Here is a 43,453-nt window from a genome sequence, read left to right on the forward strand (position 1 = left end):
CCACTTATGTGGAGTTAGATCTCTACAACATTACTTTTGGTGATGATGCGGATCTTTACTTATATCAGGATGACGGCGATTTCTTGTTCGAGTCGAATCAAGACTTTTTTATAGAATCATCTCGTCTTGCAGGCAATGCTAATGACTCAATTAGTGAGTTCTTAGGTTCGGGAAACTATTTTGCACAAGTTGAGCGTTATGCTCCTGGAAGCTCCGGTAGTTTGGACTACACGATAGACATTTATTCCACATCTGGTCTTTCCGACGGTGTTGTCAGGGTTCAAAGCATTGCGCCTATAGCTGGCGTTGCTGATGATACATTCCCATTTTTCCTTTGATGAATTTTCTTATGCGTCTAGCATGAACCGAAAACCTTTTTAATCTTAATAAGTAAAAGCTTCTAGATTCGTCACAAATCAATACTTTTAAATCTTCGACGAAATAATAAGCTTATTAAAGCTTAATCTGCACTAGACGCTCTGTACATGATCACATGACTTGGTGTAATTCAAAAATCAAATGGATTTCAATCTTCAATAATTATGAACAGATTAACAGGAAACATTGTTTTATTTTGTCAATTCGTTTTCTTTTTGGGTTACTTTTCCAACAGGCTTATTCTTCCAAGTTCTGCCCAGATTTCTCCAGATGGCTCAACATCAACAATAGTTGAGGCTGATGGCAATAGTTTTACTATTAATAATGGTGAACAAGCTGCAAATAATCTTTTTCATAGTTTTCAAGCCTTTTCTGTCCCTACTAGAGGAGAAGCCTTTTTTAATAATGATATCAATATAACCAATATATTTTCTAGAGTTACGGGAGGCAATATTTCCAATATTGATGGTTTGATTCGCACTAATGGTGCGGCTAACTTATTTTTAGTTAACCCTGCGGGAATTATTTTTGGAGAAAATGCCAGCTTAAATATTGGTGGCTCCTTTTATAGCAGTACAGCAGATAGTATTGTGTTTGATGATGGAGAATTCAGTGCCTTCGATTCTGCTGAACCTGCTCTATTAATAATTAATGCGCCCATCGGTTTAAACTTCCGAGATAATCCTACAGATATTCAAGTACAAGGGGCAAATTTAGCAGTTCCCTCAGGTCGAACTTTAGCTTTGATTGGAGGCAATATCAATATTAATGGAGGTTCTTTAACTGCTCCTGGCGGTCAAATTGAACTCGGCTCATTAACGGGTACGGGAACGGTCAATTTCGTTGAGAATTTGAATTTAAATCTTCAAAATATAGCGCGAGGAGACATATTTATCAGTAATAGTGCTTTTCTTAACACTGGTTCCGATAATGGGGGCACGATTTCTTTTCAGGCTAAAGATTTAACTATTGCAAACGCAGCTCTTTTTTCTGGAATACCACCAGGTTCAGGAGTGTCAGAATCCCAGGGGGGCAATATTGAGATTGAGACTACAGAATCTGTTGCTGTGCTTGATGGTGGTCGGCTGAATTCTAGTAGCTTTGGCACAGGAAATGCTGGAAATATTACCATTGATGCAGCAAATAATGTGACCATCGATAACAGTCAACTAGATGCTAATAGCTTTCAATTGGGAAATGCTGGGAATATCATTATTAATTCTTCAAGTAGTGTGACCGTCGATAACCAAACTTTTCTCAGAAGTACTTCTAATAATCCAGGACAAGGGGGCAATATTGATATTTTCTCGGAAAATTTTGTTCTGAACAACGAAAGTTTGATTAGTACAGTAACTACTGGAGATGGACCTGCTGGTGATGTTAGTATTCAAGCTGATTCTCTTTTGCTAGACAATGGAAGTGTTGTTTTAACTGCTGCAACAGGGACAGCAGATTCTGGCGATATTAATGTCGAGGCTGACTCTATTTCTCTAATTAATGGGGGAGAATTATCTAGTGCAACTATAGGAGCAGGAAATGCGGGAAATATTAACGTCAATGCTTCTGATTCAGTAATTTTAGTTGGTACGGCCCCAGTAAAAGTCATAAATGGTTCCCAAGGTGGCTTTTCCAGTGGCTTTTTTTCTAATAGTGATGCCCCAGCAACTGGACAAGGAGGTACAGTTACTGTCACTACAGGTAGATTGGAAGTCTCTGATGGTGCGACTTTGGGCGCGCGAGCTAGAAGTGAAGGTGTAGGTGGCAATATTATTGTTAATGCAAACACTATAGAAATAAATGGTGGTGGTCAAATTGTAACTGCCGCTTTTGCCGATGGTGATGCTGGGAACATTATTTTGAATGTTGCTGAAGAGATTAGTATTTCTGGTAGTGATCCTAATTTTTTTACGAGAAGAGAACAAGTCATAGAATTAGTCAATCAGATTAATACAGGACAAATAGTTGATCCAGAACAAACTATCGATCCGATAAGTCCGGAAAGTGGCGTTTTTGCTAGTACAGGCTCTAACTCTACTGGAAATGCTGGCAGCATTGCTATTAATGGCTTAAGACAAGAAGAAAATAGCGGACAATTATCTTTGCCCCAACTTACTCTTTCCGATAATGGACAAATATCAGTAAATAGTCAGGGGGAGGGCAATGCTGGTAATTTAACTATTACTGCTAACTCTATAGAGGTGACTAACGGTAGTATCACCGCAGCAACTAATATTGGCAACGAGGGCAATATCACTTTAGATATTCTTGATAATGTAATACTTAGGGATAATAGCTTAATATCTGCAAGAGCGCTTAGCGATGCTGACGGTGGCAATATTAATATTAATTCTCAATTTATAATTGCCTTTCCTAATCAATCGTCAGGAAATGGAAGTGATATTGTCGCTGATGCATTAGAAGGGATGGGGGGAGAAATCAAGATTACTGCTGAGTCTCTATTAGGTATTCAAGAACGGACTGCTATTGAGGGAAATGGAACTAATGATATTGATGCTAGTTCCGACTTTGGTTTGGATGGTAACGTCTCTATTACAACTCCTGATACTCATGCTCTGCAAACCGATATTAATTTGCCGAATAATCCGATTAAATCAGAAAAAACTGTTACTCAAGCTTGCCGGAACACTGATCTTAACGAAGACAAGACTAATAATTTAACCATCAAAGGGAAGGGCGGTATTCCTACCCAACCTACCCAACCTTTAGATTCTCATCACATTTTAGTCAATGAACCAACTACTCACCCTATTTCACAAGCCCAAGATTTGGAAATTAGACCAATTAAAACTAGTGTTGGAGATATTTTTCCAGCAAGAGGTATTATCAAAACTGACGATGGCAAGATTATCTTAACTGCCTACCCAATTGATAATATGACGCAAAGAACTCCTAATATTCGTGCTAATTGTGCTAGTTTATAAACAGTAGGTAGAGCTAAACAAGTAATGATTCATTGTAATGGTGAATGAAATACCAGATAGCACCTATATGATTTTCTAAAGATTTAGAAAAAGACAAAGTCTTCCTAACTAAACGAGATACTCTTTGTCTAAGAGTGTTGTCAAACCTTTCAATATAGCTAGTCTTGCCTGTTTCCTTTCCTACAGCTCTATGACGTTTACAAGGGAAAACTGCACCATATGCTGCCCAAAAGTCAGTGTAGGCAACTGCACACTGACGATATACTGGAGGCAATGAATTCCATAACTTTCTAGCAGCTTTCTCATCGCGATCGCCAATATGCACTCCCACAATTTCTCTGGTGTCAGCATCTAATGCTAGCCAAACCCATTGCTTATTGCCTTTTTTATCAACAAATGACCATAATTCATCGCACTGAATAGTTAACTTCCCTTTTTTTTTACGGTTACTAATATTTCTCGCGGAACTAGGGCATATTTTTGGTTAACGTAGGATTGCAACCATCTCTCAGAAGCCTTTGCTACACGAGCAATCCCTGCCAGTGAAATTCGCTCCAAGAGCAATCTATCAATTAATTCCCTTTTTTCTTGGTCAATCACTATCTTGGTCGGATTTTTGACAAACTGCCGCCCACAATCATGGCACTTAAATCTCTGTTTTCCATTGTGAATATGACCATTTTTGACAGTTTTTTCTGAAGAACAATTAGGACAAGTCGGCATTGGCAGAAGTTTCTAAATCTCAGCGATTATTTTATATCATTACTTCTACATGACTACCCAATTAAAATACTCATTTCATATTCAAAGTTTTCCAGCAATATAGGGAAAGCAAATTAAATTGCTCTTAGTATAATACCTCAAAGATTTTAGGCATAAAATCTCAGGATTTGGCGATTTGTATCATCCTTTTTTGACTTCCTGAGCTATTTGCTGATAATTTTTGAATTCAAACTACAGTGATTATCACTCCAACTATTTGTGTCTCTTCGTCGATTAATCGATATGATATTTAGCGGCTCGCAATTATAGAAAATCATTATGGCTAAATATGTATTTGTAACGGGTGGTGTGGTTTCTAGTATTGGGAAAGGTATAGTTGGCGCGAGTTTGGGTAGATTATTGAAATCTCGCAATTATTCCGTCTCAATTCTCAAACTTGATCCTTATATTAATGTTGACCCGGGGACGATGAGTCCTTTCCAACATGGTGAGGTGTTTGTAACTGATGATGGTGCTGAGACGGATCTAGATCTGGGACATTATGAGAGATTTACCGATACTTCAATGTCTCGTCTCAATAGCGTGACTACAGGTTCAATTTATCAATCAGTAATCAATAAGGAACGACGAGGAGACTATCAGGGCGGAACAGTCCAGGTTATTCCTCATATTACGAATGAGATTAAAGAGCGAATTCATCTGGTGGCCGATCAGACAGGCTCAGACATTGTAATCACTGAGATTGGGGGGACAGTCGGGGATATTGAATCTTTGCCTTTTATGGAGGCCATTCGTCAATTCCGTAAAGATGTGGGAAAGAATAATGTGATCTATATGCATGTCACTTTGATTCCTTGGATTCCTGCTGCGGGAGAGATGAAAACTAAGCCCACTCAACATTCAGTTAAGGAATTACGCTCGATTGGGATTCAACCTGATATTTTGGTTTGTCGTAGCGATCGCCCTTTGCAGCCAGGAATTAAGGAGAAAATCTCAGAGTTTTGCGATGTCCCCGTAGAATCAGTAATTACTTCCCGTGATGCTGGCAGCATTTATGAGGTTCCTCTGATTTTGGAACAAGAAGGTTTGGCACAACAAGCTCTAGAGCTTTTACAACTAGAGAAACGCCAACCTAATCTTGCTGAATGGGAGAAACTGGTAGAACAAATGAAAACTCCTCAAACCAAAATTGAGGTAGCGATCGTGGGCAAATATATTCAGTTATCCGATGCTTATCTTTCTGTAGTAGAAGCTTTGGGTCATGCTGCGATCGCCTGTAATAGTGAATTGGTTTTGCATTGGGTTGATGCTGAGGATATTGCGAAGAATGGTGCGGGCAAATATCTCGAAGGAGTTGCCGGCATTCTAGTGCCAGGGGGATTTGGCGTCCGAGGAGTAGATGGCAAAGTTTTGACAATTCAATATGCGAGGGAACAAAAGATTCCTTTTTTGGGTTTGTGTTTGGGAATGCAATGTTCTGTAATCGAATGGGCGAGGAATATGGCTCATCTCGAACGAGCTAATAGTTCAGAATTTGACTCTGAGGCAATTCACCCTGTAATTAATCTTTTACCTGAGCAAAGAGACGTTGTTGATTTGGGAGGTACGATGCGTTTGGGGTTATATCCCTGTCGTCTCAAACCAAATACTTTAGCGTTTTCTCTTTACCAAGAAGAAGTTGTTTATGAGCGCCATCGTCATCGTTATGAGTTTAATAATACCTACCGTAATCAATTCTTAGAAACAGGGTATGAGGTTAGTGGGACTTCCCCCGATGAGCGTTTGGTAGAAATTATTGAATTGAAGGATCATCCTTTCTTTATTGCTACTCAGTTTCACCCCGAATTTCGTTCCCGCCCCAACTCTCCTCACCCTTTGTTTTTAGGTTTAATGAAGGCGATTATTGGATTGGACTCAGAGGAGTAAATTGAGATTCTATGATGTAGACGTTGTGGATGTTTTTTGATTTAAATACCGATAATTACCCTTATCGGTATTTCATTTTCCCCTTGTTATATCTAATGCCTCAGCTTTTTATCCTATATTAAATTCTACTACCACATTTTTTTACATAGCATTTAATATAGAAAAATCACGGAGGTTAAGATACTTAGATGCCATTAAACTAAAATCGAAATCAGTCCGACTTGGTCTATTGTAGTAACTTAATTTAATGTTTAATTCCCAGAAAATATCTCTTTCTATTTTGGGTTTAATTACTGCCATTTATAGCAATATTTTTTGTCTTCCAGCCCAAGCATTTGTGGTTAATTTTAGTAATTTAGATGATCTTGATGATTCTAGCGCTGGAGAGACTTTTCCTCCCAATTCGATAGACGAAGGGAACTTTCAAGACGAAGATATAATGTTCTTCTTTACGGAGCAGACTGGTCTTAATTTAATTTCTGACCTCAGTGTGGATGCTAATGTCTCGGGAACTTTCAATAGGGAAAATGCCAACCCAGGCTTAATTAATGCTGGAACATTGATTGATAGCTATTATTTTTCTTTCGATATACCTAACGACATTACTAATAGTGCTAGCGATGTAATCGAGATAGAATTTTCTCAACCAATTCTAGGCATTATTTTCCTAACTAGTTCTCTCAATAATACTGACTCAGTTTTAGGGAGAACGGGTATTGATTATCCTACAAATTCGAATGTGCTCAGAGGGGTTGAGAGCGATCCTGGGATTACTTGGGATAACGATAACTTGAATTTAAGTGCTCAGCTAAGGGTTAATAACAATAATTCTTTTAAAGTCGATCATTTTCGTGTAGTTACGGCAGCGGATATTCCTTTTGAGTTCTCTCCTACATCAGGATTAATTTTGGTTTTCGGCATTGTTTTTTTATCGAGAATACTCCCAAGAGTCAAACAATGATAAGGCGTCGAATTTTTATTTTTAAATATTTTGTTTCATAATTAGACTTTTGACACAAATGAAATGTGTACAATTTGTTCACAAAACTGGGGTGCAGAGCAGAGTTCTATAGGTTGTGACGGCTATTGAGAAAATCAAAGTTAGTAATTATATTGCAATAAGTCTTACAAGATAAATTACACAAACAAGCTTCATTAGGATGTATCAAAATTAAAATAATGACACATGTTTTGCGATCACATATATTCCCAATCATTGGCCAATCGCGAAGAATTAGTTAATCAATCATTTAAACCTTAATTCACTCTCTTTACGAAAACTTTCAGGAGTTTTTCCTGTCCAAGTATGGAAAGCACGAAAAAAAGAATTCGGATCATCAAACCCCAACAGAAACGAAATTTCCCCACCAGATGAGGTTGAGTTGGTCAAATAATACCTCGCTAGTTTTTCACGAGTCTGATTTAACTCAATTTTAAAATTAGTTGATTCCTCCTGTAACCTTCGTTGTAACGTCCTCTTACTCACTCCCAATTTACGAGATACATTCTCAATTGAAGATTGACCAGTAGGTAATAATTCCAGCAACGCACTCTTAACTCGCTCTCGAAAACTAGCATCTATTTCTAAATCCTTCAGCCGCTTTCTAAGTTCAGGTTCAAAAAACTGCCACATAGATTCATTCTTAGTTAAAAAAGGACATTGAGCATCTGAGATCGCGAAAGTAATTTGGTTCTCTTCTTCCAACTCAGGTTTAATCCCGAAAAAATCAGTATATGCTTCTGCAGCATCTAATTTTTCTTGAGTCTGAATTTTCAGAGGAATAATCTGTTCTCTAGTAGCGAGGCGAATTAAATAAACTAAAAACACTGATTCTGTAGCAGCCAAAAAACCAGGTATCTTTTCATCAGGATTGATAGCATCAAGAGTAAGAACAATACTCGTACTGTCCTCATGAACATCAAGCCGCATCGGCCCTAGAAGCTTTTTAAACTGACTCAATCTTTTCATCGCCACCAAAAGATTAGGACTACAAAGCGCTGCAAACAATGGGGGATTAAATGATTCTACTGGGATTGCTTGACCCAACTTTAAAGGAAAAGCAGGATCTCTCACTGTTTCCTGTAATCCAATCCAAAACCGAAAATATTCTGTTGAGTTAACAGTTGTAGTTTGACGAGAAAAAAGATCTATTGGTAGTTGAGCACGAGTTAAAACTTCAGATACATTAATCCCAAGATCTTTAAAGATAATTTGCCAACCAGGCTCAATAATAAATTTTTTAGCTAAATTCATTGAATGTTTTAATCTACCTAACCAAGCATTTTGCCAACAATCCAATCAAAAGCGCGATCGCTTGCCCATTTACGAATAAATAACGAAGGTTTTGCCAACTTCCCTCCTACATAACGAGTTTTTGGCTTCTTAGCTTCAATTGCCTTAAGAATTAAATCAGCAATAACTTCTGGTTCAGAACCATTATCAGCCTCGTATGCATTCTTTGTCGCATCTGCTAATTGATGAGCCAATTTACTATAAGCAGTATCACCAGAGCGCTCTAGCATGGGCTTAATCATCACATTCCCAAACTCAGTTTTAATAGCTCCTGGTTCAATAATGACTACATCGATATTAAATTCCTTCAATTCCAAACGCAGACAATCAGACCAACCTTCTAGAGCATGTTTCGTAGCATGGTACCAACTACCTAAAGGAGTATAGATCTTACCTCCCATCGAAGAGATATTAATAATCTTGCCCGCTCTTTTTCTTCGCATTTTTGGCAGGATAAGTTGAGTTAAACGTGCCAAGCCAAACAAATTTACCTCAAACTGATAACAAGCATCCTCAATAGTAGTATCTTCCATTGCTCCATACATCCCAAATCCCGCATTATTAATTAGAATATCTACGCCACCATTTTCTGTTTCAATCTGATTGACTACTGCTTGAATATCTTCTTCTTTGGTGATATCCATCTTCACAGGAATCGCTCCCAACTCTTTGAGCTCATCCATTTTAGACAATCTACGGGCAGCAACATAAACTTCGTAACCTTTGCTGATTAAGCTTTTGGCTGTCGCTTTTCCGATTCCAGAAGATGCACCTGTTACTAATACAATCTTGCTCATGTTGTTTTCCTTGCTTTACCAATTTGCTTCAGCCTTATCTTAGAAAATCAATCATGGGAAGTCACTAGCAAACTACGCCAAGCCATATGTAAAACACGCCAACTGTAAATGTTTCATAATTAAAGTTTTGACACATTTATTGTGCTGATACAATGTGTACAATTTGTTCACATAATTTTCTAAATAAGGTTTTTAATGATATTGGCTTTAGTATCGCGATCGCTATGAAACTAAGATTTAAAACAAAGATCTTAATTATTTTAGTAGCAAAATTAAAAGATGAACACAAACAAAACCATGCCTGTTCTTCCCGTCGAAGCTTATACTTCTCAAGAATGGTTTGACAAAGAACAAAAGTATATTTTTAGTGATTCATGGCAGTTTGCAGGTTTTGTCGAAGACTTAAACGAACCTGGAGACTATCTTATTATGTATGGAAACAACAACAGAAGTCATTGCGATCGCCATACTTTTCCATTGGAGCAATTGCCAAAGATTTAGAGCAATCTGTTTATCAATATCAGAGAAATATCCGAAACTATATTGAAAGTCATTCGTAAACTACGCCAATCATAGTAATCAAATTAGAAATGTTTCAAAATTCAAACTCTGAAACATATTTGGCGATCTCTGAATTTTATAAGATAAATTGCACAAACAAACTCGATCAGAATGTATCAAAATTAAAATAATGACACGTATTCTGCGATCAACCGAAGGCTGGCTCTGCGCGCCACGCGCTTGCGAAGCTCTCAGCGGATTTCTTCTAGATTACTAAAATATTTCTTCTGTGGCTTAATTGCCTAGCTGGGAGTAGCGATTATTTCTCAGCAAGCCCTATTTTTAGATTTTCTAAACATTTAAGAACAGCTTGATGATTAGGGCTTAATATAAGAGCTTTTTGATAGGCAGTGATCGCTTTTTCTAGATCTCCTTCTTTACTCAGAGCATCTCCTAAGTTTTTATAGACGCCAAAAGGTTGCTGGGAATTTAATTGAATTGCTTGTTCATAAGATACAACTGCATTTTGGAACTTACCAGATTTTAATTGCGCATTACCCAAAAAAGTATAGACTGCGGGATGGCTTGGATTTAAAGTGATCGCTTTTTGATAGCAGCATATTGCTTCAGTAACCACTCCTTGCTTATGATAGGCATGACCTAATTGGCAGTAAATTTTTGCTGGATTTATGGGCAGTAATTTTAAAGCTTGATCCAAATTTGAGATCGCGCCCTTAAAATCTCCTTTACTAATTTGAGCAGAAGCCAATTGAGAATAAGCATTACAATTATTAGGTTCTAATTTAATTCTCTCAGTCAATATAGTGATCGCTTTTTCGATTCGTCCCAGTCGCTGCAAAACTTGACCTAGTTTCTGATAAAACCAACTGTGTTGTGGTTCCAGCTCCACAGCTTGTTGATAACTAGCTGCGGCAGCGGTTAAATTTTCTTGCTTTGTTTGAGCTTCTGCCAAGAAAAAATAGAGTTCTGCATTTTCAGGTGCTAACGTCAAAGCTTTTTGATAAGCAGCAATTGCATTTGCCCATTCTGTTTTTTGACTGAGAGCATTGCCCAGATTTTGATAAACTTCAACCGGCTGCTGAGGATTTAATGTAATAGCCTTTTGATAACTAATAATCGCTGATTCGAAATCCCCTTTCTCATAGAAAATATGACCCTCTTGAAGAGCTAAATCAGATTTTTTTGCTTTTAGAGTAATATTTTGCCTTGAAATCTCTGTCAAGTTGTTGACAATCTGAACCTCAACAATAGTAGTTGCCGAACCTTGATCTTTAAACCAAGTCACTCCTTCTTCGACTAAATCTAATTCCAATTGATAACAACCTGGCTCTTCTGGAATTGTTACCAACAAGTTCACATCTATGGCCGCCCCTGGTAACAATTCCTGGTCGAGATTAGTGCGTCCATCTTTGTTTACTATTACTTCACCATTGTGAGTCAACCAATGATTTCCTAGCCTGATTCCACTGTTAATGGTTGATTTCCAGGGCATTGGACTGATATTCTCTATCCTGACGGGGATAATCAAGGATTCTCCAGCAGTTGCTTCTAGTGATCTTTTTGCTGTAAGTTTTGCCTGATATGCTTGGGGGTTTAATAATTGATATTGTTCTTGATCTGCTTGCTCTGAAACATTTTCCAACTGTGCTTTCTCAATTTCACAACGCAATTTTTCGACTAGCGTCTGGATATTCGGTTCATTAAAAAATTGACCATGTTTTCCAGAAAAAATATTAACAGAGAATTTTCCTCCATAGTACTTGCGGTAACCGAATTCAGGCTCATGAAACTTTTGGTAAGGATTGAAGCGGCTTTGCCGACCAAAGAAAAGAGCTACCCTACCTGTATATGCTTGGGGAATAAATTGTTCCATTAAGCATAGTAAAGTTATAGTCTTGTCTTTAGCTTTTAGTTGCTGGGCAATTTCCATCATAATCCAGGCACTTTGACAATTTCCGCCCAGTAAATAGGGACTTTCTGGCTGAATACTCAAGATCTCAGCAACATAATGAGCCGCTAGAGCTTTAATATTCTCCTGAGTATATTCCATGATTAGATGACCAGAACGCATTCCATAAACTGGTTGCTCTTCTCCTAAATATTTCGCTAATTGTGATAGTTCTCTAAATCCTTGTAAACACCAAAATAAACCCTGTTTAGTACCTTTGGTATTTAGACCTACTATTAGAGAGTTTGGTTGAATTCTGGTTCCTAGCCAACCAGCAGTATAGGCTAATTGTTGATGATATATCTCCTCTGAAAGTTGCGAATGCTTTAAGCTTTCTGAAGATTTTGAGGTGATTGCGGTTTCTTGCTCAAGGAGCTCAGCTAGTTCGGCAATGGTTCCCAATTGAAACAAGGCAGCTATAGGAACTTTCCTGTTGAATGCTTGTTCAATTTCTGCTATCAGGCTTACAGATAATAGAGAATGCCCTCCGAGATCAAAGAAGTTGTCGTGAATACCCACCTCATGTTCTAACCATAATACTTTTGACCAAATTTCAGCTAGTTTTTGCTCTATGGAATTGCGAGGAGCTACATAGGTTTGTTCTGAAATTTGTCTATCTAGGTTAATCTTTGCTAAGGCAAAACGATCTATTTTTCCACTTGGAGTTAAGGGTATGGCCTCTATCGGAACTAGCGCAGAGGGGATCATATAGCTGGGTAGCTTTTGTTTTAAGAAAGAGCGCAATTCTTCTAAAGAAGGAACTTGTTCTTGAGTAGGAACAATATATGCCACTAGGCGTTTAGCACTTGGTATATCTTCGCGAACCAGGATAATATTTTCTTTGATCTGGGGATGTTTTGCCAGAACTGTTTCGATTTCTCCTGGCTCTATGCGATAACCGCGAATTTTTACTTGATTATCAACACGTCCGAGAAATTCTATATTGCCATCGCGAAGATAGCGAGCTAAGTCTCCTGTTTTATATAGTCTCCCTGATGGAGAATCAGAAAAAGGGTTGGGGATAAATTTCTTTTTAGTTAGTTCTGGACGATTGAGATATTCGCTAGCTAAACCTACCCCACCTATGTAGATTTCTCCCGTTACGCCAATGGGTACTGGTTGGAGATAGGAGTCTAAAATATAAATTTTGGTGTTAGCAATAGGTTTCCCAATCGGAGGCAAAGAACCTATATTCTCTCGTTGACTATCTAAGATAAATTCTGTTACCACATGGGTTTCTGTCGGACCATATTGATTAGAGATAATTTTTACTTGTTTTCTGATTTTTTCTATGGCAGGTGTTAGCTTTAATTGTTCTCCTGCTGTAATAATTTCCTGTAAACTATCAATTGATTCTGATTGATGCTCAATTACTGCTGAGAGCTGTTCCAGGGCGACAAAGGGAAGAAATAATCTTTCTATAGCTTGTTTTTTTATGAATTTTGGTAATTGATTAAAGTCTTTTCGTTCTTCTTCGGCAATAAGAACTAGTGTGCCCCCAGAACAAAAAGTGGAGAATATTTCTTGGCAAGCAACATCAAAGCTAATAGATGCAAATTGTAACGTTCTTAGTTGAGGAGTAAAATATTTTCTATTTACTTGCCAATGAATCAAATTACTCATAGTGCCATGATTCATTATAACCCCTTTAGGCTGTCCAGTTGAACCTGAAGTGTAAAGCAAATAAATTGGGCTATTGGGATGAGTTACGTTTACTAAATTATCTTGATTTTCCTTATCTATTGACTTCCAATCTTGATCTAAGTTTATAACTATGTTGGAATCTAATTCTAAGTTATCAACTAACCTTTCTTTAGTTAACAATAAAAATATTTGACTATCCTCTAACATAAAATTGATCCTTTCTTGAGGATAATTAGGATCGAAAGGTACATAGGCCCCTCCTGCCTTTAAGATTCCTAATATACTAATTATCATCTCCAAGGAGCGTTCTAGGTAAATTCCTACTTTCTTTCCCGTATTTATTCCTAGCTTCTGTAGATAATTAGCAAGTTGATTAGCTCTTTCATTTAATTGCTGATAAGTTAGTTGTTGCTCCTCAAAGATAATGGCAATAGCATCGGGGTTCTTTGTTACTTGTTCTTCAAATAATTGATGGATACATTTATCTTGAGGATAAATTATTTGAGTATCGTTCCACTCTACTAATAACTGATGAAGTTCTTCTTTGGTTAATAATGATAATTGAGTTACAGTTTGCTGAGGATTTTCGATAATTCCTAATAAAATAGTTTGCAAATGAGCTAGCATCCGAGTCATCGTATCTTCTTCAAAACGAAGAGTATCATAACTAATCTTAATAAATAGCTCTTCTTCAAATAATCCTGATAGTACTGTTAAAGGATAATTAGTATGTTCGTGAACTGCTATTTTCTTGAACTGTAGTGAATTAGTTTCATTAAACAAAGAAAAATCTAGCGGATAATTCTCAAAAACAACAATGCTTTCAAACAAAGAGACTCCTCCACTGAGTTCACTTAAGGTTTGAATATCAACTAGAGGCGTGTAAGAATAATCTTGCATTCTCCACATTAGCTGTTGTATTTGTTTCAACCAAGTTATAAGTGTCTCGGAGGATGATATTTGTAGACGTAATGGTAAAGTATTGATCAATAACCCCACCATATTTTCTACCCCCGACCAATTGGTATTACGACCAGAAACAGTCACACCAAAGAGGATATCTTTTTCTCCGCTATAACGGTTTAATAATAATGCCCAAGCAGCTTGTATTATTGTGGCTAAAGTAAGACGATGCTTTTGTCCTATATTTTGTAATTTACGACTGTCTTGAGCAGAGAAACGACATTCAACTACTTTATAATCAGATAAATCTTGCTGTTGTTGCTCATTGAGCTTATCTATTACTAAAGAAGTTGGGTTATTAAAGCCTCGCAAGGTTCTTTGCCAAAATTCAAAAGCAGTTTCCTTGTCTTGAGAATTCAGCCACTTGATATACTTACGATAGGGACGTGGTGTTGGTAGATAAAAGCTCTCCCCCAGAAGTTCAGCTTCATATAAACAGAAGACTTCTTTCAAGATAATTGGTAAACACCAACCATCTATAAGAATATGGTGGAAACTCCAAATTAACTTGTATTGATCTTTACTGAGTTTAACTAAAGTACATTCATTTAATGGTGCCTTACTAAATTTAAATTCTTGCTCCTTTTGTCTTTGTAAAAATTTTGTCAGTTGTTGTTTTTGTTCAATTACAGATAATCCTTGCCAATCAAGATTTCTCCAAGGTAAATCAAACTTTTTGAGGACTATTTGCAAAGGGGTAGGTCGATTTTCCCAAACAAATAATGTCCGTAAAACTGAATGTCTATCAACAACTTTTTGCCAAGCAGATTCAAAAGCAATGACATTAATATCACCTTGCAAGTCCAATTCTACTTGCTCTAAGTATACTCCGGTTTTAGGAGAATGGAGACTGTGAAACAACATCCCTTGTTGCAGAGGAGAAAGGGGATAAATTGATTCAATATTTTTTTTAGCTAAGGATTGTGTTTGGTTGTTCATTTTAGATTATTTTCAAGTAAATCATTATTATTTTCGTTATTAGGAAAGGTGAAAATGGCGTTTTCATCTATAATCAACCAATAAAATCTAATAAACTATCGAGCTCGGATTGATCAATCTGAATATCTGGAAAATCACTAGGGGTATATCCAAATGCATCGTCCGATTGACAGTGTCGGATGATTAATTTTATTTTTTCTCGATAACTTTGTGCCAATTTTTCAACTGTAGAATGTCTATGAATTTGATTGCTGTAACTCCAATGCATCTGAAATTCTCCTCCTATCACTAAACAGTTAATACTTAATAAATACTCACGATAAAGCTTTAAGCTCTGATTAGTTCCAGTAGATTCAGGAGCAAATTTCCAACTTGTGGTAGTTTGTATTTGATCGAATTGTCCTAAATAGTTGAAATTAATTTCGGAAGTAGGTATTTTCTGTATTTGCTCTTGAAATTTCTGATTTTGGCATAGGTAACGTAAAATACCATAGCCAACGCCATGATGAGGAATAGATCTTAATTGTTCTTTAATTGATTTGATAATTGAGCCAATTTTCTGCTCTCTTGGCAGTGCTAATAATACGGGAAATAGACTAGTAAACCAACCTATTGTTCTTGATATATCTATATCTTCAAATAATTCTTCTCTGCCATGCCCTTCTAAGTCAATTGAGAGAGTCGAGCTTCCTGTCCATTCTGCCAGAGAGATAGCTAAAGCACTCAACAAAATATCATTAATTTGGGTATTGTAAGCTTCCTTGACTGAACCTATTAGTTTACTAGTCTCTTCTCTATCTAATTTCAGTATATAAGTGGCAGTATTGGCGACTGTATTTTCTTGGCTGAGAATTGGATAGTCTCGGGGTATTGGTGTTACTTTATACCAAGATTGATGGAGCCAATAGTCTAACTCTGCCTGAATTATTTGGGAATTTGCAAATTGATTTAGTTTATTCGCCCAGTCGATAAATGATATTGACTTAGGGGCTAATTGTATTGATTGTTGAGCAATTAATTGTTGATAAATAGTTGACAAATCTGATAATAAAATTCGCCAACTCACCCCATCTACGACCAGATGATGAATAATAATTAGTAATCGGGCATTATCTTCATATCCCAAGTTAAACATTACTACTTGCATTATTGGTCCAGAAGATATGTTTAAGCGAGTTTGATATTTGCCAGCAATTTCTTCTAGGGTTTTTGTTTGTTCACTTTTGGGAATTGTCGATAAATCTACAACAGAAAATGGGATGTTATCATCACAGCCTAAATTTATTTGTTGGTATAACGATTCTTGGGTTATAAACCTTAAACGTAAAGCATCATGATGTTCTAGTAATTTGGCAACAGCTTTTTGAAGCAACTGAGGATTAGTATCCTGGGGAATTTGCAATAAAAACGATTGATTGAAATGATTTACATCCTCTTTATGGTAGGTAAAAAACCAATGTTGAATTGGTGTTAGAGGTGCAGCACCAGTTACTAAACCTTGGTTAGGACTGATTTTAATTGAGGTATTCGCAACTTGAGCTAGTTCAGCAATGGTTTGATTTTGAAAAATTTGTTTGGTTGTAATTTGTATTCCTGCATTTTTGGCATGAGAAACTACTTGAATACTCAGGATGGAGTCGCCACCAATTTCAAAGAAATTATCGTGGATGCTAACTTTTTTTAACAGAAGTAATTCTTGCCAAACATCAATTAGGGTTTGTTCGATATCTGTGCTTGGTGCTACATATTTATGCTCTCTGATAATCTCTCCATCAGGTGAAGGTAAAGCTTGGCGATCAACTTTACCACTAGGAGTTGTGGGTAGACTCTCTAGCAAAACAAAGTCAGGAGGGATCATGTATTCTGGCAGTCTTGGTTCGAGAAATTTCGGTAATTGTAAAACCAGATGACGATTGAATTGTTGTTTTAAGGGATTATTAGCATAAGCATTCCAAGCTTTAACTTCATAATTTGCTTCCCAGTTAGGCAAGATCTTATGGGAGGTAGAGGTAGAGGTAGAGGTAGAGCTAGAGCTAGATTCCCTCTTGAGCAAAACAGCGTCATAGTGACCATCTGCTGCATTTCCTGACCAATTAATATATATTTCATAGGGCAGTTTTTCCTGTAAACGCCATAAATCATCTGGCTCTATACCTACTTGTTGTTGATTTTCCCAAGTATTGCGCAATTGAGCTATGGTTACTTCGCCTAAAGAATTAGAAATCAGTTTGACTAAAGCAACTTCTTTTTGTAGACGAGCATTAGGTATTTTTTTTATTCCTATAACTTCTGGTGAGTTATCTCCTAAAATTTGTTTAATACCTGATAAATTTAAACCGTCCTCACCATAATCGAGCCATTCGGGCGCAACTGTAGAAGATTTATAATTGTCAACATAAAGAGTGACATCATAACGAAACTTAGTTAGTTCATTTTGATAATCACCAGGTTTAAGCTGAATTTGGACATCTTTTATTTGAGGTAGATGGTTTTGTAAAGCAAGAAAAAAGTCTGGCGCGATCGCTAATTCTTCTTCTTGATTAATACTATTTTCGATCTGTTTTCTGAATTGATCTATGGTCAGTGAATCTGAAGCCTGAGTAAACTTGGTTGCTATATGAAAAGTTTCCAGTAATGGGAAACTGCGAACATCACCAATAAAAATCAAGCCTCCTTGAGACAATGTATTAACAGCATTTTGTAAAACCTCTACTAGATAATCAATACTAGGAAAATATTGAACAACTGAGTTCAAAATAACCGTATCGAATTTACCTTTTTCAATATCGGAAAAATCGTGAGCCGGTTTTTGAATTAAGCTGACATGGGAATAAGTATCTCCCAACTGTTGGATTTGTTGCTCAATATAATCCAAAGCTCCTCTACTAAAATCCGTACCACAATAACTCAAGCAATGAGAAGCAATTTGCAAGAGCAACATCCCTGTGCCACAACCAATCTCCAAGACATGTTTAGGTTGACCTTTAAGAATTTGCTTAACTGTAGAATCTACCCATTTGCGCATTTGCTCTTGAGGGATTTGTTCACCGCTATAGCTACTTTTCCAACCGATAGTATTGTAGTTAGGTTTTTCAATCTCTTCTGATTCGCTATAGAGTTCATCATATAATTGTTGCCATTGCTCAATCTGCGATCGCTGTATTGAATTTTCTGCTTTCGAGAGATTTTTTGACTCCGAAACTAGATAAGCAATTAATCGTTGGTTACTGAAAATATCTTTTCTGGCAATAACTACAGCCTTTTGAATTTGGGGATGACTATTAAGTGTTGATTCAATTTCTCCAAGTTCAATGCGAAAACCACGAATCTTAACTTGGTTATCAATGCGATCGATAAATTCAATATTACCGTCAGGCAAATATCTAGCTAAATCCCCTGTTTTGTAAAGTCTTTTGCCATTTTCAAAGGGATTGGTTATAAATTTTTCTGAAGTTAGCTTGGGACGATTGAGATAACCTCTCGCCAAACCATCACCCCCAATATAGATTTCTCCTGAAACCCCTACAGGGACTAGTTGCCGATGTGAGTCCAAGATATGTATCTGGGTATTGGCAATGGGATGACCAATAGTAATTTTTTCCCTAACATCGTTAATTTCGGCTATGGTGGCGCAAACAGTCGATTCAGTAGGACCATAGGCATTAAAGAAATGACGACCAATAGACCATCGATCAACTAATTCCTTCGAGCAAGATTCTCCCGCAACAATCAGATAATTCAAAGCTGGGAATTCATTATTCGGCAAGACTGCTAAGCTAGAAGGCGGTAATGTTAAATGAGTTATAGAATATTGAGCTAAAATTCTTTGCAAATCATCTCCCGGAATTAATTCACAAGCTCTTGCCAATATAAGACTTGCTCCAGAAGTTAGCGCCATAAATATTTCCCAGACAGAAGCATCAAAACTTAGAGAAGCAAATTGTAAAACCCGACTAGTATGATTTAAATCAAATAATTTTTTTTGTGTCTGAGCAAGATTACATAAAGAACGATGTTCGATCGCAACTCCTTTAGGTTGTCCAGTGGAGCCAGAAGTATAAATCACATAAGCTAAGTAATGTGATTCCACATTACTCCTACTATCAAGATTTTTTTCACTTTGTTGTTCAATTTTCCACCAATCAGTATCTAAATAAATTACTTGTGCTTGATTTGCTGGCAAAGCTGATTCTAAAGACTCTTGAGTCAATAAAAACTCGACACCAGAATCCAATAAAATATGACTTAATCTTGCTGGAGGATAATTAGGATCAAGAGGGACATAAGCAGCACCAGCTTTAAGTATCCCTAAGATTCCTACGATCATTTCCAGAGACCTTTCTGCGCAAAGACCTACTAATATTTCTGGTTCGACTCCGAAACTTTGTAGGTAATGGGCCATTTGGTTGGCTTTGTTATTTAATTCTTGATAAGTTAATTCTTGCTCTTCAAATACTACTGCTATTTGATTAGGTGTTTTGCTGACTTGTTCTTCAAATAATTGGTGGATATATTTATCTTGAGGATAATTTGCTTTAGTATCGTTCCACCCCAGCAATAATTGATTTCGTTCTAATTCGCTCAATAAGGGTATTTTAGCTACGGGAAGTTGAGGATTTTCGACAATTGCAAAGAATAAATTCTGGAAATGTGCCGCCATACGCTCAATTGTTTCGCGATCAAATAAGTCAGTGCTGTATTCCCAGGAACCTACTAACCCTGAAACTGTTTGAGACATTGATACTGTCAAATCAAACTTGGTAGTTACCCGTTCAGGTATAAAAGGTGTCACCGTTACATTAGGTAATTGCCACTCACCTTCAGGTGTATTTTGCAAAACAAATGCCACTTGAAATAGGGGAGAATGGCTCAAAGCACGTTCTGGTTGTAGTGCTTCTACAACTTGTTCAAAAGGTACATCCTGATTTTCATAAGCTTTGAGCGCAGTTTCTCTTACTTGTGCCAATAATTGTTCAAAACTCAAATTCTCAGCAAATTTAGTTCTTAATGCCAAAGCATTCACAAAGAAACCAATTAATGGTTCAATTTCTCTTTGATTACGATTAGCAATCCCAGAACCAATTACTATATCTGACTGACCACTATAGCGATATAGCAAACTGGCGAAAGCTGCGTAAAGAGTCATAAATAAAGTTGTATCTGACTCGCGAGACAGAGTTTGCAACTTTTGGGTTAAATCATTATTTAAAGTAAAACTTTGAGTATGACCCTTATAAGTCTGTAAAGTTGGACGAGCGCGATCAGTGGGTAATTGCAATAATTCTGGTGCACCTTGTAATTGCTGTTTCCAGTAATTTAGTTGAGTTGCTAGAACATCTTCACTTAGCCACTTCCTTTGCCATAAAGTAAAATCGGCATACTGAATCGTTAGGTCTGGTAAGGGTGATACTTCTCCCTCTGTAAAGGCTTGATATAAAGTTGATAGCTCTTTGATCAATACTCCCATTGACCAACCATCAGCAATAATATGATGCAAATTTAACAGTAATACATACTCTTCGCTATCTAACTGTAAGACAGTGCATCTGATTAAAGATGCTATATTAAGCTTAAAGAGAATTGCTACTTCTTCTTGAAGTAACTTTTGTAGTCTAGTTTCTTTTTCTTTGCCCTGTAAATCCTGCAAATCAATCAAATTGATATTAAGAGTACCTTGAGAATCTATTACTTGTCTTGGTCTGCCATTGACATTGGGGAAACTAGTACGCAAGATTTCGTGACGACAAAGGATTTCTGATAAAGCTTGTTGCAGTGACCTAAGATCTAAGTCTCCACTGAGTCGAAATGCCCAGGGCATATTATAAATTGCGCTTGCTCCTTCAAGTTGATCGAGGAACCAGAGTCGCTCTTGTGCCCAGGATAGGGGTAATTGTTTTTGGTCGGTTCTTGGTTGAATTGGAGGAAGAGTTAATCCTCTTGAAACAGTACGTAAATTGGTTATCGTCTGTTCTAGTTGAGCTACACTAGGAGAAGAAAATATTTCTCTTAGAGGGATTTCTACCTCAAAAGCAAGTCGGAGTCGGGAAACTAATTGAGTTGCTAGTAGAGAATGTCCTCCCAAATCAAAGAAATTGTCTTCAATTCCTACATTTTCTACTCCCAAAAGAAAAGCAAAGATATTGGCAATGATTTCTTCACTGGGTGTTCGGGGTGCGATATATTCTTGTTCTCTGTTAATTTCACCATCTGGTGTTGGTAGTGCTTTTCGATCTATTTTTCCGTTAGGCGTGACTGGTAAATTTTCTAAGATTACGAAGGCAGAAGGGATCATATATTCTGGTAGCTTCTGTCTGAGAAAATCACGTAGTTCCTTGATGGTAATTGATTCACGTTCAGTTTCAGTAACTACATAGGCAGTTAAACATTGATTTTCCGGGATATCTTCTCTGGCAATAACTACAGCTTGTTGAATATGCGAGTGGGTATTAAGAACTGATTCAATTTCTCCTAACTCGATACGAAAACCTCTAATTTTTACTTGGTTATCGATACGTCCTAAATATTCTATGTTGCTATCGGGTAAATATCGGACTAAATCTCCAGTTTTATATAATTTTCCACTTCCAAAAGGGTTTTTTATAAATTTCTCTGTTGTTAGTGCCGGTCTATTAAGATAACCTCTAGCTAAACCATCACCACCAATATACAATTCTCCTGCGACACCAATCGGAGTTGGGTTTTGAAATTTATCTAATATAAATGCCTGAGTATTCGCCAGGGGTTTACCGATTAAAACTTTTTCAGAAGTTGTCAGAGGATAGATTAAACTCCAGATTGTACATTCCGTTGGTCCATATATATTCCAAACTAATTTGTTTTGAGCTAATAAATATTTAGCTAATTCAGAAGATAATTTTTCCCCAGTAGAAATAATTTTTAATTGTTGAGCTGCCTGCCAATTTACAGTTTCCAATAATTTCCAAGTTGCTGGAGTTGCATCAATAATTGTCGCTTTACTTTGGTTAATTATATTTTTTAATTTATCTACATCTTTAATTGTGTCTTCCGGCGTAATGATTAATTGTGCCCCAGTAATTAGAGGAATAAATATCTCGGCAACGGAAATGTCAAAGGAAAAAGTCGCTAAAGATAGGAGAATATCTTGAGCAGAAACTTGTAGATAATTGATGATCGTTTGCAGAACATTAGTTACATTAGAGTGAGGTATTTTTACTCCTTTTGGCTTACCTGTTGAACCAGAAGTATACATTATATAAGCAAGATTGTCGGGATCTATTTGCCCCAAAATGTCGGCTTCTCTTTCCTTTTCAAAAATATTTGTTTCATCTAAACAGACAATAGTAGATACTGATAATGGTAATTGGGCTGATAATAAATTTTGAGTTAGTAAAATATTTATTCTCGCATCTTCCATCATTGATTTTAATCTTACAGCAGGATATTTTGGATCAAGAGGGACGTAAGCTCCTCCGGCTTTTAAGATTCCTAAAAGTCCCACTACCATATCTACTGAACGTTCTACACAAATACCTACTAGTACTTCTGGTTTTACACCTAATTTTCGTAAATGATGGGCTAATTGATTAGCTTTTTGATTTAATTCTCGGTAGGTTAACTGTTGATTCTTAAAAACTACAGCTACTGCATCAGGTGTTTTCTCGACTTGTTCTTCAAATAACTGATGAATACATTTATCTTGAGGATAATCTACTCTAGTGTCATTCCACTCTATTAATAATTGATGACGTTCTTGTTCGCTCAAAAGAGGAATCTTTGCCACTTCAATTTGAGGATTTTCGACAATTGCTGACAACAAATTCTGAAAATGACCTATCATCCTTTCAATCGTTGTTTCATCAAATAAATCCACATTATAGTTCCAATAACCAATCAATCCTGACTCGGTTTCAGACATTGAAACTGTTAAATCAAACTTGGCTACTGTGCTTTCAAGATCTAATTTAGTCAAGGTTAGGTCGGGTAATTCCAATTTACCCATCGGAGCATTTTCCCAACTAAACATTACTTGAAATAGGGGAGAATAGCTCAATGACCTTTCCGGTTGTAAGACTTCGACTAATTTCTCAAAAGGTAGATCTTGATTTTCATATGCTTTGAATGTCGTTTCTCTTACTTGTTCGAGTAATTGTTGAAAACTCAGATGCTCTTGAAATTGAGTTCTCAAGGCTAAAGTATTGACAAAAAAGCCGATTAAAGGTTCAAGTTCGCTATGGTTACGATTGGCAATCGGAGAACCAACCACAATATCTGACTCTCCGCTATAGCGATATAGTAGGCTGGCAAAGGCAGCATAAAGAGTCATAAATAAGGTCGTATCTGACTTACGAGACAAAGCTTGCAGCTTCTGAGATAAATCATTACTTAATTGGAAAGATTGAGTTCGACCCTCATAAGTCTGCTCATTGGGACGAGGTCTGTCCGTTGGCAATTGCAATAATTCTGGTATGTCATGTAATTGCTCTTTCCAGTAGTTGAGTTGATTGTCTAGCGACTCACCATTTAACCATCTCCTTTGCCATATGGCGAAATCAGCGTATTGAATGGGCAACTCAGATAAGGGATTGGTTTGATCTCTTGCAAAAGCCTGATACAGAGTACTAAGTTCTTGTATAAACACTTCAAAGGACCATCCATCAAACACAATATGATGTATCAAAAAATGCAATACATATTCTTCTTTCCCCAGCCGAATCAGAATTGCTCTCAGCATGAGGTCAGTAGTTAAGTCAAAGACAAACTCTGAGGCTTGCTGGAGGGTTGATTGTAAGATGGATGCTTGCTGAGCTGGATTCTGGTCGCTTATATCTATTAATGGCAACTCAAAATGACTATGATCTATAATCACCTGGGCTGGATTTCCATCCCTTACGATAAATGTTGTTCGCAATGCTTCATGGCGCTCTAGGATCGTTATAAGAGCTCGCTGTAATTTTTTTACACTTAATAAGCCTTTTAATGATAAAGCCTGAACAATATTATAAACAGGATTTTTTCCTTCTAATTGATCTAAAAACCAAAGTCTTTGTTGAGCAAAAGAGAGAGGTAATTCTTGTTCTCTGGAAACAGATTTAATCTTGCAATGAGAATCACTCTGTATTGACGCTGATGCAGTTATATATTTTCCTAACTCTCCAATGGTAGCTATTTCAAAGAGATAACTTAAAGGTAAATCTAAATAAAAAATATCCCGAATCCTAGAAACGACTTGAGTTGCCGAAAGAGAGTCACCACCTAGCACCAAAAAGTTATCATTAACTCCTATTTTTTCAATTCCTAAAACCTCCTGCCAAATCTTGGTTAATTTAATCTCGATTTGATTGCGAGGGGCAATAAAGTCATTAGTATCAAAATCAATCAAATTTTTAGCTTGTTGAAAGCTATAGCACTTAACAATATCTAAATTATTATTGAGTAATTGATTACGACAAACATTGCGTTGTATTTTACTGCTAGAAGTTTTAGGAATTGTACCTTGCTTAATCAAAACAACTTTATATACGGCTAATTCATATTCTTGTGCTACTGTTTTTTGAATCTCGACAATAACTTCATTAAGATTAATCTTGTTCCTATTTTTTGTTTTTATCTCAGCAACAATGGCTAATTTTTCTAGACCATCAATCTCTAGGGAAAAAGCTGCCGATGCATTAGAACGTAATTGTGGATGACATTTTTCAATAGTCCACTCAATATCTTGAGGATAATAATTTTGTCCTCGGATAATAATTAAATCTTTTAAACGCCCTGTAACAAATAATTCCCCATCTCTAATAAATCCCAAATCCCCTGTTCTTAAAAATGGACCATCTCCTGTATCTTTCACATAACAATGAAAGGTCTGCTTGGTTTCCTCTGGTCGATTCCAATAACCTTGAGCAACTCCTTGACTAGAAACCCAGATTTCACCTACTTTGCTATTGGGTAATTCAATTAAAGTTTTTGGATCAACAATAATAACTTTAGTATTTGTGAGGGGTTTACCAACTCCTACTAATTTTTGTCCGTTTTCAATCTCAACAATGCGATTTTCTTTTAATGCTTGAGGGCAAATACTATAATAAGTTGGTTGCTCACTTTTTCTTTTACTCGTTACGAGCAAAGTCGCTTCGGCTAGTCCATAAGCTGGAGTAAAATTATATGGCTCAAAGTAAAATGGTTGAAAAAACTGAGAAAATTTTTGTATTACCTGATAGTTAATTGGTTCTGCGGCATTTCCTCCATAGCGCCAACTGCTTAAATCTAGATTACGACATGATTCAACAGAAATCTTTTCTAGACAATAAGCATAAGCAAAATTAGGAGCTTGGGAGTGAGTTGCTTGAAAATGACTAATGGCTTGTAACCAATTTAAAGGATGTCTAATAAAGCTTAAAGGAGACATTAAATAACAAGGATGACCATTATAAAGAGGTTCTAGCATCCCTTCGACTAAACCATAGTCATGAAAATAAGGCATCCAATTAACTGTTATACTATCTCTGCTGTAACCACAGGATGCTTGAATATCAGCTAAGTGAAGCATTAAGTTTTCATGATTTAACATTACTCCTTTGGGTTGAGAAGTAGAACCAGAAGTATATTGTAAATATGCTAAAGTTTTGCTATTAATCTCTGGCTGAGTCCATTTTTCTGCCCATTCTTCTTCTATTTCTTCTGTGGAAAATTTGGATATATTATCCCAATTAAATTTATTTATAGCTAATAAAAGTTGATTATTAGTTAGGCAAATTGTCGCTTGAGCATCATTCGCGATCGATTTTAATCTTGGTATTACTCTTTTTAATCGAGAAGCTTGAGGTGCAGGAGTAGGAATAGCTACCATACCTGCATAAAGACAACCAAAAAACGCTTTTAAAAATTCTAATCCTTGTGGATAGATTAAAATAACTCGATCGCCTGGATTAAATTTAGCTTGTAAATAAGCTGCGATCGCTCTTGCTTGTCGATCTAATTCCACATAACTTAAAGATTCTTGTACTTGAATTCCATCTATTAAAAAACTATATGCTTTTTTATTTGATTGATTCTGTTTGCTGTGAAGTATTTCTCTTTGACATCTCCATTGCAAAAGTTCTACCAAAGTATTTAATTGATGTTGGTGCATATTGATGATTTTAGATTGTAGATTAATCAAGAACAAAAATTGACGATTTCATTAAAGACACTGGATAGCTCTTTGATAGATAAGGTTAATACGATTGATATTGCAGACCAGTCAGATAAATGCCCAAGGCACGATAATAACCAAAAATTTTTATTGGAGAAAATCAAGAAAATATCGATAAATAAGTAGCGGCAGAAGATATTTAACAGTAAAAGGATTAAGGAAAAATTTATAAACTAGACTCAATTACAACTTAGATCTTTATAGTTGGCAGTTTTAGACGGTTGGCAATATAACTGAAAATGAAAATAATTAAGATTTTAAGAACATGAGTATCCAATTTACTTCTATCAATAGCCGTGATTCTGGGATTAATCACATTTCTGATAACCTTCCAGGACCACCTATGGGAGGAAATAATCCTGGTGCGGCAGCATCTGATTATGATAACGATGGTTGGGTTGACTTATATGTAACTAGACGCAATGCCCCTGACATCTTGTATCGGAACAATGGAGATGGCACATTTACAGATGTTACTTTATCTTCGGGAATTAATCGGGTAACGGACTCTAATGGTGCTGCCTTTGCGGATATTGACAATGATGGCGACCAAGATCTATACGTAACTACCGCAAAAAATGAGCGATACTATTTATACATCAACAATGGTAAAGGTTTTTTTGAGGAACAAGCTATTCCCCGTAATGTCGCTCTCAATATCAATAACGAAGACATTTTGCAGAGAACTCGTTTTGGGAATGGTATTGCTTTTGGAGACTATGACAAAGACGGATATCTAGATATCCATGCGAATGAATGGGATTCCCCTGAGCATTTCAATACAAGATTATTGCGCAACCTTGGTGATTTCCAGCCTGGCTATTTTGAGGATACTACCGAAGCTGCGGGGGTAGATGTTCCTAATGTTTTCGCCTTTGCTTCTCATTTCACAGATCTCGATAGCGATGGCTATCAAGATTTAGTTATTTCGGGGGACTACGCTACGAGTAAACTCTTCTGGAATAACGGAGATGGTACTTTTACTGATGGTACGACTGATGCTGGTGTCGGAACCGATGAGAATGGCATGGGGTTAACAGTTGGAGACTATGACGGGGATGGAAAACTCGATATTTTCATAACTTCTATTTACTACGAAAATGGAACCCCTTATGACTTATTTCCTGACTTGCCTTATGACTATGACTTTTGGCTCGGAGATACGGGAAATCGACTTTTTCGTAATGAAGGAAATCGGACATTTTCAGACCAGACTGATGCTGTAGGTGTTAGAGATGGCGGTTGGGGTTGGGGTACTAATTTTTTCGATTTTGACAATGATGGCGATCTCGATCTCGCTATGACTAATGGTTTCATTCTTAATCATCTTCCAGATGACTATGATAATCCCCATCTTGATGACCCAATGCGACTTTGGCGCAATGATAATGGTTTTTTCACTGAGATTGCTACTTCATCTGGAGTTACTGATACAGGTTTGGGGCAAGGACTTTTAACCTTTGATTATGATAACGATGGCGATTTAGATATGTTTGTCACTAATAATGGTTCTGATCCATTGCTGTATCGCAATGATAGTGAAAATACTAACGATTGGTTGAAAGTCAAAACTCAAGGTACAGTTTCTAATGCAGATGGTGTTGGTGCTGTTGTTACAGTAGTAGCAACGGAAGATGGGCCAGAGCAAATTAGGGAAATTTCTGCGAGTTCTGATTATTTGGGGCAAAGCGAGATCACAGCTCATTTCGGATTAGGAGATTTGCCAAATGACTTAGTTCATCAAGTTCGGATTCAATGGCCCAGTGGGATTATTCAAGAATTTGATAATGTATCTGCTAATCAAATGTTAACGATTGTCGAATCTGGATTTTAGACTAACTTAGCGTTGCGACAGCAAACGACTTTGTTGGCAATGTGTACATTTTGTTCGCATTTTCTCTAAAGTATCTGAATGTTGCGCGATCGCAGATTGACATTATAAACTGATCAAAATGTGTCAAGATTAAATTTATGACACATTTATTACATATTTATTACTTTTCCTATTGTAAGTACTTTTCTATAAAAACAAAAATTAATTAGCCAATTGAGAGTAACGATGGTTGTCTATCTTGTCGAATGTGCCATTGTAAGCAAAGTTTTTCACCATATCTGCATTAAAGAAATCGTGGGGAAATCCAAGTTCAATCTTGCTTACTTCGTCTAATTGCTGAATTTGTTCTGAAGACAATTTAAGATCAATACATTTAAGATTATCCTCAACATGAGATACTTTTCTCGCACCGATAATCGGAATTACGCCTTTACTTAGTAACCAAGCCAAAGCAACTTGAGAAGAACTAGTGCCGATTTGTTCGGCAACTTTATCTACTGTTTGAGCGATTTTAGTATTGCGATCGCTTTTGTCAACAAAACCCTCCATCATTTCACTATCTAATCTTCTCTCTTCCCCTGTCGTATTCCCTTGAGTATATTTTCCCGTTAGCCAACCACTAGCCAAAGGCGACCAAGCAGTCACACCAATATCCAAAGTATGAGCCATTGGTAAGAGTTCTCTTTCAGGAGTGCGTTGAATCAGACTATATTCAATCTGTAAACCAATAAACTGTGTCCAACCTCTCCACTCAGCTAAAGTATTACATTGAGCCACAATCCAAGCAGGAGCATCAGAAATTCCGATATACAAAACTTTTCCCGATCGCACCAAATCATCGAATGCTCGCATAACCTCTTCAGGTGGAGTCATAAAATCCCAGATATGTAGCCATAAAACATCGATATAGTCAGTATTGAGGCGTTTGAGACTAGCTTCTACCGACTGCACCATACTTTTACGCTGATTACCACTACCGTTAGGATTTCCATCCCCTAAACCATTACTATATTTAGTAGCTAATACAACTTCATCTCTTTGGTCAGTAATAAACTCGCCGAGAAATTGTTCGCTAGTGCCATTGGTATAGATATTTGCTGTATCGATAAAGTTTCCCCCAGCTTCGCGAAAAGCATCGTAGATTGCCTTACTTTCTTCTTTAGATGAACCCCAACCCCAGTCTTCACCAAAAGTCATTGTACCCAGACAGAGTTCTGATACTCTAAGTCCGCTTTTTCCCAGTAGTTTATATTGCATAATTATTTCTACTTTTAAAATATAATAGTTGCCCCTTTTAACTTTACAAAAGCTGAATAAAAATTTCTTGAAAACTCTTGCCTAATTTTTTAATGTCAAACCTATAGACTGATTTCAAACCTAAATGAAGAATATAAGGACATTTCTATGCCTGATACTTACCATTCTCGTAATCATTTGGAGTAGCGCGCAAGCCTTACACCAAAGCATTAAGCCAACTTCTGAGGTCGTCTTGATGTCCAGAGCTGAATGGTCACCGCTCAACCCTGCCCGCGGTGATGCAAGCCCGAAGGCAAGTCCCCTTTGGGGCGATCGCACTGGTCCTGGGGCATCAGGCTTTCTTGTGAAGTTTGAGAAAGGCTTCTCGTCACCACCTCATATTCACAATGTCACCTACCGAGGAGTAGTTATCAGTGGTCTCATTCATAATGACGACCCCAATGCTAAAGATATGTGGATGCCAGTGGGTTCTTTCTGGACGCAGCCAGCAGGAGAAGCCCATATCACCGCTGCTGAAGGGAAAACTAATGTTGCATATATTGAGATTGAAGACGGACCATATCTCGTTCTTCCTCAAGAGGAAGCGTTTGACAATGGAGAAAGACCAATTAACCTAGAAGCATCAAACCTTGTTTGGTTGGACGCATCAAATATTACTTGGATCGATCTTCCTGGAACAACCACTTCTGACGATAAACCAAAAATAGCCTTTCTTTGGGGAAAACCCCAAGATGGAGAATTGAACGGGACTCTCCTAAAGCTGCCTGCTGGGTTTACGGTAAAAATACACAGCCACGACTCAATCTTCCGCGCTGTAGTAATCCAGGGTCAACCACAATATCAAGTATTGGGTAAAACAAAGATCAAGACCTTAAAGCCTGGCAGTTATTTCGGCTCAAAGAGAGAATCTGTGCATCAGGTCTCGTCTGAAGCAGAAGAAGAGAGCACTATCTATGTGCGGACAAAGGGCAAGTTCGACATAATTTCACTACAGCCCAAGAGTTAACGACACCCGATCTTCATTTATAGATATCTTCTTTTTGAGAAATGTCCTTAGTTCGTTAGGCTACAGTTTGAATAATCAATTTTACTCTAAAATAACCTAAGTTGATGAATTGATGGTCAAATATAGATTGAGTATTAAGAGAATGAGTAACCTATAACGGACCCAATTCATATTTAGTTAATGCTCATATTTTTACATATATTAAGCTTGATTCTATATCTAGATTATGCTGAGGATTTTCAATGACTAAACCCCGCATTTTTCCCGTACTCGTTGTACTTCTATCACTTTTCTTCTACTCTTGTCATTCTTCCGCATTGGATAGCAATCTCAACTATGCTCAAGATGGTAAATGGGGACCAATTGCTACTCTCCGAGACACGACTGACACATTTCCCGGAAGTGACAAAATTCCCAAGCCTGAGCAAGGCTGGTGGGTTGCTCCAATTCATGCCAATTTGCTGCCAGATGGAAAAGTGTTGCTGACCGGATGGAGTCGCCCTAAAGAACGCTTCTGTGAAGATTTTGAGGGGCGAGCATTTGGGACATCTTTTTTATTAGACCCAACACAGCTAGATACGACAAGTGATGGAACTTTAAACATTCAGCCTATTAATGAAACTCCCCAACTGGAGGGAGATGTACTGTATTGCTCTGGTCATGCTCCCTTGCCAAATGGAAATATTTTGTTTATGGGTGGTGCGAAATATACAAATCTTGGCGATGTTGAATATCCCCTACCATTTGGACAAGATGAATTTGGATTAAATTACGCACGAGTTTTTGATGGGGAAGAATTCTCAAGGGTTGCTTATCCTAATCCAGGAGGACCAACTCCACCTGAGGATGGCTCATGGGATGATTGGTACGAAACAGGAATGATGTGGTACCCAAGCATTACCAGAATACCTGGTGGCAAGAACCTGGTTAATGGTGGATTGGTTAAATGGATCGATGTTCTTAAGCCTGAGAAGATAAACTTTCTGAATAGAAGTGTCACTATTTTCGATTCTGGAAAATTTGAAGAAGGACAGGATCCTTGGACTATTTGGGTGAATCACGACAACGCTCCACTGCAAGTTGGTATCGATGTATTCGACTATCCCCATTCGATGCTGTTACCTAAGCCCGTTACAATTGATGGCTATGAGCGCCATGTTGTGATCTACGGTGGTATAGCGCCTAATTCTGAAAATTCTTCATTTATACCTGGCTTAGCATTTTTGAGCTTGGATGAGAACGTACCAGAAGAGAAAAGATTTACTGCTCCTATTGAGGCACGCCGACCCCAGGGAGGGTCTTTGATCGATACCTCTGCATTTATCACGGAGGAGGGATATATTGTTATTGTTGGCGGAGGTAGCGGTCTCCAAGAGGGACAACGTATTGATAAGTTTGACCCTTACCAGATGACATGGACTTCTCTAGATACTGGTATTACTAGGGAAAGAGCTGCGTCAACAATACTTCCAGATGGAACGGTTCTGATCGTAAACGGAGAGGAATATTTTGCTCCAGAGGAAAATATAGGCGATCTAACAAGACCTCTTATCTATGATCCGCAACAGAATACATTTCTCCAACTCAGTTCATGGACTGATGATGATCAAATGCGAGGATACCATAACATTTCATTGTTATTAAAAGATGGTCGGGTTTTAATTGGCGGCGGGAGAATTTATAAAGATGCTGATCAGGGTGAGTATAGGATAGGTTGTGAAAGACCAGAACTAAGAATTTTCAGTCCTCCCTATTTATTTCAAGGCCCTAGGCCAAAAATTACCAAGATTTCAGAGCAAAAACTAGTGCTTGGAGAGTCTAAGCTCATTGTTGATTTTGCCTCAGCATCAATTCCAGAATCTGATGGAGTTGTCCTTATGGCTATGGGTTCTCAAACACATAGCTTTGATCAGAATCAACGCCGAGTTGTAATTCAGTATCAAGAACTGGAACCGGGCAAACTTGAGATCACTGCACCAGAAGATGCGTTTGTTGCTCCAGAAGGGATGTACAATCTCTTCCTCATCTCCGATCAAGGTGTTCCTTCAATCGCTAAGACCGTTGAGGTTGTCAGCCAATAGGGGTAAAACACTCTACATCGGATCATAATAATATCTTGACGTGGGTAATCGTTAAACTCATAATCCTAATTGTGTCAAAAATTAAATTTTGATACTACATACTTGCTCTCTAATCACTCCAAAGGTTCGGTATTGTGAAAATGATCGAAATCTATGAAATGGTGACCTTCTGGGGCTTGATGAAATATCTCCACAAAACGATGTCCCCAAAGAATATCATTTGCCGCATAGGAATAGGGAGCATGAATTGGCTGGGCAACAGTCTCATCAATACCACTCAAAGAAACAATCACCATAGCTTTACTTTGTGCCAAAGACTCAGCCGTAGCACCCCATAAAGGACTGCTTTCATCTATTTGATGCATTACCGTCCAACTAAGAGTAAATCTTGGTGTTTGGTCACGAAGCGGCCTCAGCAAATACATTCGACGCATATATTCCCCCTCGCTGCTGATCTCATCTCGCATCAGATATAAACGAATTTCAGCTTTAATAATCTGGTTATGCCGTTGATTCGCTGCCCGTAACATCAAAGTTGGCGTCCCATTATGATTGGAAATAGTAGCTACATTACTGAATTCTACTCTCGCTGTTGGTTGAGAAAATTTAGTAAAAGCCAATCCCGTCATCAAGGCAATTCCCATAATTCCGATTAAAGCTTCCGTTGTCACCAGAATATCTGCGTAGGCAGTGGTGGGATACATCGAGCCGTAGCCGATGGAAGTTAGGGTTTGAACACTAAAGAAAAAAGCATCCCCAAATGAACCAGCAGTAGCATTTTCAATACAGTCTCCGCCAATTAGATAGGCGATCGCAAAAAAAGTGTTGATCGCAATATAGAACAAAGTCGTTAATAATAAAAAACCAGTCCAAGGGATTGTTAATAATAAATAATATGGTTCTTTCCAATGGCGATACCAAGCTTCCAAACTGGGAATATCAAAACGCCCTTCTCGAAAATTAATGCGCAATTGAGCTGAATTTTTCCCACCTAGTCTTCCGTTAGAATAATTTTTATTTTTGGTTAAATATGGTCTTCGTCTAGGATTTAATGGAGTTGGCATGAAATTCTGATTAGCTACTTAAGACTTAAAATTAATTTTACTCATGATAATGCTTACATAATAAACAGTCTGACATGCAGCACTCTTGCTGTTGCTTCAATATGTTCTGATAATTCATCAGGTGATTGGGTCACAGAGGGAATTTGCTCATCCATACTGCTTGCACAACATCATTATTGCGCAGACTATCACAACTATGAGCTGCTTCCACAATGCGAAATATAGGCTTTGCTGCTGATGACGAAACTTGCTGTAGTTTAGGGTCAGTTACTTGTTCCTTCATACTGAACATCATGCGAGCAATTTCTGGATTGTTGAGCGCAAATTCAACATACGCTTTCGTAATGGCTCTAATGCCTTTAAAAGAATCACTTTCAACATTCTGAGTCGTTTTTTGTAAAGCTTCGGCAAGTTGTTCAAATCCTCTCTGGGCAACACTAATAGCAAGAGCTTGCTTATTGGGGAAGTAGCGATACACAGCAGGTTGGCTAACCCCAATTTTCTGTGCTAGCTTGCTTAAATTTAGTGTGATCACGCGATCTAGCTGGAGTAGTACTTGCTGATGAACGCATCGGCCATCGTTTCACCATTGAGCAAGGCTTGATTCAAGCGATGGAAGTTTGTCCAATTCCTTAGTCTGCCCTCAATGCCTAGCAACGCCTGTGAGATGTCAAGCAATATAGACAAGTAGTCTTAGATCTTAAATTTCTATAGGCAAAGACGAAATACGACTCCACTCATTCCAAGAGCCATCATAATTTTTGACATTAGGATAACCCAATAAATATTTCAAGATGAACCAAGTATGACCAGAACGAGCTCCCAAAGCACAATAGGGAATAATCAGCTTTTCAGCGGTAACATTTTTTTGCGCAAAAAGCTCTTGCAACTCAGTATAAGACTTAAACGTGCCATCATCATTATGAGCCAACTCATAATAGAGATTAATCGCCCCCGGAATATGCCCCGCACGTTCATTGTCCTTCGGAGGTTCCATCAAAAATATTTCACCACCATATTCTTGAGGAGTACGAACATCTAATAAAATACAATCATCTTTTCCAAGGGATTTTTGTACCTCCTCCAGAGAAATTATTGAACTTTTATCTGGAGTCTGGGCGCGATATTGAGTCTTTTCTACTATTGTTTTTTCCTTGGTTAGAGAATAACCATCCATCAGCCATTTCTGGCGACCACCATTTAAAATTCGAACCTTATCATGACCAGAAACTTTAAACAGCCAGAAAAGACAACCAGAAGTAGCAGCATAACTATGATGAACTGTAACTATTGTTGTCTCATTAGTAATTCCAGCATTTCCCAGCATTTCTGACATTGCCGCTTGGTCAAAGTTAAATCTTAGGTCAGGCGTTAATGATGTTGTCATTGCATTCCAAAAAATCGATCCAGGGATATGACCTTGTTCGTATAATTCGGAACTCAAATCCATCTCAATAATTCGAACGTTAGGATCTTCTAGATGAGCTGATAACCATTGGGTATCAACAAGAATTTCGGGATAAGCGTATTCAAACATAAGGTTAAATCTTTAATTAACTACAGCTATGATAAAGATCGGATTTAACGTTGAATAGTCCTCGAAAGGGTACAGTTTGTGAAAAATGACACATGATCTAAAAACTTTGGTATCTGCGATCGCGAGAACTGAAAGCGAGTTAGAGCTACAGCAAACGGTTGTTCGTCAAATTGGTGAATATTTCGCAGCCAAACGCTATTGTTTATTCCTACTAGATCGTCTTCCCCAAGCTATATATCGCTCGAAATTATTTCAATCAGCTATCTCTCCACAACGAAATCCTGTTTTCCGTTATCTAGTAGAACATCACGTACCAGTTCATGAAGGGATATTATTAACAACTCAAAAATGGCAGACTATTTGTCCTCGCTTCGATCACGGTCATGTCATGGTTGGGCCAATTGTTAATACTGGCCATTTAATAGGTGGTTTGGCTTTAACTCGCGATCGCGATAACACCCCTTTTACCAATCAAAATATCTTGGATTTGAGTGCTTTATGCCTCCATGTATCTACTCAACTGATTAATTTCAAGTCCCAACAAATAAAGTTCGACCAAGACACCATCCGACAAATTACAACCCGTGAATCGCAAATTGCTGAATTAGTAGCCCAAGGCTTGACCAATTCCGAAATTGGCAAAACCCTTTGGATTCAGGAAAACTCTGTCAAACAAGCATTAAAACGAATGTTTCGTAAGCTAAAAGTTTCTTCTCGCGCAGAAATGGTAGCAAAGTTATCACAATATGATTATGTCAAAATTCAGATTATGAAACATAAATGATACATACAAAAGTTTTATTTGAGTATTGTAACCTTGGTTCCTGAGCGAATTCGTTCAGTAGGATGTAGAATTACCTTTTCTGTTTCCTGTAATCCATTTTCAATCACCGCCTCAAAATTACTGCGTTGACTAACCGTTATTTGACGCTTCTGGGATTTATTTTTTTCAATAACGAAGGTACACCAAGTATTAGATAAAATGCGGTTATTTTCTGCTTCACAACGAAATAAAGCACTCAAAGGAATGAGCAAAACATCTTTTCCAGACCAAACCACAGTTCTAGTTTCGACTCGATAACGATCGCCCAAAGGAATTTCAGAATCAATAAAATCGGCAATGATATTTACCCTTTGTTCTTCTACTCCCAAAGCCGATACCTTAGTAAAAGCCGAGGGTTCTATATAGCGAACCTTGGCCTGGAGATTTGATTCTCCGCCCCAATGCTCAAGAAACATCCTAGCGTTGGGTTTAACTTTTACCGCATCAGAAGAGAGCAAATCAACAACAATCTCTAAATCTTGGGGATTTCCTAACTCCAATAATTGGGTTCCGGCTTCTATATATTTGGCACTTTCGAGATTCACTCTTAATACATACCCATCAATCGGAGACCTAATATTCGTACGATTAGCATCATCAGTTAATTTTGCCAGCTCGGCCTCAACACTAGCGATGCGAGCATTATAAACATCTAAGAGATAGTCTGGATCTTGTTGTTCTGCCTGAAGAATTGCCAAGGCTTCTTGAGCAGCATTGACTTCTGCTGTAGCACTATCAACTAGTCTTTGTTGAGCTTCTAGAGCTCTCATTTGGGTAATTTCTTCTAATTCTGCTTGTTCTTTTGCCTGACGAGAAATTGCTCCATCAGCATGTAACTGTTGAGTCCTTTGGCGATCGCGTTGGGCCTGGGCTAACTCTGCGTTGACTTGCGCCACTTTAGCAATCGCCTCTTTTTGTTTGGCAATAGAAGCTCTAATCCTCGCTTCAGCTTGGAATATTGCTTCTTGTTTCGGGCGCTGGGTTGCTACTCCTGCTTTTTCCGCTTGCCACTGACGTAATCTAGCCAGAGCTTCTTGGATATCAGATTCTAAGGGTAAAGGATCGATTTGGGCAATGATTTGTCCTTTGCTAACGAGATCGCCTTCATCTAAATTAATTCTCGCAAGTCTTCCTTCTACGGGAGTTGAAACGAGATAACGCTTGCGAATTCGGGTTTCACCTTCTTCGTCAACAGTTACTAGCAGATCGCCACGCCTTACTTCTGCGACATCAACCGGAATTGGCGAGGGCATAAAGGCCCAAATCAATATGCCAACAAGTCCTAATCCTCCTAATATATAGGGTAATTGTCGCGGTAAATATTTCCTTGTTTGTTGCTTTTTTTCTTGGGCGATCGATTCTGAGGCTGCTTGCTCTTGAGTCCATTGAGCTGATTGGGAGGTTTTATCGATCATTGCTAACTGCTGTTTTGCTATTTAATCAGCACCTTAAATTCTTATTTTAAAAGAATTAACTGACAATCGTGAACTTCTTGTTTTTCAGTTTAGATAACAATTGTGAGGAGATTGCGATCAGAGCTAATAAACTTATTGTAAATGTTTTTTACTTTTCAGTTTTAACCATTCCCCAAAAAATATATTTCAATCTTGTTGTAATATATTTTCTATTGTCGCTTTTAAGTCAGGTAGATTTTGCTCAATTACATTCCAAACTCTATCTAAATTGACTTTCAAATAATCATGAATTAACACATCTCTAAATCCAGCTATCTGTTGCCAAGGAATATCAGCATAAGTTGCTCGAAATTCAGTTGATAGTCTTTTTGTAGCTTCGCCAATAATTTCAAAATTTCTAATTACTGCATCCTGAATTATGATAGTTTCAAGAAATACTTCCTTACCCTCAGAGGTATACAATTCAATACGCTCTATACATTCTTTGATATTGCTTAAATAAAGTCGATCATCTTTCATAAAAATATAGCTTCTTTTAAAACTCTATCTCTAATACATTCATGAAGACTGCTAGGTTCAGTTAAATCAACCTTACAGTTTAGTAGCTGTGCTAAGGACTGTATTAAAGCAATTTGGTCTAAGAGAGTGCATTTTGGTTTAAAATCTACCAAAAAATCTATATCACTATTAATATTTGCTTCTCCCCGCGCAACGGACCCAAAAACTCGCACATTATAAGCTCCATGTTGTGCTGCTATTTCGAGAATCTCTGCTCTTTTGTCTGCTAATAAATCTGCAATGCCTAACCCAATATTTTTGTGATTTTTCGAACTCACAGTATTAAATGTTTAATTAATTACACAAAAAGTTGATTTAAGGAGTCAAAGTTTTCAATGACTAACTTAGGAAATGAACATCTTTTAGAACTCTATTCCTCACAGAAACATTATAGAGTAAATTACTCTCTAGTTTTCAAAACAGCAATTAGATCCAAACGATTGATTTGACGACGAATAATTAACCCTGAACCAATAGCAGCCAATATCACAATCACAAAAGTAAAAGCATAAGTAGATTTATTAATCACTAAAGGTAAACGATACAATTCAGAATTGTAAGCCGCAGACATTAAAGCCGCTAAACCATAGCCAATGCCATAACCTAGAGGAATCGCTAACAAAATTAAAATTGCCTGTTCTCCGAGTAAGATAAATGTCACCTCAGCTTTGGTAAAACCCATAATTCGCAAACTAGCTAATTCTCTACTCCTTTCGGAAAGAGCGATGCGAGCAGAATTATAGACAACACTAACTGTAATGATGCAAGCAAAAATAACTAGCCAAGTAGTCATAATCTTCAAATTCTCCCCACTAATTTCTTCAAAACTCTTTAAACTTGCCTCACGGGTAGATATGCCAGTAACAGCGGGAATTTGTTTTAACTCTGTATAAAGCTGATTAGCAAGATGGTCATCTACCGCCAGATAAGCACCAGAAATCGTTGAACCTTCACGCATCAGTCGATTAAGAGCATTAATATCAATATAGGCTTGTACCCCTAAAAGTTCATCTACTAACCCAGCTACTACAATTTGGCGGGCAGGACGACTTGATTCTAAAACTTCTACGGTCAGAAGATCTCCAGGTTTTACCGCTAAGATTTCTGCCAATTTAGTGGTTAACACTAGTCCATCCCTAGGCAGTAAGACCGAATGTAAATTCTGATCCATCAAACGACGAAATTCTCCCTGGGGTTCGAGACCTGTTAAAGCAGTACGATAGCTACGATGTTGAAAACGCAATCGAGCTGAAACTAAACGAAATGCTTCCGAATCAATGACTCCTGGCAAGTTAGACACTTCATAACGAACGCGAGAAGAGCGGGGTTCATTAAATACAATAGTCATGTCTTCCCGTTGAACCTGACGAAATTGAAAGTCCATTAAATAGTTAACCGAATCCTTCAGATAATGACCACTAATCAGAATTGCCACGGCTAGAGAAACCCCAAAAATTGATAACCCGGCTTGTAATGGTTTACGCTCTAAATTCCGCAGGATGATTCTCCCAGAAACCGAAAATAAACTTTGTAAACCCAATCTTTCGACAATTGTAGGCTTGAACTTGGCTGGAGGCTCGGGACGCATCCCCTGGGCTGGAGGTAAAGCAACTGCTCTATTTACAGCCATAAATGCTCCGATCGCAGCGGCTGAATAACTAACTAAAATGGCAGTAGCCAAGACTCTAGGACTAAAATCGTAACGCAGCACAGGAAATTTATAAAATTGAGCGTAAATTTGCGTCAGTCCTCTACCTAACCAGATTCCTCCGAAAATACCTAAAATTGAACCTATAGTGACAATTATTAGGACAAATTTTAGATAGTGAACCCCAATAGCAAAATTGTCATAACCAAAAGCTTTTAAGACTGCTATTTGTTCGCGTTGGGTACCGACCAATCTCGATAAAACTACATGGAGCAAAAAAGCAGCAATTCCCAAGAAAATTGAAGGTAAGAGAGTGGCCATAATCTCTAAACTCTTAATCTCATCAGAAAGAATTCGATGGGAGAATTGGTCTTCTCTTCCGTAGGCTCCCAAGCCACCATAAGGGTCTAACAGTCTATCTAATTGAGTAATTACCGCAATTTCTTGAGCCCCAGGACTCAAAGAAAGGGTCACATTATTAAATGCGCCATCAAGGTCATAAGCTTTTCCCAAGGCATCTCGACCCATCCAAATAATCCCAAACCGCCTATTGTCAGGATATAATTCTCCGGCTCCCCGCACTTCGTAAACATATTCTGGGGAGAGGGCAATGCCCACGATCTGTAACTTTTCCCATCTGCCATTAATAATGGCTCCAATGCGATCGCCCAACTGTAGTTGATTCGCTTCGGCAAAAGCTTCACTCACAAGGATTTCATTGCTTCTACCTGAGTCTATATACCGTCCTTGACGGGGATAAATATTGTTTAGTATCGAAACCCGTTTTTCAGAAAGAGAAATCAATCTGCCTGTCGCTGGTTCAGGTAAATTAGGTACATCAAGGGTTACATCCACGACAATGCGAGTCTGAGTTTGGGCAACTCCTGGGATTTCCTCAATCTGTTTTTTAAGGGTTTCGGGAGCGCGTTTGAGAGACGCAAACACCTGGGCAAAATGATATTCGTTATAGTAAGTATTCTGAGTTAAAGTCAGGGATGTATAGGCACTCCTTGCCATGATAAAGCTAGCAATGCCGCAGGCAACCACTAAGGCGATCGCAATTACCTGGCCTCTAGCATGCCATAAGTCTCTAAATAATTTGCGATCAAGAGCATTCATATCTCAACTTGCATCAATCAATTGAAATCATAAAGTAGCAACAGTAAACAAAGTAAACTTTAAACAGTCGCATCTAAGTCAATTGTGAATAATATATTTTCGGTAATGTTATAAGTGTCATGAAAGTTAAACAACTAAAAATTAATTCTTTTCGAGGAATTAGTGAATTGACACTAGACTTCGATTTAAATGAGCCTACAGTCTTTGTTGGAATTAATGGGGCAGGCAAATCCAGCATCCTTGATTGTCTTGCTATTTTACTATCTTGGTTTACTGCCCGTGTTCAAAATCCACAAGGGTCAGGTAGTTACTTTAGTGATTCAGACATCAATAATAAAAGTAAAGAAACACACAATAAAATAACAGCCTACACATCTAATTTACAAGATATTAGCTGGTCTTTAACTAAAGTTAAAAAGGGATACAAAAAAGAGACTAATACTAATTTAAGTGGCATAAAGCAGTTAGCAGACCATATTAAATGTCATCACTTAGCTAATCATCGAGCACCATTACCATTAGCAGTTTATTATCCAACCAATCGAGCTGTCCTTGATGTTCCTTTAAGAATCAAGCAAAAACACTTATTTGAGCCTATTAACTCTTATGATCTAGCATTGACTAAAGGGAAAATTGATTTTAGACGCTTTTTTGAATGGTTTAGGAATCGAGAAGATTTAGAAAATGAAAACTATAAATATCATCCAGAACAAGGGCAAGACAAACAATTAGAAGCAGTTAGAACAGCTATATATCAAATATTGGAAGGGTTTTCCAATTTAAGAGTAGAACGCTCGCCTTTACAAATGACTCTTGAAAAAGAAGGTCAAAAATTAATTGTTAATCAACTATCTGATGGAGAAAAATGTTTATTAGCAATGGTAGGAGATTTAGCAAGAAGACTAGCAATTGCTAATCCTTATTCCCAAGATGTACTAAAAGAAGAAGCAATTGTTCTCATTGATGAAATTGAATTGCATCTTCATCCTAAATGGCAAAGAGACATTATTTCAGCACTCAAAAGGACTTTTCCAGAATGTCAATTCATTGTTACAACTCATTCTCCTCAAGTATTGAGTCATATTAAACCTCAAAATATTTATCTTTTAGAAAAAAATACTGAAGGAATTATTTTCAGAAAACCGAAAAGCTCTTTTGGTAGAGATAGTAATAGTATTTTAGAAGATATTATGGAGGTTTCAGAACGCCCCCAAGAGATCAAGGAAGATATTCTTAATCTGTTTCAACTTATTGATGAAGGCAACTTAGGGAAAGCTCAAGAATTACGTCAGAAAATTGCTCATAAAATTGGCTCTGACGAACCAGAATTAATCAAAGCTGGAACTTCTATTCGACGGAGGGAGATTCTTAATCGTTGAAATACATCAAAAAAAATCAACCACCACAAGACTTTATTCAATGGAAAAATTTAGCTAATGAACATTGGCAACCAAACTGGGATAACTTTCAAAAACCACAGAAATCTTCAGTTCATAAGTCATTATTAAAAGAACAAGGCTTGATTTGTTGTTACTGTGGAAGAAGAATTAATCAAACAGATAGTCATATAGAACATTTAAAGCCAAGGAATAAATATCCAGATTTGACTTTAGATTACATAAACTTAATAGCTTCTTGTCAAGGAAAAAGTGATGCTATCCACTCAATTCCAGTACATTGCGGGCATAAAAAGGGAGAATGGTACGAAGAAACTTTGATGGTTTCTCCTTTAGATGAAAATTGTACTAGTTTTTTTCGCTATACAGATGATGGACAAATATTAGCTACCGCAGATTCAGATAAGCAAACAGCGGCGGAAGAAACTATTAAAAGACTAGCTCTTGATGTCAATAAACTAAAAAAGATGCGCGAAAAAGCAATTGAAGGAATTTTAGATGATATAGATTTACTTTCTAATCAAGACTTAAATAACCTTATAGATGCTTTTGAAAACCCTAGTGACAATGGAGTATATGAAGAATTTTGTAGTGCAATTGTTTATGTTCTCAGGCAATATTTATGACTTCTAGATAGTGATTGCTTTCCGAAAAATTACCATTCCAAATCCTCTGGGGCAATCTTAGTATCATTGTGCTGGATACGAATAATCTCACCACTACGCATCGTAATAACACGATCCGCCATCGCAGCAATCCCAGCATTGTGAGTAATCACGGCAATTGTAGTTCCCAACTCACGATTAATTCGCTCTAATACTTGTAAAACCAACTTCCCTGTTTGAAAATCTAAGGCACCTGTCGGTTCATCGCAAAGTAATACTTGGGGACGTTTAGCGATCGCACGCGCGATCGCGACCCGTTGTTGTTCTCCTCCTGATAATTGAGCAGGAAAATGGTCAAGACGATTGTCTAATCCAACTAATCCTAAAGCCACTCTCGGTCGCATGGGATGAGAAGCTATTTCAGTAACTAGAGCCACATTTTCCCTTGCAGTTAGGCTAGGAATTAAATTATAAAACTGAAATACAAACCCTACAGATTCTCTACGGAAGTTTGTTAAACTGCGATCGCCTGCCTGAGTAAGATCCTGCTCTTGGAAGATAACCTGTCCTGTTGTCGGCACATCCAACCCACCCAAAATATTTAGTAGCGTCGATTTTCCGCTACCAGAAGACCCCAATAAAACGATTAATTCTCCCTTATATAAATCAAGACTAACATTATTGAGTGCGGGAACAGAAACCTCTCCCATTTGATAGATTTTACTAATATTTAGTACACGAAAAATAGGGAATTGCTTCCCACTTTTAGAAAGATTGAACTTTTCTTGTCTACTAAAACTTGCCACAAATTAAATTAGATTGAGAGGACTTTCTGAATACTTTTTACTCCAGAATAGCAAATTG

24 protein-coding genes and 2 pseudogenes are annotated in these 43,453 nt (G+C 37.5%); 12 read left to right on the forward strand and 14 right to left on the reverse strand.

Translation table 11 applies throughout. From position 1 onward, the window contains the following. Positions 1-338, forward strand: a pseudogene (locus XEN7305_RS29040) (hypothetical protein); the annotation flags it as partial. 204 nt (positions 339-542) lie between these two features. Next, on the forward strand, positions 543-3,320 hold the full coding sequence (locus XEN7305_RS13745; protein ID WP_006510054.1) for a filamentous hemagglutinin N-terminal domain-containing protein: 2,778 nt from the start codon (positions 543-545) through the stop codon (positions 3,318-3,320). Positions 3,321-3,333: 13 nt separating this feature from the next. Here the strand turns inward: XEN7305_RS13745 and XEN7305_RS28215 are convergent. Further along, positions 3,334-4,043, reverse strand: a protein-coding gene (locus tag XEN7305_RS28215; RefSeq protein WP_202951282.1) for an IS1 family transposase whose coding sequence is annotated in 2 segments (ribosomal slippage) — positions 3,334-3,767 and positions 3,767-4,043 — 711 coding nt in all. Because the reading frame shifts where the segments join, the coding sequence is not laid out codon by codon here. A gap of 318 nt (positions 4,044-4,361) precedes the next feature. Between XEN7305_RS28215 and XEN7305_RS13760 the strand changes: the two genes are divergently transcribed. Both XEN7305_RS13760 and XEN7305_RS13765 read left to right on the forward strand, forming a co-directional pair. Further along, entirely contained in the window at positions 4,362-5,969 is a 1,608-nt protein-coding gene (locus XEN7305_RS13760; protein ID WP_006510057.1) for a CTP synthase, read from the forward strand. Positions 5,970-6,216: 247 nt separating this feature from the next. Next, complete coding sequence (locus XEN7305_RS13765; RefSeq protein WP_006510058.1) at positions 6,217-6,930, forward strand: hypothetical protein; 714 nt, start codon at positions 6,217-6,219, stop codon at positions 6,928-6,930. A 285-nt stretch (positions 6,931-7,215) separates the two neighbouring features. On the opposite strand, the gene XEN7305_RS13770 is transcribed toward XEN7305_RS13765, so the two are convergent. Beyond that, positions 7,216-8,223, reverse strand: coding sequence for an AraC family transcriptional regulator (locus tag XEN7305_RS13770; RefSeq protein ID WP_006510059.1), 1,008 nt, complete (start codon positions 8,221-8,223; stop codon positions 7,216-7,218). Positions 8,224-8,240: 17 nt separating this feature from the next. Then, positions 8,241-9,059, reverse strand: a complete 819-nt coding sequence (locus XEN7305_RS13775; protein WP_006510060.1) for an oxidoreductase — start codon at positions 9,057-9,059, stop codon at positions 8,241-8,243. Between the two features lie 279 nt (positions 9,060-9,338). Here XEN7305_RS13775 and XEN7305_RS13780 point away from each other — a divergent pair, with 279 nt between their 5' ends. Beyond that, positions 9,339-9,560 carry a hypothetical protein gene (locus XEN7305_RS13780; protein WP_144053273.1) on the forward strand — a complete coding sequence of 74 codons (222 nt, stop codon included), beginning with the start codon at positions 9,339-9,341 and terminating at the stop codon, positions 9,558-9,560. Positions 9,561-9,879: 319 nt separating this feature from the next. Here XEN7305_RS13780 and XEN7305_RS26685 read toward each other — a convergent pair whose 3' ends face one another. Then, positions 9,880-15,075, reverse strand: a complete 5,196-nt coding sequence (locus XEN7305_RS26685) for a non-ribosomal peptide synthetase (protein WP_006510062.1) — start codon at positions 15,073-15,075, stop codon at positions 9,880-9,882. Positions 15,076-15,148: 73 nt separating this feature from the next. Further along, on the reverse strand, positions 15,149-26,182 hold the full coding sequence (locus XEN7305_RS29430) for a non-ribosomal peptide synthetase (protein ID WP_006510063.1): 11,034 nt from the start codon (positions 26,180-26,182) through the stop codon (positions 15,149-15,151). A gap of 328 nt (positions 26,183-26,510) precedes the next feature. Here XEN7305_RS29430 and XEN7305_RS13795 point away from each other — a divergent pair, with 328 nt between their 5' ends. After that, positions 26,511-28,079 (forward strand): CRTAC1 family protein, encoded by a 1,569-nt coding sequence (locus XEN7305_RS13795; protein WP_006510064.1) that lies wholly within the window; start codon positions 26,511-26,513, stop codon positions 28,077-28,079. A 201-nt stretch (positions 28,080-28,280) separates the two neighbouring features. On the opposite strand, the gene XEN7305_RS13800 is transcribed toward XEN7305_RS13795, so the two are convergent. Beyond that, positions 28,281-29,336, reverse strand: a complete 1,056-nt coding sequence (locus XEN7305_RS13800) for an aldo/keto reductase (RefSeq protein ID WP_006510065.1) — start codon at positions 29,334-29,336, stop codon at positions 28,281-28,283. A 235-nt stretch (positions 29,337-29,571) separates the two neighbouring features. Between XEN7305_RS13800 and XEN7305_RS13805 the strand changes: the two genes are divergently transcribed. Both XEN7305_RS13805 and XEN7305_RS13810 read left to right on the forward strand, forming a co-directional pair. After that, positions 29,572-30,342: a DUF4437 domain-containing protein gene (locus XEN7305_RS13805; RefSeq protein ID WP_006510066.1), complete on the forward strand. Its 771-nt coding sequence runs from the start codon at positions 29,572-29,574 to the stop codon at positions 30,340-30,342. Positions 30,343-30,584: 242 nt separating this feature from the next. Then, positions 30,585-32,423 carry a galactose oxidase early set domain-containing protein gene (locus XEN7305_RS13810; RefSeq protein ID WP_006510067.1) on the forward strand — a complete coding sequence of 613 codons (1,839 nt, stop codon included), beginning with the start codon at positions 30,585-30,587 and terminating at the stop codon, positions 32,421-32,423. A gap of 113 nt (positions 32,424-32,536) precedes the next feature. Here XEN7305_RS13810 and XEN7305_RS13815 read toward each other — a convergent pair whose 3' ends face one another. Both XEN7305_RS13815 and XEN7305_RS13820 read right to left on the reverse strand, forming a co-directional pair. Continuing rightward, complete coding sequence (locus tag XEN7305_RS13815) at positions 32,537-33,487, reverse strand: ion channel (RefSeq protein ID WP_006510068.1); 951 nt, start codon at positions 33,485-33,487, stop codon at positions 32,537-32,539. A gap of 130 nt (positions 33,488-33,617) precedes the next feature. Continuing rightward, on the reverse strand, positions 33,618-34,022 hold the full coding sequence (locus tag XEN7305_RS13820) for a TetR/AcrR family transcriptional regulator (RefSeq protein ID WP_006510070.1): 405 nt from the start codon (positions 34,020-34,022) through the stop codon (positions 33,618-33,620). Here XEN7305_RS13820 and XEN7305_RS30350 point away from each other — a divergent pair. Continuing rightward, positions 34,022-34,123 (forward strand): annotated as a pseudogene (locus XEN7305_RS30350) (nuclear transport factor 2 family protein); the annotation flags it as partial. The gene XEN7305_RS13820 and the pseudogene XEN7305_RS30350 sit on opposite strands and share 1 nt — an antisense overlap. A gap of 64 nt (positions 34,124-34,187) precedes the next feature. Here the strand turns inward: XEN7305_RS30350 and XEN7305_RS13825 are convergent. Next, a complete protein-coding gene (locus tag XEN7305_RS13825) occupies positions 34,188-35,024 on the reverse strand; it encodes a sulfurtransferase (protein ID WP_006510071.1) in 837 nt (278 codons plus the stop codon). A gap of 85 nt (positions 35,025-35,109) precedes the next feature. Here XEN7305_RS13825 and XEN7305_RS13830 point away from each other — a divergent pair, with 85 nt between their 5' ends. Further along, the gene (locus tag XEN7305_RS13830; protein ID WP_006510072.1) at positions 35,110-35,808 is read left to right on the forward strand and encodes a LuxR C-terminal-related transcriptional regulator; all 699 of its coding nucleotides are present in this window, start codon (positions 35,110-35,112) and stop codon (positions 35,806-35,808) included. A gap of 14 nt (positions 35,809-35,822) precedes the next feature. Here the strand turns inward: XEN7305_RS13830 and XEN7305_RS13835 are convergent, their stop codons facing one another. From XEN7305_RS13835 to XEN7305_RS13850, 4 genes are all read right to left on the reverse strand, one after another. Next, on the reverse strand, positions 35,823-37,262 hold the full coding sequence (locus XEN7305_RS13835; RefSeq protein WP_006510073.1) for an efflux RND transporter periplasmic adaptor subunit: 1,440 nt from the start codon (positions 37,260-37,262) through the stop codon (positions 35,823-35,825). Positions 37,263-37,448: 186 nt separating this feature from the next. Continuing rightward, positions 37,449-37,781 carry a DUF86 domain-containing protein gene (locus tag XEN7305_RS13840; RefSeq protein ID WP_006510074.1) on the reverse strand — a complete coding sequence of 111 codons (333 nt, stop codon included), beginning with the start codon at positions 37,779-37,781 and terminating at the stop codon, positions 37,449-37,451. Continuing rightward, a complete protein-coding gene (locus XEN7305_RS13845; RefSeq protein ID WP_006510075.1) occupies positions 37,778-38,098 on the reverse strand; it encodes a nucleotidyltransferase family protein in 321 nt (106 codons plus the stop codon). The genes XEN7305_RS13840 and XEN7305_RS13845 overlap by 4 nt, the downstream gene beginning before the upstream one ends. 122 nt (positions 38,099-38,220) lie before the next feature. Continuing rightward, a complete protein-coding gene (locus tag XEN7305_RS13850; protein WP_006510076.1) occupies positions 38,221-40,587 on the reverse strand; it encodes an ABC transporter permease in 2,367 nt (788 codons plus the stop codon). Positions 40,588-40,706: 119 nt separating this feature from the next. Here XEN7305_RS13850 and XEN7305_RS13855 point away from each other — a divergent pair, with 119 nt between their 5' ends. Then, a complete protein-coding gene (locus tag XEN7305_RS13855; protein WP_006510077.1) occupies positions 40,707-41,966 on the forward strand; it encodes an AAA family ATPase in 1,260 nt (419 codons plus the stop codon). Further along, positions 41,963-42,610, forward strand: a complete 648-nt coding sequence (locus tag XEN7305_RS13860; protein WP_006510078.1) for a retron system putative HNH endonuclease — start codon at positions 41,963-41,965, stop codon at positions 42,608-42,610. Before XEN7305_RS13855 ends, XEN7305_RS13860 begins: the two co-directional genes overlap by 4 nt. 29 nt (positions 42,611-42,639) lie before the next feature. On the opposite strand, the gene XEN7305_RS13865 is transcribed toward XEN7305_RS13860, so the two are convergent. After that, positions 42,640-43,299 carry an ABC transporter ATP-binding protein gene (locus XEN7305_RS13865; RefSeq protein ID WP_144053274.1) on the reverse strand — a complete coding sequence of 220 codons (660 nt, stop codon included), beginning with the start codon at positions 43,297-43,299 and terminating at the stop codon, positions 42,640-42,642. Between the last annotated feature and the right edge of the window lie 154 nt (positions 43,300-43,453).

The organism is Xenococcus sp. PCC 7305 (assembly GCF_000332055.1).
Classification (GTDB): Bacteria; Cyanobacteriota; Cyanobacteriia; order Cyanobacteriales; family Xenococcaceae; genus Xenococcus.

Excerpts from the sequence above, each read along its gene's own strand:
- XEN7305_RS13745 (WP_006510054.1), top strand. The coding sequence starts at position 543 with ATGAACAGATTAACAGGAAACATTGTTTTATTTTGTCAATTCGTTTTC.
- XEN7305_RS13760 (WP_006510057.1), top strand. The coding sequence starts at position 4,362 with ATGGCTAAATATGTATTTGTAACGGGTGGTGTGGTTTCTAGTATTGGG.
- XEN7305_RS13765 (WP_006510058.1), top strand. The coding sequence starts at position 6,217 with ATGTTTAATTCCCAGAAAATATCTCTTTCTATTTTGGGTTTAATTACT.
- XEN7305_RS13770 (WP_006510059.1), bottom strand. The coding sequence starts at position 8,223 with ATGAATTTAGCTAAAAAATTTATTATTGAGCCTGGTTGGCAAATTATC.
- XEN7305_RS13775 (WP_006510060.1), bottom strand. The coding sequence starts at position 9,059 with ATGAGCAAGATTGTATTAGTAACAGGTGCATCTTCTGGAATCGGAAAA.
- XEN7305_RS13780 (WP_144053273.1), top strand. The coding sequence starts at position 9,339 with ATGAACACAAACAAAACCATGCCTGTTCTTCCCGTCGAAGCTTATACT.
- XEN7305_RS26685 (WP_006510062.1), bottom strand. The coding sequence starts at position 15,075 with ATGAACAACCAAACACAATCCTTAGCTAAAAAAAATATTGAATCAATT.
- XEN7305_RS29430 (WP_006510063.1), bottom strand. The coding sequence starts at position 26,182 with ATGCACCAACATCAATTAAATACTTTGGTAGAACTTTTGCAATGGAGA.
- XEN7305_RS13795 (WP_006510064.1), top strand. The coding sequence starts at position 26,511 with ATGAGTATCCAATTTACTTCTATCAATAGCCGTGATTCTGGGATTAAT.
- XEN7305_RS13800 (WP_006510065.1), bottom strand. The coding sequence starts at position 29,336 with ATGCAATATAAACTACTGGGAAAAAGCGGACTTAGAGTATCAGAACTC.
- XEN7305_RS13805 (WP_006510066.1), top strand. The coding sequence starts at position 29,572 with ATGTCCAGAGCTGAATGGTCACCGCTCAACCCTGCCCGCGGTGATGCA.
- XEN7305_RS13810 (WP_006510067.1), top strand. The coding sequence starts at position 30,585 with ATGACTAAACCCCGCATTTTTCCCGTACTCGTTGTACTTCTATCACTT.
- XEN7305_RS13815 (WP_006510068.1), bottom strand. The coding sequence starts at position 33,487 with ATGCCAACTCCATTAAATCCTAGACGAAGACCATATTTAACCAAAAAT.
- XEN7305_RS13825 (WP_006510071.1), bottom strand. The coding sequence starts at position 35,024 with ATGTTTGAATACGCTTATCCCGAAATTCTTGTTGATACCCAATGGTTA.
- XEN7305_RS13830 (WP_006510072.1), top strand. The coding sequence starts at position 35,110 with ATGACACATGATCTAAAAACTTTGGTATCTGCGATCGCGAGAACTGAA.
- XEN7305_RS13835 (WP_006510073.1), bottom strand. The coding sequence starts at position 37,262 with ATGATCGATAAAACCTCCCAATCAGCTCAATGGACTCAAGAGCAAGCA.
- XEN7305_RS13840 (WP_006510074.1), bottom strand. The coding sequence starts at position 37,781 with ATGAAAGATGATCGACTTTATTTAAGCAATATCAAAGAATGTATAGAG.
- XEN7305_RS13850 (WP_006510076.1), bottom strand. The coding sequence starts at position 40,587 with ATGAATGCTCTTGATCGCAAATTATTTAGAGACTTATGGCATGCTAGA.
- XEN7305_RS13855 (WP_006510077.1), top strand. The coding sequence starts at position 40,707 with ATGAAAGTTAAACAACTAAAAATTAATTCTTTTCGAGGAATTAGTGAA.
- XEN7305_RS13865 (WP_144053274.1), bottom strand. The coding sequence starts at position 43,299 with ATGGGAGAGGTTTCTGTTCCCGCACTCAATAATGTTAGTCTTGATTTA.